The organism is Roseococcus thiosulfatophilus, assembly GCF_017311575.1.
Taxonomy (GTDB): Bacteria; Pseudomonadota; Alphaproteobacteria; order Acetobacterales; family Acetobacteraceae; genus Roseococcus; species Roseococcus thiosulfatophilus.
Genome location: NZ_JAFFQY010000062.1, coordinates 1 through 55,621, shown reverse-complemented (window position 1 = coordinate 55,621; position 55,621 = coordinate 1). Strand labels below are relative to the sequence as shown.

Genomic DNA, 55,621 nt, shown 5'->3' with positions numbered 1-55,621 from the left:
TTGTGGCGCGGCCCTGACGTCAGCCCGGCGCCGCCGGCTCCAGCCGCTGCGCGATCGCTCGCGCCAGGTCGCGGAAGGCGCCGGCGCGGGGGCTGCGCGGCCGCCAGGCCAGCGCGAGGGTGCGGGCGGGCACCGCCTCGCCCGCCGCATCGGCCACCAGGGGGCGCAGCACCAGCTCCGTGCCCGCCAGCACACCGCCCTCGGCGGCCAGGCGCGGCAGCAGCGTGACGCCCAGGCCGCCGGCCACCATCTGCACCAGCGTGTGCAGCGAGGTGGCGGCGAAGCCCTCATGGGCGCTGATGCCGCGCGGCAGGCCGCAGGCCTCCTGCGCCTGGGCGCGCAGGCAATGGCCATCCTCCAGCAGCAGCACCGTCTCGGCGGCCAGGGCGCAGAGGCGAACCTCGGGCTGGGCGGCCAGCCGGTGGCCAGGGGGCAGGGCCAGCAGGAAGGGGTCGCGGCCGATGGGTTCCATCTCCGCCGCCGCGCAGTCGCAGGGCAGGGCCAGCAGCAGCAGGTCGAGCTTGCCGGCGTCGAGCTGGCCCATCAGCCGCTCGGTCATGTCCTCGCGCAGGTAGAGCTTCAGGCGCGGGAAGGCGGCGCGCAGGGCGGGCATCAGGCGCGGCAGCAGGAAGGGGCCGATGGTCGGGATCACGCCCAGGCGCAGCGGGCCGGACAGCGGGTCGCGCCCCGACGCGGCGCTTTCCGCCACCGCCTCAAGTGCGGCCAGCGCCACGCGGGCGCGCGCCACCACCTCCAGCCCCGTGGGCGTGAAGACCGGGCGCTTGGACGCGCCGCGTTCGATCAAGGTGGCGTCGAGCTGCCTCTCCAGCGCCAGCAGCCCGGCGGAGAGGGTGGATTGCGTCACCGCGCAGGCCGCCGCCGCCCGGCCGAAATGCCCGTGGTCGGCCAGCGCGGTGAGGTAGCGAAGCTGCTGCGGCGAGGGGAGGATCATCTCCTTCACCCATGATCCCGCGATGCAGCATCGGTCAAGCGTGCACGCGGGGCGCATCCGGGGCAGGCTGCGCGGCATGGACCCGGTCGCCCGCGACTACGATGCCGTCGCCGCCGCCTACCGCCGGGAGGTTTCCGGCGAACTGGCGCACAAGCCCATGGACCGCGATTGGCTGCGAGGGTTCGCCCGCGCCATGGCCGGGCGGGGCCTGGAAAATGAGGCCGGGCGTGGCCTGGGGAAAGAGGCCGGGCGTGGCCTGGTGGGCGATGTCGGGTGCGGGCCAGGCCATGTCACGGCCTTTCTCGCCGAGGAGGGTGTGGAGGTGCTGGGCCTCGACCTTTCGCCCGGCATGGTGGAGACCGCCCGCGCCGCCCATCCGGGCTTGCGCTTCGAGGTGGGGGACCTGCGGACCCTCGACGCCGCCCCGGGCCGCTTCGCCGGGCTGCTCGCCATGTATTCGCTGATCCATCTGGAGGGCGCCGATCTGCCCCGTGCGCTCGCCGCCTGCCATGCCGCGCTGCGCCCGGGCGGGCAGTTCCGCGCGGCGGTGCACCTGGGCGAGGGGGTGCTGCGGCCAGGGCGGATGTGGGGGGTGGAGGTGGGTCTGGGCTTCCGCCTCTTCGCCCCCGGCGAAGTTGAGGCCGCGCTGCGGGCGGCGGGCTTCACCCTGCTCGAAAGCCGTGCCCGTCCGCCCGTGCCCGGCCACGAGTACCCCAGCCAGCGCGGCTATGTGATCGCCCGGCGCTGAGCGGGCCTTCGCAAAGCTGGAAAGTCGGGGACGGCGCGTTCTAGGCTTCGTGCCACCGCAAGGACGGGGCACGACACCCGTCCAGGGAGGAACGAGACATGGCGCAGCGCCCCTTGCCGGCGATGCCCCGGCGCGGCCCCGCGGCGCCCGCCGCGCGGGGTCGGCTGGTCGTCACCGGCGACATCACCTGCCTGACCCGCGCGCGGCTTTTCGCGGAGCGTGGGAAGGCCACGCCGCTCTGGCTGCGCCTGCCGGACGAGGAGGATGCGGGGTTTCCGCCGGCGCCGCTCACCCTCACGCTGCACACGGAGGAGGGCCCCTGGGAGGTCAAGCTGCGGCGCCTGCCGGTGGAATTCCTGCGCCGCCCCGATCAGCGCACCGCCTTCCACGAAGCGGCGGTCCAGGGCCCGGCGGCGCTGTGGGAGTTCTGCGCCCGGCACCCCGCGACGCTGCACGCCATCCTGCACGGCTTCGCGGATGCGGCCTGGCCCGCCTCCTGGCGCGCCGCGCCGCTGTTCGGGGAGGAGGCCTATGCGCTGGAGCGGAACGGCCGCCAGCTCTGGTGCCGGCTGCATCTGCTGCCGTTGCAGGGGGAAGGGGCCGATGAGGGGCTGGAGCCGCGCGCCCTGTTCGGCGCGCTGGCCCGGGGCGCGCCCGCCCGCTGGCGGCTCTCCGTGCAGATCATGTCCGAGGCCGAGGCGCGCGAGGCGCCCTTCGACGCCTTCGACGCCACACGCCTGTGGCCCATCGCGCGCTGGCCGCTGATCGAGGTGGGCCTGGTCGCGCTGGAGGGGCGGCTGGACATCGCGCCCCGCCTCGCCGCGCAGCCTGCCTTGCCCGGCATCGCGCTCGCCCCCCGCGCGCCACGGCGGCCTGGCGCGGGAGAGCCGCCCGCCGGCCCCTTCTACCGCGGGCTGGAGGACGCCGAGCGCGCAAGGCTGATGGACCGGCTGGCCGCCGCCCTGCACGGCCTGCCGGAGGCGACCACGCGCCGGCTGCTCGAGGTTTGCGCGGCGGCTGATGCGGAACTGGGCGCGGGAATGCTGCGCCGCCTGCGCCCACGCCCCTTCCTGCGGGCGGCCGAATAGCGCGTTCCACAACCCATGGCTGTGGCGCCGAATAAGCTTGCACCCATCGCCCCGGTTTCGCTTCCATGACGCTTGATCAATGGAGGCCTGCTCATGCACCGGCGTTCCCTTCTCACCACCGGCGCGGCCCTGGCCGTGCCCGCGGCGGCGCCAACCCGCCGCCCCCGCGCCGCCGAACCCGTGGACGTGCTGCTGGTGCTGGCGGTGGATGTCTCGCGTTCCATCGACGAGGAGGAGGCCCGGCTGCAGCGCGAGGGCTACCGCGAGGCGCTGGGCGACCCGCGCGTGGTCGAGGCCATCGGCCGCGGCATGATCGGCGCCATCGCCGTCGCCTATGTCGAGTGGGCGGGCATCGAGTACCAGCGCCTGATCCTGCCCTGGATGCGCATCGCGACCCAGGCCGACGCCGACCGATGGGTGGACGCGCTGGCCGAGGCACCGCGCAACTCCATTTCCTGGACCTCGATCTCGGGCGCGATCGACTTCTCGCGCCGCGTGCTCGCCGAGGCGCCCTTCGAGGGCACCCGCCGCGTCATTGATGTCTCGGGCGACGGGGTGAACAATTCCGGGCGCCCGTCCGAGTTGGCGCGGGACGAGGCGGTGGCCGAGGGCATCGTCATCAACGGCCTGCCCATCGTGAACGACCGCCCCACCTTCGGCCGCATGCCGCCCGTGCCGCTGGACCAGTACTACGCGCAGAACGTGATCGGCGGGCCCGGCGCCTTCATGATCGTCGCCGAGGATTTCAACGTCTTCGCCCAGGCCGTGCGCCGCAAGCTGATCCGCGAGATCGCCTGAGGGGCTTCGGCTTGACGGCGCGCGCGGGGCGGCCGGATATGGCGGCATGGACGCAGAGAACGGCGCCGGCGCGCCCCCCCGGCTGAGCCGCGCCCTCGTGCGCTGGACCTATCGCTTCGTGCTGGGCCGGGAGCCCGAGAGCGAGGCGGTGCTGGCCGCCTGGGCCGGCAGTGACGACTTCACCGGCCTGCGCGAGGGCGTGCTGAACAGCCCCGAATTCATCACCCACGCGATGGGCGGCTTCGTGGAGCGCGGCGGCTGGGCGCTCGGCCCCGTGACGCCCGAGGCGGTGGCGGCGCTGCTGGCGCTGCGCGATGGCGTGCAGCCGGCGCCCGACGCCGTGGCGGCCGCCCGCGCGGCCTGCTCCGATCTGCGCCGCCTGCGTCGCCTGCTGCTGGAGGCGCCGGAAGTCCTGGCGCGGCTGCCCGCCCTGCCGGCGCCCGCGGAGCGCGCTTTGCACCTTTCGGGCCGCAGCTTCGCCCTGCGCGCGCCCGCCGATGCGCCCGGCATGGCCGATTTTCCCGGCGCGGCGCCGCTCCTGGCGCGGCTGCTGCGCGCCGCCCTGCCCGAGGGCGGGGATGGCGCCGTGATCCTGGATGACGGGGCGGGCATCGGCCTGTCGCTGCTGGGCCTGGCCGCCGGCGCGCCGGGCCATGCGGCGCTGCTCGGCTTCGAGGCGGATCTGCACGCGGCCGCGCTGCTCTCGGCCCATATCGCGGCCAATGACCTGCCGCGCGCGCGGGCGCTGGCCGTGCCGCTGGAGGATCCGGAGGCGCTGCTGGCGCGGGAAGGGCTCTCGCGCCTCGATGTGCTGCGCTTGGCGGGGCCGGGAGTGGGTGCGCGGCTCGCCGCCTGGGCGCCGGCCCTGGCCGCGCGCGGCACGCTGCTGGTGGCGGAATTCGACCTGGCCGAGGCCCTGGCCGTCCCCGCCACCCATCCCCGCGCCGTGGTCGAGGCCTGGCGCGCGCTCTACCCCCACGCCACCGCCTTCACGCCGGAAGGCGAGGCCTATGGGCTGGAGGATGACGGCGCCGTGACCCAATTCCTGCTGGGCGCGCTGGCGCGCAATGGGCGCGCGGACATGCTGGTGCTGTCCACCCGGCCGGACTGGCGTGCGAAGCACAACGCCACCTAAGATTAAGAATTTGCGATGTGAAAGCACGCGATTTGGCTTTCATCCGCCACAGTTTCGCCCCAGCCGCGGAGCTGGCGTCAACCCTGGGTTCGATCATCTCTCCGTCGGGTCATTGGGATCCGGTGGCGTACCCGGGAGGTTTCATCATGCGGCGGTTATTCCTCGGCCTCGCGGCCGCGGTCGCGATCACGGGCGTGGCGCAGGCGCAGTGCGACACCCGCTTCGCCCTTGTGAACAATTCGGGTGTGACGATCCGCGAATTCTACTTCGGCTCCAGCGCGCAGCCGAACTGGGGGGCGGACCAGCTGGGCCAGAACGTGTTGCCCCATGGCGCGACCATGAACTTCTCGACCCGCCACGCGGGCCTCAATGACTTCCGTGTGGTGTGGGCGAATGGCGAGCATGCCCAGCTCATGCAGGTGAACATCTGCTCCACGAGCGCCATCGTCGCCACCCCGCGCGGCATCGAGGCGCGGTAGGGCGGTCCCCCCCCCGGCGGCGCGCGCCGGGGGGGCTCCGCCGGGCGTCACCCCGCCGCGCGGATCACCGGCGTCCAGCGCGCCTGCTCGGCGGCCACCCAGCCCGCGAGCTGCGGCTGGGCCACGCTCTCGGCGCGCACGAAGGCGGCCGCGTTCATGCGGTTCACGATATCGGCCTCGTCCAGGATGGTGTTGATCGCGGCGTGCAGCCGCTCCGCAATGGCGGGCGAGACGCCGCTGGGCGCGCAGAGCATGAACCAGTTCAGGCTGACCACGTTGGGGAAGCCCGCCTCCGCCGCGGTCGGCACCTCGGGCAGGGTGGCCGCCCGCGTGGCGGAGGAGACGGCCAGCCCGCGCAGCGTGCCGCCCCGCACCGCCGCCACATTGGCCGCCGCCGTGTCCCACAGCGAGATGGTCGTGTTGCCCAGCACGGCCGCCTGCGCCTCGGGCGCGCCGCGGAAGGGCACATGGACCATGCGCGCATCCGCCTGCATGCCGAAGAGCGTCCCCGTCAGGTGCCCCATGGAGCCGATGCCGGAGGAGCCGAAGTTCATCGCCTCCGGCGCGCGGCGGGCGGCCGCGGCGTATTGGGCGAGGTTGGTGATGGGGCTGTCGGCCTTGACCGCGCACAGGATGGGCGCGCCCGCCATGAGCGAGATGTAGGTGAAGCTGCGCGCGCTGTCATAGGCGAAGGCGCCGCCCGTCTGCATCTGCGGCAGCAGCACCAGGGGGCCGGGCGTGGTGACCAGCAGCGAATAGCCGTCCGGCGCCTGGTTGGCCGCGAAGCCCACGCCGACCGCGCCGCCGCCGCCCGCGCGGTTGTCCACCGTGAAGGGCTGGTTGAACATCTGCTCCAGGCGCTGGGCCACGGGCCGCACCATGATGTCGGAGGCACCGCCCGCCGTGAACGGGATGGTGATGCGGACGGGCCGCGTGGGCCAGGCCGGCTGGGCGGCGACGAGGGCGGGGGCGGCCAGCAGCGGGGCTGCGGCCAGCAGGGTGCGACGGTTCATCATGGGCCCCGCCTAGCAAAAAGCGTGCAAGCGGCGCGGGACGAGACGATGCGCGGATTTCGCGCCGCCGCCCGCGCATGGCCCGCCCAGCGCGGCGGCAGGCTGCGCGCCGGCTGGGCAGTTCAGGCGGCGGGCATGATGGGGCTGAGCCTGCCCCCCATCCGCAGCGGCTCCACCCGCCGCGCGAGGCCCGTGGCGTCCTGGGTCTCCACGAAGAGGCCGCACAGCGTGGCCTCGCCCTCGGCGGGTGCCAGGCGCTCGCCGGGCATCTTGCGCCAGAAGCGCAGCGAGGCGCCGCCCTTCCCCATGCCGATCACGCTGTCATAGTCGCCGCACATGCCGGCATCGGTCTGGTAGGCGGTGCCGCCGGGCAGGATCTGGTGGTCGGCGGTCGGCACATGGGTGTGGGTGCCGATGACGAGGCTCGCCAGCCCGTCGAAGGAATGGCCGAAGGCCTGCTTCTCGCTCGTCGCCTCGGCGTGCACGTCAATGATGGCGGCCTGGATGGTCTGGCCGAGCTTGTGCTTGGCCAGCTCCGCCTGGACCGCGCGGAAGGGGTCGTCCAGCGGGTCCATGAAGAGGCGGCCCATCACGTTCACCACCAAAGCGCGGCGGTTGCCCGGCACCTCCACCACCACCGCGCCCTGGCCCGGCGTGCCGGGGGGGAAGTTGAGGGGGCGGATGACGCGGCGCTCCTCCTCCAGGTAGGGGATGATCTCGCGCCGGTCCCAGGCATGGTTGCCGAGCGTGATGACGTCCGCGCCGGCGGCCAGGAAGGCGCGCGCCATATCGGGGGCGAGGCCGAAGCCGTGGCTGGCGTTCTCGCCATTCACCACCACGAGGTCCAGCGCCAGCCTGGCGCGTAGTCCTGGCAACTCGCGCACCAGCGCGTCCCGCCCCGAACGGCCCACCACATCGCCGAGGAAGAGCAGCCTCATGCGCGGAGGCCGGTGGCGGGGGCGGGTCTGGAAGCGGGCATGCGGTGTTCTGGCCGCCGCCCGCGGGCCGCGCAAGAGCGCGCCGTCATCGCAGGAAAATGGCCACTGCCACCAGCGCCGCGCCGGCCAGGATGGCGCCCGCGATCCAGCGCCCTGCCGCGCGGATGGCGTCGGTGGGCGGGGCGGCCTCGGCGGGCTCGGCCTCCAGGCGGCGCAGCAGGGCGCGCAGCAGGCGCGGCGCGTCCTCGCCGACCCGCCCCAGCTCCCAGGCCAGGGATTGCAGGATGGGAAGCCAGCGCTCCGGCGAGAGGCGCGCGCGGGCGATGCGCAGCGTGGCGCGACGCATGGCGTCCGACAGGTCGAAGCCCGGCGCGATGCGCGTCACCACGCCATCCAGCGTCACCATCGCCTTGAAGGCCAGCAACAGGTCGGGCGGGAGGGTGACGCCCTCCTCGCGCAGCAGGGGGAGAAAATCGGCCACCATGTCGCTCAGCACCACGCGCCCGCCGCCATGGCGTGCCACCAGCCGGTCCGCGACCGCGCGCAGCCGGGCGCGCGGCACCTCCCCGCCCTCCGACCAGGCGGCGAGCACATCGGCCAGCAGCGCGGGGTCGCCCGCCGCGAGGGATTGCACGAAGCCGATGAACTCCTCCCGTCGCTTGGGCGAGACATGGCCGATCATGCCCATGTCCAGCAGCGCGATGCGGTTGCCGGGCAGGCAGAGCATGTTTCCCGGGTGCGGGTCGCCGTGGAAGCGGCCATGGATCAGCACCATGTCCAGCACGATGTCGGCGCCCAGTGCCGCGATGGATTCAGGGTCAATGCCCGCGGCGCGCAGCGTGTCGCCATCGCGCGGCGGGATGCCGGCGATGTGGTCCATCACCAGCAGCGTCTCGGAGGTCCAGGCCCAGTGGATCTCGGGCAGCACCACGCGCGCATCGCCCGCGAAATCGGCGCGCAGGCGGTCGGCGTTGCGGCCTTCCTGCGTGAAATCGAGCTCGGCCAGGATCGCGTCGGCCAATTGGCGCGTCATGCCGACAGGGCCGAAGCGGCGGGCCTCGGCGCTGGTCGCTTCCAGGGCGGCGGCGAGCTGCGCCATCAGCCGCAGGTCGGATTCGATGCGCGGGCGGATACCGGGGCGGCGGATCTTGAGCACCACCTCGCGCCCGTCCTGCAGCCTGGCGCGATGCACCTGCGCCATGGAGGCGGCGGCAAGCGGCGTGGTGTCCACGCTCGCGAAGGCCTCCTCCGGCGGCTGGCCCAGCGCGGCCTCCACCGCGGGGCGCAATTCCTCGAAGGGCAAAGTGGGGGCGTGGCTGTGCAGCCGCTCCAGCTCATTCGTCCATTCGGGCGGCAGCAGGTCGCCGCGCATGGCGAGGATCTGGCCGAGCTTCACATAGGTGGGCCCCAGCGTCTCCAGCGCGAGGCGCGTGCGGACGGGCAGGCTGCGCGTCTCCCCCGGCGCCCCTTCGGAGGCAGCGCCGCGCTCGAGGCCGAGCCGCGCCAGCAGCACGCCCAGCCCGAAGCGCGAGGCGATGCCCACCACCTCCTGCAACCGCGCGCGGTCGCGCCGCGAGAGCAGCAGCGTGCCGATCATGGCGTGGTCACAGGTCGAGCCTGGGGCCGCCCTCGTCGCGTTCCAGCACGAAGGCGTAGGGGTGGGGCATGTCGCGCATGTCCATCAGGCCGAGCACCGTGTCCGCGTCCACGCGGGCGAAGTGGTCCATGACGGGGATCTGGTCGTAGATCATGGTCGCGGTCGGGCGGCCGCGATATTCCACCATCCGCAGCCGCGCCCGGGGTTCGCGCGTCCGCAGCAGCAGGCGCGAGGCCGCGACGACCCGCGACAGCCGCGCCGCCCGCGGCACCCAGCCCGCCAGCGACAATGGCAGCCGGCCGGGGTCCATGGCGAAGACCTCCGTGCGGTCCTGATTGTGCATGAGCAGCGGATGGACCTCCTCGGCGCTGGCGAAGAGCTTGCCATACCAGCCCGAGGCTTCCAGCAACCCGTCCATGGGATGGCCGGTGGTGATCTCGAAGCCCTTCCAGCGGCCCAGCATCTCCTCGACGGCGACGGGCGCCAGCGCGTCGAAGAGGGCGGGCAGCGCGGCGGGCGTGGCGTGGCGCTCGCGCAGAATCTCGGCGATGTCCGGCATGGGATGTCTCCTGGCTGCCCTCCATCAAGCCTGGTCTGGCGGGTGGGTTGCAGCCGGCGGTCACGCCCCGGTTCGCAGCAGCCCCGCCTCGGTGGCGATGGCCGGCAGGCGGATGTCGTGCGGGCCGGTGGGCAGCTGCGGCACCTCCTGGAAGGCATAGGCGACGCCGATGGCGGTGGCGCCGGGCAGCGCGGCCAGGGTGCGGTCGTAATAGCCGCCGCCATAGCCGAGCCTGGCGCCCGTGCGGTCGAAGGCCAGCAGGGGCACGGCCAGCCAGTCGGGCGTGAGGGTGGCGCCCTCCTCCGGGAATTGCGTGCCGAGCGGGCCGCGCGCCATGGCCGCGCCCGGCGCCCAGGCGCGGAACTGCAAGGGTTGGCCGCGCGGGGGCGTCACGGGCAGGGCGATGGCATGGCCGCGCGCGTGCAGCGCCTCCAGCAGCGGGCGGATGTCCGGCTCGCTGCCCATGGGCCAGAAGCCCGCGACCACGGCGCCGGGGGGAGGGGGGGCCTCGGCCAGGATATGGGCGGTGATGCGCGCGCCCAGCGCCGGGTCGGCGGCGGCGCGACGGGCCATGGCCTCGCGCCGCAGGGCGGCCTTGGCGGCCTCCATCACGGCGGCGCCGCTGGCGTGGTCAGGGGGCATCGGCGTGTGGTCCCGGCTGGGCATGCGGCCATGATCTAGCAGAGGCGCGGGTCACCTCCCACCCACCGCCTGAGGCGGGGGTTTTTGCGACCACCGCACCCTGGTCCAAGCTGCTCCCATCCAAGGGGAGCGGAACATGCCTGAACAATCCTTGCCGCCCGGACATGCGGTGGTGCTGGGCCTTGGCCTGATGGGCTGCGACATCGCGGCGATCTTCCTCGCCGGCGGCTGGCGCGTGACGGCGGTGGAACCGCGCGAGGCCGCCTGGCCCGCCGCGCGCGAGCGCATGGCGCGCGCCGTCGCGCAACTGGGCGGGGCAGCGGCCGAGGCGCAGATCGCGGCCGCGCCCGAGGCGGTGGATTACGGCGATGCCGCGGTGGTCATCGAGGCGGTGCCCGAGAACCTCGCCATCAAGCGCGACCTCTTCGCGCGGCTGGACCGGCTGGTGCCGCCTGGCGTGCCCGTGGCCACCAACGCCTCGGGGCTGCGCATCACCGACATCGCGGCCGGCTGCGCCACGCGGGCGCGCATGGCGAACCTGCACTTCTTCCTGCCCGCGCATCTCGTGCCGGGCGTGGAGGTGGTGCGCGGCGAACACACGGACCCCGCGGTGTGCGAACGCCTCGCCGCCATCATGGCCGCGCTGGGCCGCAAGCCCATCATGGTGGCGCGCGACGTGCCGGGCTTCCTCGCCAACCGCCTGCAGCACGCGATGATGCGCGAGGCCTTCGCCGCGATCGAGGAGGGCCTCGCCACGGCCGATGATGTGGACGCGGCGGTGCGCTACACCTTCGGCTTCCGCTACATCGCGGGCGGGCCGATCTTGCAGAAGGAGCTGGCGGGGCTGGAGACGCAACTCGCGGCGGCCAGTTCCATCTACCCCTCGCTCAACACCTCGCCCGAGCCTTCGCCCGGGCTGCGCCGCCTGGTGGAGGCGGGCCACTACGGCGCGAAGACCGGCCAGGGCTTCCGCGCATGGCCGCCCGAGCGTGTGGCGCGCGAGCAGGCGCGCTACGAAATGGCACTTCAGGCCGCACTCGACGTGCTGCGCGAGGCCGATGCGGATTGATGCAAGCACGGCGCGGCTTGGCCTTCACGGACAAGCGGGGATAGCATCCGGCCAACGACAACGAACCGGAGGAAACACGATGACAACCCGTCGCCAGCTCGGCGCCGCGGGCCTTGGCCTGCTCGCCGCCCCCGCCGCGCTCCGCGCCCAACCCGTCTGGCCCGGAGAGAAGCCCATCCAGGCCATCGTGCCCTATCCGCCCGGCGGTGGCGTGGACGTGATGATGCGCCTCGTCATGCCGGTGCTGGAGAAGCACCTGCCCGGCGCGCGCTTCGTGGTGCAGAACCGCGCGGGCGCGGGCGGGCAGATCGGCTTCGAGGCGAGCTTCAACGCCGCCCCGGACGGCTACACCATCGGCGCCGTCGCCGTGCCGGCCATCAACACCATCCCGCGCGAGCGCGCGGCGCGCTACCGGCCGATGGACTACACCTTCCTGGCCAATGTGGTGGACGACCCGAACACCATCTTCGTGCCGCCCAACTCGCCGTTCCGGACGCTGAGTGATCTGATCGAGGCCGCGCGCGCCCGCCCGGGGCGCATCAACTACGGCACGACGGGCGTGGGCTCGGACGACCACATCCTCATGCTGGCCTTGCAGGCCCAGGCGCGGCTGGAACCGCTGGAGCACGTGCCCTTCGCGGGTGCGGCGCCCCTGCTGGCCCAGGTGCTGGGCGGGCATATCGAGGTGGGTGTGGGCAATGTCGCCGAAATCCTGGGCCCCATGCGCGAGGGCCGGGTGCGGGCGCTTGGGCAGGCGGCGGCCGAACGCTGGTCCGCCGCGCCGGATCTGCCGACCTTCCGCGAGCAGGGCTTCGACCTGGTGGCGGGCTCGGCCCGTGGCATCATTGCACCGCCGGGCCTGCCCGAGGACATCCGCACGCGGCTGGAGCAGGGGCTGCGCGCGGCGCTGGCGGATCCGGACTTCCTGCGCGACGCGGCCCGCGCCTCGCTGCCGCTTCGCATCGCCATCGGCGCCGACTACCGCCAGCTGGTGCAGGAGGTGGACAACCGCGTGCAGGAGCTGTGGCAGATCAGGCCCTGGGGGCAGTGAGCGACCGGGGCATCTCGCCCCGCCACCCTACTGGACGATGACGCGGATGAAGTAGCTCTGCGTCTGTCCCATTTCGCTCTCGCTCGTCGGGGTCTGGGTGCGCAGCGCCTGCATCCGGTTGCCGCCCCGAGGGCTGAAATTGGCGCGCGCCGCCGCCGAGACGGTGGGCGTGCCATCTTCCCGTGCGCCCACGATCTGCACGAAGACCTCGCGCGCCGCCTCATCCTGCCGCGTGGCGGAGACGGTGAAGAGATGGGTGCGGAGCGCGTCCTCCGCGGGGCTGGCCCGGCCGGCCCGCTCTTCGGCATAGACCATGAAATTGTTGACCCGCATCCCGCCGCCGGAGAGGTCGAGGTGTTCGAGATCCGACGAGGCGACGCGCCGCCAGCCGCTGTCATAGAGCTGGGCGAAGGCAAGCGACGGTGCGAGCGCGAGGGCAAGGCCAAAGAGCATGGCGCGCATGGATGGTCTCTCCTCAGTCATGGTGAGGAAAGGATAGGCGTTGATAAATGACTGTCAAACCATGCGGGATCGAAATCAATCAAGAGTAAGTATATGCTGAAAAAATCACGGACATGTTGTGGTTCCGTTGCTGGTGTGGCCGTGGAGTAGGCTTTTGTTCTGTACGCCCCGACATTTCGGGATGGTGCGCACCATGCGGGCGTACAGGATCTAGCGGGCTTGGGCCTGGCCCCGACCGGTCCGCCTCGGCCGCGTGTCCGCCGCCTTCCTTGCAGATGGCCTCGCCTGCTCGCGGGGATGTCTCGTCCCAACGCTCCCCCTATCCGCGACCAATGATGGACCGGCATCGGCTTGCCTTCGGCAAGCCCGTCCATGGGCCGCGGCAAGCCTCAGCGACGATTGCTTCACGGTCCCCGGCCAGGTTGACCCATTGGCAAGCCATAATTAAGAATGACTCGCAATCGCATAAAGGGTTCCGCAGCCATGCATGAGACGACACGCGCAACGGGTGGCATGGCCGCCATCGCCAGCTTGAGCCTGGGCGCGGCCATGGTGGGCGGCTTCGCCCTGGCCCAGTCGCCATCGCCGGCCATGTCCATCCCCGAGGTCGCGATCGAGGCCGGCACGGCCAACGCCCCCCTGCGCGCCCCCACGGGCAATCCACGCCAGCCCGGCACGGTGCGCGACGTGCCGCAGACCATCACCGTCGTGCCGCAGCAGGTGCTGCGCGAGCAGAATGTCACCACGCTGGACCAGGCGCTGCGCAACGTGCCGGGCATCACCTCCACCATCGGCGAGGGCAATGGCGGCGTCAGCGGCGACCAGTTCCGCATCCGCGGCTTCTCGGCCCAGAACGACGTGCTGATGGATGGCCTGCGCGACTTCGGCTCCTACCAGCGCGACGCCTTCACCTATGAGGATGTGCAGGTGCTGAAGGGGGCAGGGGGGCTTGCCATCGGCACCAGCGCCATCGGTGGCGGCATCAATGTGAACAGCCGCATGCCCGGCCTCACCAACCGCGCCGCCTTCGCGGTGACGGGCGGCATGGGCCCCTATGGCCGCTTCACCGCCGACGTCAACCGCGCGATCAGCGACACCGCCGCCATGCGCCTCAACCTGATGGGCCAGCACAGCAGCCTGGTCGGGCGCGACGGGCAGGACACGCGGCGCTGGGGCATCGCGCCCTCCGTCGCCTTCGGCATCGGCACGCCCACCACCTTCTCGCTGGAATACCTGCACTATGAGGACCGGCGGATCGTGGACAGCGGCATGCCCATCGTCTTCTCCGGACCAGGGGCCATTGGGCGCCCGGCCTCGGAATTCGGCGTGCGGCGCGGCAACTGGTACGGCATCCTGAACGACCAGGACGACACGACGGTGGACCGGCTGACCGCCCGCTTCCAGCACCGCTTCGACAACGGCATCACCTTCAACAACGACACGCGGCTGATGCGGGTGGACCGCACCACGGCGCTGACGGCCGTGAGCTGCCCCGGTGGTGCGACGGCGGCCGCCTATGCCAGCAGCTGCTCGGGCCAGTTCTTCCGCGGGCTGAACCCGGTGCTGACCTATGGCGGCGGCAGCAACGCGCCCTTCCAGCAGATCAACCGCGCCATCCAGAACGTCACCAGCATGACGGCGCGCTTCAACACCGGCCCCTTCCGCCACGAACTGGTCGCCGGCGTGGACGTGGCGCATGAGGTGGTGGAGCGTCGCGCCTTCCCCTATGCGTCGGCGCGGCCCTCCGTGCGGCTGCTCAGCGCCTTCACGAACAACGACCTGATCCTGAACACGGGGCCCGCGAACAATCTGCGCGAGACGGTGTCCACCAATCTCGGCCTCTTCGTGAATGAGCGCCTGTGGCTGCTGCCCACGCTGTCGGTGTTCGGCGGTTTCCGCTGGACGCATTTCGACCTGGACTACCGTGCGGGGACGCCGGGGGCGGCGCCCGCCACCAACATCAACATCCGGGAAAACTACCTCGACCCGCGCGTGGGCGTGATCTTCGAGCCGACGCCGGCGCAGACCTACTACTACTCCTATTCGACCTCCACCACGCCGCCCGGCACCTTCTTCACGACCTTCCCCGCCGCCGTGAACAGCTTCAACGCGGGCTTCCAGCCGGAGCGCAACACCACGCACGAGATCGGCGCGCGGTTCGAGCTGTTGAACGGCCGGCTCGGCCTCAGTGCCGCGCTGTTCCAGTCGGAGAAGGGCAATGCGCTCGTGCAGGACGCGGCGGATCCGACCTCGCTGATCCAGACCGGCGATCGCCAGCGCGTGCGCGGGGTGGAGCTGGGCGTGGCCGGGCGCATCACGCCCGCCTGGGCCGTCCAGGCGGCCTACAGCTATATGGACAGCGAGACGACGCGCTCCACCACGCCCGCCAATGTCGGGCGGCGCGTGCAGTATGTGCCCACGCACGCGGCCTCGCTCTGGAGCACCTATGACATTGCGCCCGGCGAGCGGTGGAACATGACCCTGGGCGCCGGCGTCACCTGGCGCGACCAGGTCTTCCTCACGGCCGACAACACGGCCGAGGTGCCGGCCAATTTCACCTTCGACGCCATGGTGCAGCACCGCGTGCAGGAGAACCTGACGGTGCGCGTGAACGGCTACAACCTGACCGACCGCCGCAACTACGACGCGCTGTTCGGCAATCGTGCGACCGTCGCGGCGGGGCGCACCGTGCTGGTCACGGTGGCGGCGGAGTTCTGAGCGCGTGCTGGTCCTGATCCCCCAATTGCTGACGCAAGCGGAGGTCGCCTATTGCCGCGAAAGGCTGGAGGCCGCGCCGTGGATCGACGGCAAGGCCACGGCCGGGCAGCAATCCGCGAAGGCGAAGTTCAACCTGCAGGTCCCGCAGGATTCGCCCGAATGCCGGGAGCTGGGGGAGCTTGTGCTGCGCGCCCTTGGCCGCAGCGCGCTCTTCGCCACGGCGGCCCTGCCGCTGAAGGTCTTCCCGCCCCTGTTCAACCGCTATGACGAGGGCATGACCTTCCACGCGCATGTGGACAACGCCATCCGCCCGGTGCCCGGCACCGGGCAGCGCATCCGCACCGATGTCTCCTCCACCCTCTTCCTCTCGCCGCCCGACAGCTATGACGGGGGCGAGCTGGTGATCCACGACACCTATGGCCGGCACGAGGTGAAGCCGGAGGCGGGCGACCTGGTGGTCTATCCCGCCACCAGCCTGCACAGCGTGAACCCCGTGACCCGTGGCAGCCGCTGGGCGTCGTTCTTCTGGACGCAATCCATGGTGAAGGAGGATGCGACGCGCGCGCTGCTCTACGAGATGGACATGGGCATCATCGCCCTGCGGCGGGACCTGCCGGACGACCATCCGGGCGTGTTGGCGATGACCGCGGCCTATCACAACCTGCTGCGGCACTTCGTCGAGATGTGACGCGCATCACACCGCGGGGCGCGCCAGGCCCAGATGGTCGCGCAGCGTGCGCCCCGTGTAGTCATGTCGGAACAGCCCGCGTGATTGCAGGATGGGCACCACCTGGTCCACGAAATCGTCGAAGCCGCCGGGGAAATAGGGCGGCAGGATGTTGAAGCCGTCCGCGGCATCGGCCTCGAACCATTCCTGCAAGGTGTCGGCCACCTGGGCGGGCGTGCCGCACACCACCCAGTGGCCGCGCGCCGCGCCTGTGAGGTTGTGCAGGTCGCGCCAGGTCATCTTCTCGCGCCGGGCCTTGGAGAGCATGGCGCGGGCGAAGCCGTGCGAGGTGTCGGGCAGGGGCAGGTCCGGCACAAGGTCGTCCATGGCGAAGCCCGAGACATCCATGCCCAGGCGGTTGCGCAGCATGGTGGCCGCGTTGTCGCCGGTGACGAAGCTTTGCAGCGTGTTGAGCTTGTCGCGCGCCTCGGCTTCGGTGGCGCCCAGCACGGGCATGACGCCGGGCAGCAGCGCCACCTCCCGGCCGTCGCGGCCGAAATCTCCTATGCGGGATTTCAGCGCGGCCCAGGCGGCGCGCGCCTCGCCCAGATCCTGCACCACCGAGAACACCACATCGGCCGTGCGCGCCGCCAGTGACAGGCCGGGCGGCGAGGACCCCGCCTGGATGATGACAGGCCGCCCCTGCGGCGAGCGGCTGGCATTCAGCGGCCCCTTCACCTGGAAGAAGCGGCCCTTGTGGTCCAGCGTCCGCACCTTGGACGGGTCCACGTAGAGGCCCGTTTCGCGGTCCGCCACCACCGCGTCGTCATCCCAGCAATCCCAGAGGCCGCGCACCACGTCCACGAATTCCTCCGCCACCTCGTAGCGGGCGTCGTGGCGTGGGTGTTCCCGGCCGAAATTGGGGCCGGCGCCCGGTTCGCTGCTGGTGACGGCATTCCAGGCGGCGCGGCCGGAGGTGAGGTGGTCCAGCGAGGCGAATTGCCGCGCCAGGTTGTAGGGCTCGTTGTAGGTGGTGCTGGCGGTGCCGCCGAGGCCCACATGCGTCGTGGTGCCGGCCAGCGCGGCCAGCATGGTCAGCGGCTCGAACCGCACCAGGAAGGAGGGGTGGGCGCCCACCTGCGCCGAAAGCCCGTCGCCCACGAAGAGCAGGTCGAACTTCCCGCGCTCCGCCGTGCGGGCGATCTGCTGCACGACGTCGAGGCGCACGAAGCTGTCGGCGGCACCCGGATAGCGCCAGCCCGCGATGTGGTTGCCGGTGCCAAGGACGAAGACGCCCAGATGCATCTGCCGGTGTGTGCTGGACATGCTTTCCCCGCCTGCCTGACGATGTGCGGATCATGCCGCCGACGGGCCTGCGCGGCTGCCCCGGAGCATGGGCGCGACGTCGGGGCGCCGCACAGGAAATGCCCAAATGAAAGTCTGTTGGTGCGGGTTTCGCCTCGCGTGCAGGCAGATGTCCTGATGGTAAGCATATGCGCCGGGCGCGGGCCGTTGTGCGCGTTTCGGGCATCGCTTCAACTTCCCCCGGAAGATGAGGGACGCCCCATGATGCACCGTCTGCTCCGCTGCGCGCGCCTTGTGCTGCTTCTCGCCGCCGCACCCCTGATGGCCAGCGCGCAGACCGCGCCCCGCCCCCTCGTCTGGGGCGACACATTGCCCGCCACGCTCGACCCGCACGCCATCTTCGACGTGCCGAGCCAGTTCATCCTGCTGAACGTGTATGACGGGCTCTACCGCTACCAGGGCAACCCGCCGCGCCTGGAGCCCTGGCTCGCGGAATCGCACACCGTCTCCGCGGATGGCCTGACCTGGGAGTTCACGCTGCGCGCCGGCGCGAAATTCCACGACGGCAGCGAGATCACGGCCGAGGACGTGGTCTATTCCTTCCGCCGCCTGCTGGCGATGCGCCGCGCGCCCGCCGCCGCCTTCACCCCCGTGCTGACCGCCGAGGCGGTGACGGCGGTGAACCCCCGCACCGTGCGCTTCGTGTTGAGCCGTCCCTACGCGCCCTTCCTCTCCGCGCTGCCGCTCGTGGCGGTGGTGAATCCGCGCGTGCTGACGCCGCATGTGGCGGGGGATGACTGGGGCAGCGCCTGGCTTGCCGCCAACAGCGCGGGCTCCGGCGCCTATCGGGTGAACGCCGCGAACTACCAGCCGCGCGTCTCGCTGGACCTGGAGCGTTTCCCCGAGCATTTCAGCGGCTTCGCCGGCAACCCGCGCCCCATCGAGGCGGTGCGCGTGCGCCCCGTGCTCGAGACTTCCACCCGCGTGCTGGCCCTGCTGCGCGGCGAGATTGACGCCACCGACAGCTACCTGCCCGCCGACCAGGTGGAGCGCGTGGACCGCAACCCCACCACGCGCGTGGCGCGCGACGAGAGCATGCGCGTCTTCATCATCCGCATGAACAACCAGCGCCCGCCCTTCGACAACCACGACGTGCGGCTCTGCCTCGCCCATGCCTTCAACTACGAGGGTTTCAACAATGTGGTGCTGCGCGGCTTCGTGGCGCGCAACGCGGGGCCGAACCCCAACAACCTCTGGGGCAACCCCGAGAACCTGGCACCCTATGCCTTCGACCTGGCGCGCGCGCGCACCCATTGCGACCGCGCGCGGGCGGCGGGCGTGGACCTCTCCCGCCCCATCGAGATCCATGTCCAGAACGAGCTGCAGCAGACCACTCAGGCGGCGCAGCTCTTCCAGTCGGACCTGCGGCGCATCGGCATCAACCTGCGCATCGTGCCCAACACCTGGCCCAACATCACCAGCGCCACGGCGCGGGCCGAGACCACGCCGGACATGTGGATCCATTGGGTCTCCACCTACTTCGTGGACCCGGAGAACTGGATCGGCCAGATGTATGACAGCCAGTTCCACGGCACCTGGAAGGCCTCGTCCTGGTACACCAACCCGCGCGTGGACACGCTGCTGCGCGCCGCGCGCGAGAGCCTGAGCCAGGAGGAGCGCCAGCGCCTCTATGCCGAGGCGACGGCGCTGGTGGTGGCGGACAGTCCGGACATCTGGGTCTACAACACCGTGAACCTGCGCGGCCTCTCGCGCCGCGTCTCGGGCTACAGCTTCTCGCCCGTCGGCTCGGGTGGCGAGGTGCGGCTGATGTCGCTGGAGAATTGAGGGCAGGCGGGTGGCCCTCTACATCCTGCGGCGCATCGCGCTCTCGATCCCCGCGCTGCTGGGGTTGATCCTGCTCACCTTCGTGCTCTCGCGCGTGGTGCCCGGCGACCCGGCGGCGACGCTGGCGGGCGATTCCGCAACGCCCGCGCAGATCGCGCAAATCCGCGCCCAGTACGGGCTGGACCGGCCCATCCTGGAACAGGCCGTGATCCATGTGCGGCAGGTGCTGTCGGGCGATCTCGGCAATTCCATCTTCTCCGGCCGGCCGGTCGCGGAGGAAATCTGGCAGCGCCTGCCGGCGACGCTGGAACTGACCTTCGTGGCGCTCTTCCTCGCCACGCTGCTGGGCATCGGGCTCGGCCTCGTGGCGGCGCTCGATCACAATGGCCCGCTCGACCATCTGGTGCGACTGGTGTCGGTGGGCGGGCTGGCCATCGCCTCCTTCTGGCTCGCCATCATGCTGCAGCTGCAATTCTCGATGGAGTGGAACCTGCTGCCGCTGCGCGGGCGCCTCGACGTGGCGCTGGGCCAGGTGCCGCGGCTGACGGGCTTCATGCTGGTGGACACGCTGGCGATCGGGCGTTTCGACCTGTTCCTCGACGCGCTGCGCCATTTGGCGCTGCCGGCCTTCACGCTGGCGCTGCCGGGCCTCGCCACCATCGCGCGCTTCACCCGCAGCGGCGTGCTGGAGGTGTTGCAGAAGGACTATGTGCTCTACGCGCGCGCGGCGGGCTATGGGCGCTTTCGCCTCGCCGCCATCTATGTGTTGCGGAACGCAGTGACCGTCACCGTCACGCAGGTGGGGCTGCTGTTCGGCGCGCTGGTCTCGGGCGCGGTGGCGGTGGAGGCGGTGTTCGACTGGCCGGGCCTGGGCACCTATGCCGTGCAGGCCATCCTGTCCGCCGACTACAAGGCGCTGCTGGCCGTGACCCTCGTCATCGGCGTGGTCTATGCGGTGGTGAACGTGGCGGTGGATGTGGCGCAGGCCATCATAGACCCACGCGTGGCGGACCAGTGATGACCGCGCTGCGCCATTTGCTGCGCGACCCCGTGGCCGCGCTTGGACTTCTCATCGTGGTCTTCGCGCTGTTCGTGGCCATCTTCGCGCCCTGGATCGCGCCGCGGCCGGAGGATGCCTTCGAGAGCAACATCATGCTCCGCCTGCAGCCGCCCTCGGCGGAATTTCCCTTCGGGACGGATGACCTCGGGCGGGACATCTTCTCGCGCGTCATCCTGGGCACGCGCAGCGCATTGGTCGTCGCGGTGTCGGTGGTGCTGGCGGCCATCGTGATCGGCGTGCCCATCGGGCTCGCGGCGGGGTGGCGGGACGGCTGGCTGTCGGAGGTGCTGATGCGCGTCACCGACGTGTTCCTGGCCGTGCCGCAACTGATCCTGGCGCTGGCGCTGGGACAATTGCTGGCGCCCGGCCTGACCACGGCGATGGTCGCGCTGGCCCTGACCTACTGGCCCTTTTTCGCGCGCACCGTCTTCGCCGAGACGCGGCGGCTACGTGGTGCGCTGTTCGTGGACGCCTTGGCCGGCATCGGCGCGCACCCCATGCGCATCCTGCTGCTGCACGTGCTGCCCAACGCCGCGCCGGCGGTGCTGGTGCGCGCTACCATCGGCATGGGCTTCACCATCCTGACCGCGGCGCTGCTGGGCTTCCTGGGCGTCGGCGCCGCACCGCCCACACCCGATTGGGGCCTGGCCGTGGCCGAGGCCCGCCAGCACCTGCCCGACGCCTGGTGGTATGCGACCTTCCCAGGGCTCGCCATCATGTTGCTGGTGCTGGGCTTCAACCTGCTGGGCGACGGGCTGCGCGACGCGGCCGATCCTCGGCTGCGCCGGAGCCGGAAGTGATGGACGCCGCCCTGGTCATCGAGGACCTGGCCGTGCAGCTGCGCGGCCGGGGCGAGGTGGCGGACATCCTGGACGGCATCACCCTCACCGTCCCGCGCGGCAGCGTCACCGGCGTGGTGGGGGAGAGCGGTTGCGGCAAATCCACGCTGCTGCGCGCCATCCTGGGCATTCTGCCCGGCCGGGCCACCACGCCGCGCGGCCGCATCCTCTTCGAGGGGCGCGACATCCTGCCTGCGCGTGCGGCCAAGCCCCATGGGCGCATCGGCTTCGTCCCGCAGGACCCCTATCTCTCGCTCAACCCGGTCTTTCGCGCCGGCGACCAGATCCTGGAGATCATGCGCCGCCACGCCCCCGGAACCCGCGCCGAGCATCGCGCGAAGCTGGTGGAGCTGTTCCGCGCCGTGCAACTGCCGGACCCCGAGGCGGCGCTGCGCAAATACCCGCATCAATTCTCCGGCGGGCAGCGGCAGCGCCTGTTGATCGCGGCGGCGCTGTGCTGTGACCCGGCGCTGATCGTGGCGGATGAGCCGACCACCGCGCTCGACGTCACCACCCAGCGTGAAGTCCTGGGCCTGCTGCGCGAACTGGTGCGGGCGCGCGGCCTGTCCATGCTCTTTGTCACGCATGACTTCGGCGTGCTGGCCAGCCTGTGCGACGAGGTGAGCGTGCTCTACGCCGGGCGCGTGGCCGAAAGCGGGCCCACGCGCGCCGTGCTTGACACGCCCACCCACCCCTACACGCGCATGCTGCTGGCCTGCCATCCGGACCGCGCGGTGGAGCTGCTAGGCATCCCGGGTGCGGTGCCGCCCGCCACCGCGCAGCCCGCCGGCTGCCGCTTTCACCCGCGCTGCCCGGTGGCCCAGCCCGATTGCCGCCAGGACGTGCCGCCGCTGCTGCCCTGGTCCGGCGGGCGCGCCGTGGCCTGCCCACACGCCGCGCGCATGGAGGCGCACGCCCTTGCCTGAATTGCTGCGCGCCGAGGCGCTCACCACCGATCTCGGTCGTCGCGCCGGCTTCCTCCGCCCCGCCGTCTCGCTGCGCGCGGTGGACGGCGTGACGCTTTCCATCGCCGAGGGCGAGGCCTTCGGCGTGGTGGGCGAAAGCGGCTGCGGCAAGACGACGCTGGCGCGCACGCTGCTGGGCCTCCAGCGCGAGGCGGCGGGCGAAATCACGCTGGGCGGCCGGCGCGTCTCGGGCCTCGCACCCGCCGAGGCACGCCGCGTTCGCGCCGACATCCAGTATGTCCACCAGGACCCGGGCGCGGCGCTCGACCCCTGGTGGCGCGTGGGCGCCACGCTGGATGAGGGGCTGCGCATCCATGGCATAAGCAGCGCCGAAGAGCGCGCCGCGCGCATCGCGGAAATGCTCGCCGCGGTCGGCCTCGATGCGGATTTCGGGCAGCGCTACCCGCATGAGCTGTCGGGCGGGCAGCAGCGCCGCATCGGCCTCGCGCGCATCCTGCTGCTGCGGCCGAAGCTGGTCATCCTGGACGAACCCACGGCGGGGCTCGACCTCTCCGTGCAGGCCTCCGTGCTGCGGCTGCTGGCGGAGCTGCGCGCGCGCTTCGGCCTGACCTACCTCTTCATCTCGCACGACCTGACGGTGGTGCGCCGCGTCTGCGACCGCGTGGCGGTGATGTATCTCGGCCAGGTGGTGGAGGAGGGGCCGGCGGAAGCGCTCTTCGCCAACCCCGCGCATCCCTACACGCGCGCGCTTCTCGCGGCCGCGCCGCATCTCGATGGGCGCGCCGCCGGGCCTTCCCTGCCGGGCGAGCCGCCCTCGCTGCGCCGCATCCCCGCGGGCTGCCGCTTCCATCCGCGCTGCACCCGCGCCAGCGCCCTTTGCGCCGCGCAGGCGCCGCCCATGGAGGCCGCCGGCCCCGCGCACCAGGTTGCCTGCCACCATTGGCGGGAGGCGGCATGAGCTGCGACGCCGTCACGCTCGAGATCATCCGTGGCGCCGCGCGCGCCGCCCAGGCCGAGATGGAGGCGCTGCTCGAACGCACCGCCATGTCCGCCTTCATCCGCGAGAAGAAGGATTTTTACACCGCGCTGTTCGACGCCGAGGGCACCATGGTGGTGGGCAGCGATCTGCCCATCTTCGGCGATATCGTGGGCCCCATCGCGCGGAAATTCCCGCTGGAGACGATGCGGCCGGGGGACCTCTACTGGTACAATGACTGCTACGGCAGCCAGGGCGCCGTCTCCCACACCAATGACCAGGTGTTTCTCGCCCCCGCCTTCCTCGATGGCGTGCGCGTCGGCTTCGTCATGGGCTGGGCGCATTTCTCCGATGTGGGCGGGCTGCGCGCGGGCTCGCTCAGCCCTGATGCGACGGACCATTTCCAGGAGGGCATCATCATCCCGCCCGTGCGCCTCATGCGCGATGGCGAGACCAATGACGCGCTGCTGGAGGTGTTCTGGCGCAACGGCCGCTTCCCCACCCAGTCGCGCGGGGACACGCGCGCGCTGATGGCGGCCGTGCGCCTGGGCGAGCGCCGCCTGGAGGAGATCGCGCAACGCTTCGGCGCGGACACCCTGGCCGACGCCTTCGCGCAATTGCTGGCCCGCACCGAGGCCGTGGTGCGCGCGAAATTGCGCGAGGCCTTCCCGATCGGCACCACGCGCTTCACCGACGCCATTGACAGCGACGGGCAGGGCAACGGGCCCTTCCACCTGCGCCTCGCGCTGACGCGCATGGAAGATGACCGCTTCCTGCTGGACACCTCCGCCACCGATGACCAGGCGCCGGGCCCGGTGAACTTCCTCATGCATCCGGACGTGCCGGGCATGGCGCTTGGCCTCTATTTTCTGCAAGGCGAGCCGGGGCAGGTGCTCAACGCCGGGGCGCCGCGCGCGCTGGACGAGGTGCGGCGGCGCCAGGGCTCCCTGCTCGCGCCGCGCGCGCCCGCGCCGCTTGGTTTGCGCGGCATCACCATGATGCGGCTGCTGGCCGCGCTGCACGGGCTGGTGGCGGTGGCGCGCGGCGGCGAGGCGCCGGCCGCGCACTCCGCCTATGTCGTGCTGGCGCTGCGCGGAATGCACGAAGGCAAACCCTTCCTGATGAGCGATGGCGTGGGCGTGGGCTATGGCGCGCGCCCCTTCGCCGACGGCACGGACGCCGTCTACTTCGTCGCGCAGGAGAACTACCCCGCCGAGTTCATGGAGCACTCCTACCCCGTGCGCCTGCACCGCTACGCGCTGCACATGGATTCAGGCGGGGCGGGGCGGTTCCGCGGTGGCTGCGGCGTGGTGCGCGAGTATGAAATCCTGGCCGAGCAGGCGGTGCTGGCCATCCGCCTCGACACGGTGAAGAACCCGCCCTGGGGCGTAGCCGGCGGCATGAGCGGGGGCGCGGGCGCCGCCGTGGTCAATCCCGGCACGCCCGAGGAACGGCATCTGCCCAGCCTCTCCGACGGCACGGTGCTGCGGCGGGGCGACATCCTGCGGCTCAGCACTGGCGGCGGCGGGGGCTGGGGGCACCCGCATGACCGGCCGGCCGAGGCGGTGCTCGCCGATGTGCGCGGTGGCTTCGTCAGCGCCGAGGCCGCGCGGCGCGACTATGGCGTGGCCATCGCCGATGGCGCGCTGGATGAAGCGGCCACCGCACGCCTGCGCGCCCAGCGCCCGCCCGCAGGCGCCTTCCACCGCGGGACCTATGCCGATGCCCTCGACTGAACGCCCCTTGCTGGCCGCGGTGGACATCGGCGGCACCTTCACCGACATCACCTTGCAGGAGGCGACGACGGGGCGTGCCTGGACGGCCAAGACGCCCTCCACCCCGCGCGACCCGTCGGAGGCCTTCCTCACCGGGCTGCGCCTGGCGCTGGACCTGGCCGGGCGCGACCCTGGCGAGATCGGCCGCGTGCTGCACGGCACGACCGTCGCCACCAACATGATCCTGGAAGGGCGCACGGCGCGCACCGCCCTCGTGACCACTTCGGGCTTCCGGCATGTGCTGGAGATCGGCCGGGCGGATTTGCCGCGCCGGGACAATCTCTGGGCCTGGGTGAAGCCGCGACGGCCCGTTCCGCCCGAGCATGTCTTCGAGGTGGCGGGCCGCATCGCCGCCGATGGTGCCGAGCTCGCGCCGCTGGACGAGTCGGGCGTGGCGGCGGCGGCCCGGGCCATCGCGGCGATGGGGGCGGAGGCCGTGGCCATCTGCTTCCTGCACGCCTACGCCAACCCGGCGCATGAGCTGCGCGCCGCCGCCCTGCTGCGCGAGTTGCTGCCGGGGCTCGCCATCACCGCCTCCACCGAGGTGCTGCCGGTGCTGCGCGAATACGAACGCAGCATGGCCGCGGTGCTGAACGCCGCCGTCATGCCCGCCGTCTCGACCTATATCGCGCGGCTGCAGGCGCGGCTGGCCGAGGCCGGCATCGCGGCGCCGCTGCTGCTGATGAAGTCCAATGGCGGGGTGGCGGGGGCGGCCGCCATCCGCCGCAGCCCCGCCCAGACCGCCCTCTCTGGCCCCGCCGCCGGGGTGGTGGGCGCGCGCGCCATGGCGGCCGCGGAAGGGGTGACGGACCTCATCACCGTGGATATCGGCGGGACCAGCGCGGATATCTGCCTGATCGAGGGCGGGCGCATCGGGCTCACGCAATCGGGCCGCATCGGTCCCTGGCCGCTGCCGCTGCCCATGCTGGACATGGTGACGATCGGCGCGGGTGGTGGGTCATTGGCGCGCGCGGGAGCGGGCGGGCTCACCGTCGGCCCGGCTAGCGCGGGCGCGGAGCCGGGGCCCGCCTGCTACGGGCGCGGCGGCACGGAGCCGACCGTCACCGACGCGCATCTCTACCTGGGCCACCTGCCGCCGCGCCTGCTGGACGGGCGCATGGCCCTGGACCCGGCCCTGGCCGAGACGGCGCTCGCGCGGGTGGCGGGGCCGCTCGGCCTCTCATTGGAGGCGACGGCGCGCGGCATCCTGGCCATCGCCGACAACAACATGGTCGGCGCCATCCGCGTCGTGTCGGTCGAGCGGGGGCATGATCCGCGCGGCTTCGCGCTGGTGCCCTTCGGCGGCGCGGGGCCGCTGCACGGGGCGGCGCTGGCCGATCTGCTGGGCATGCGGACGGTCCTGGTCCCGCCCGCGCCCGGCGTGCTCTGCGCGCAGGGGCTGGTGGCCGCCGACCTGCGCGCCGAGTTCAGCCGCAGCCTGGCCCGCCCGCTGGACGCCGTGACGGAGGAGGCGCTGGAGACGGGCTTCGCCGCGCTGGAGGCCGAGGCCGCCCGATGGTTCGCCGAGGAGGCCGTGCCCCCCGAGGCGCAGTCGCGCAGCCGCGCGGTGCTGATGCGCTATGCCGAGCAAGGTTTTGAACTGCCCATCCCCTTCGCGCCGGTCGCGGCGCTGGGCCGGGACTTCGCCGCCGCCCACCAGGCCCTCTACGGCTTCGACCTGCCGGGCATCGCCATCGAGGTGGTGACGTTGCGGGTGACGGCGACCGGCAGGCTGCACGCGCTGCCGCCCCTGCCACCCTCCGGCGGCGATGTGGCGGCCGCGACGCTGGGCACCCAGCCCATGCGGCTGGCGGGGCGCGTGGCGGAGGCGCCGGTCATCGCGCGCACGGGGCTGGGCGTGGGGGCCTCCGTGGCCGGCCCCGCCATCATCGTGCAGCTCGATGCCACGACGCTGGTGCCGGAAGGGTGGCGGGCGGAGGTGGGCGCCTCGGGCGCGCTGTTGCTGCGGCGGTGAGGCGAAAGGAAGCTGGTTGGGGTGCTAGGATTCGAACCTAGGAATGGCGGTACCAAAAACCGCTGCCTTACCGCTTGGCTACACCCCAGCCGCGCTGGGAGCGTGTAGCGAGGCTTCGGCCCCGCCGTAAAGCCCCCCGCCGTGGCGCCACCAAAGGGCAGGAAGCTGCCCCTCCGCCGCCCGCGCCTCGGCGGCGGTGGCGAAGAGGGCGAAGCAGGTGGCGCCCGACCCGCTCATGCGCGCGAGCAGGGCGCCGGGCAGATCCGCGAGCGCGGCCAGCACCTCGCCCACCGCGGGGCAGAGGGCGCGGGCCGGTGCCTCCAGGTCATTGGTGAGATGCGCGAGGTCCGCGGCCATGGCGGCGGCGTCGGGCCAGGCGGCGGGCAGGCGGGCCTCGGCCGAGAAGCCCGGTGCGCGGGCGCGGAAGACGGCGGGGGTGGCCAGCGGCACGCCCGGGTTGACCAGCAGCAGGCCGCAGGGGGGCAGGCGCGGTCCGGGGGAGACGAGCTCCCCCACCCCCTGCATCCGTGCGGGGGTGGACGCCACGCAGACCGGCACATCCGCCCCCAGCGGCGCGGCCAGCGCCCGCAGCGCGGCGTCATCCAGCCCCGCGCCCCACATGCGGTTCAGCAGGCGCAGCGCGGCCGCCGCATCGGCCGAGCCGCCGCCGATTCCCGAGGCCACCGGCAGGTGCTTGCGCAACGTCAGCGCGGCGCGCGGCGCCACCCCGGCGGCGGCCGCCAGGGCGCGCGCGGCGCGCAGCACGAGGTTGTCGGGCTCCGCCGCCAGCGCCGCGCCGAAGGGGCCGTCCAGGGTCAGGCTAAGCGCCTCGGCGGGGGCCGCCGTCAGGATGTCGGCCGCCGGGCCGAACACCGCCAGGCTGTCCAGAAGATGGTAGCCATCCGCCCGCCGCCCGGTGACGTGCAGGAACAGGTTCACCTTGGCCGGCGCGGCCTCTTCCAGCGACATGGGCGCGTCAGCGGCTGGCGGCGCGGGGCAGGGGCGGCATGGCCAGCCCCTGGGCGAGCTTGGTCGTGATGCGCGCGGCCTCCACCGGGCCCGGCTCCATCGAGAGCGCCCGGCTCCATTGGAAGCGCGCCTCGTTCTGGCGCCCGGCCATCCAGTAGGCGTCGCCCAGGTGGTCGTTGATGGTGGCGTTGCGCGGTTCCAGCTCCACCGCGCGCTCCAGCCAGAGGATCGCGGCCGGGTAGTCGCCCATGCGGAACATCGCCCAGCCCAGGCTGTCCACGATGTTGCCGTCCTCGGGGCGCAGCGCCAGGGCGCGTTCCAGCATCTCCCGCGCACGGTCGAGGTTGATGCCCTTGTCGGCCCAGCTGAAGCCCAGATAGTTCAGCACGTAGGGCTGGTCGGGGGACAGGTCCACCGCGCGCAGCAGGTCCTGCTCGGCCCCCGGCCAATCGCCCGCGCGCTCCCGGGAGATGCCGCGCGCGTAGAAGATCTGCCAGTCCTGTTCCCGCACCTCGGGCAGCCGGGCCAGGGCGGCGTCATAGGCCCGCACCGCCTCTGCGAAGCGGCCGCGCCGGCGCAGGATGTCGCCCAGGTGCAGCAGGGGCTGGAGCTGGCCGGGATGGGCGGCCGCGAGGTCCGCCAGCAGGCGTTCGGCCTCCGGCAGGCGTTCCAGCCGGTCCAGCAGGAGGGCCCGGCGCAGCTGGGCGGGGCCATGCAGCGGGTCCTCGGCGGCGACGCGGTCCAGCACGGTCAGCGCGGCCTCGTGGCGCTCGGCCTCCGAGAGCGTGTCGGCCAGCAGCATCAGCGCCGGGCCGAAGCTCGGCCGCAGCCGCAGCGCCAGGCGCGCCAGCGTGCCCGAGAGTTCCTCCAGCCCATGCCCGCGCAGCGCGGCACCGAGCGCCACATAGGCCTCCGCCACGCCATCGGCGGGCGCTGCGATGGCACGGCTGCCCAGCACCCGGGCGCGCGCGGCGCCCTGGGCCGCCAGCGCCATGTCATCATACGACGCGGCCAGCCCGTCGAGCAGGCGTTGCGCCTCCGTCGTCCGGCCGGCGCGGTTGAGAATGCCCGCGGCCAGCAGGCTCATCCGCATGGTGGGGTCGGGCTGGTCCGCCATGGCGATGCGAAGGAAGCGCTCGGCGTCGCGCGGACGATTCGCGATATCGGCGATCAGCGCCGCGTGCAGCGCGTTCAGCGCGCGCAACCGCCCGCCATCGGCCAGCGGGCGCAGCAGCGCGAGCGCGGCATCGGTCTGGCCGCGCCCGGCCAGGGACCAGGCGGTGAGGACCGGTTGCAGGCTTTGCACCGCGCCGGGTCGGGGCAGGGCACGGACGCGGGCCTCGGCCCGATCCCAGCGCGCGCCCACGATGTCGGAGCCGAAGAGGACAAGCTGCGCGGCGAGGTTGTCCGGCAGGCGCCGCGCGAGGCGCAGCGCATCCGGCCGTCCATCCATCAGCGCCGCCTGGAAGGCGAGTTGCAGGACGTCGCGCTGCTCGGGCTCGGCCTGCAGCGTCAGCAGCAGCGCGTCGGCCGCGATGCCGTCATCCTGTTCCTCGGCGGCGAAGCGCCCCACGAGGAAACGGCCGAAGGGGCTGGCCCCCGGCGGCGGCGCCGTGCTGATGGCCGCGATGCGCGCGCTGCGGTCCACCGTGCCGCCCGAAAGCGCGCCGCAGCCCGCCAGGAGGCCGGCCGCCATAAGGCCCGTCGCGCGCCATGTGGCGGGTGGGAGGAGGCGCTTCAAAAGCGGGGCCGGGCGGCGGTGAGCCATGGCCGCAATGTAGCAGTGCAGCATGGATCCGCGCCATGGCAGCGCGCGCAAATTCACACCGAATTGCCACAGTGTTGCCGGCTTGCATCAAGCGCCGGCCGACCCTCAACCGGGGCGGGAAAGAGGGGCCGGCGAAGGGGACGGGAAGAGGCGCAGGCGCTGGCCATAGCCCTCGAACTGGTCGCGCACTGCCTCCATTTCGGCCGGCGTGAGCGACACGGGCGCGATGCCCGCCGCCAGCAGGTCGAGGTATTGGCCGCCCAGGTTTTCCACCTCGCGCGCCAGGGTGGTCGCGGCGCGGATGTCCTGGCCGATGGCCACCACGCCGTGATTGGCCAGCAGGCAGGCGCGGCGACCGGCCAGGGCCTCGATCGCGGCCTCGGCCAGTTCCGGCGTGCCGAAGGTGGCGTAGCGCGAACAGCGGATGTCATCGCCGCCGGCGAGCGCGATCATGTAGTGGAAGGGCGGGATGTCGCGTCGCGCGCAGGACAGCGCGGTGGCGCGCGGGCTGTGGGTGTGGACCACCGCCATGGCGTCGGGGCGCGCGGCGTAGATGGCCTGGTGCAGCCGCCATTCGGAGGAGGGCCGGCGCTGGCCGCCGATCACCGCCCCCGCAAGGTCGAGTTCCACGAGTTCGCCCTCGGTCAGCGCCTCGTAGGGCAGGCCCGAGGGCGTGATGATGAACCCCCGGGCCGTGCGGAGCGACAGGTTGCCGGACTTGCTGGGCATGAAGCCCAGCCGGTCCAGCGCCTGCGCGGCCTCGATGAGGTTCACTTGGCCTTCTCCCGCCGTTGACGCTCCTCCGCGATGGCGCGGGCATGCGCCACCGTGCTGCGCTGGAACCGCACGATCAGCGCCGCCCAGATGACGACCAGCAGCAGTGCCCAGAGGAAGCCGTGGTGGCGCAGCACGAGCGTCGCCGCCACGATCCAGCCCAGTGACAGCACCATGCCCTGGCGCAGCAGCGAGAGCAGCGGCATCAGCGGCGCCGGGCGTCGAGGCTCCACGGGCCCGGGCCCGCGAAGACCAGATAGAGGAAGATGAAGCAGTAGAGGATGGCCGCATCGCCCCCGTTCAGCGTGGGGAAGATGCTGCGCGGCGCATGGGCGATGAAATAGGCGAAGGCCATCAGCCCCGACATGACGAAGGCGGTGGGCCGCGTGAACAGGCCCAGGATCAGTAGCACGCCGCCCACGATCTCCAGCGCGCCCGCCACCCAGAGCAGCGAGAGGAATTCGGGCATGCCGCGCGCGGCTTCGGGGATGCCGATCAGTTTCTGCGTGCCATGCAGCAGGAAGATGAAGGCGGTGACGACACGCAGGACGCTCAGCACATGCGGCGCATAGCGGGTGAGGGTGTTGGTCATGTGAATTCCTTCCGGCGGGCCCGGCGGCGAATCACCGGGCACATGCAGAAGCTTGTGCGTCGGGGATGCGGGGTTGCGAAGTGACGGATTGTCACAACGCCCCCCGCACGCGCCTCACATGCCGCCCGGATAGTTCGGCCCGCCGCCGCCCTCGGGCGTGCGCCAGTCGATGTTCTGGGTCGGGTCCTTGATGTCGCAGGTCTTGCAGTGCACGCAGTTCTGCGCGTTGATCACCAGCGCGGGCTTGCCCTCCTCCACGCCCACCGCCTCATAGACGCCGGCGGGGCAGTAGCGGCTTTCGGGGCTCGCGAACTTTTCCCAGTTCTCGCCCAGCCACTTGCCCGGGTCCTTCAGGACCAGGTGCGCGGGCTGGTTTTCCTCGTGGTTGGTGTTGGACAGGAACACCGAGGAGAGGCGGTCGAAGGTCAGCACGCCATCGGGCTTGGGGTAGGCGATGCGCGGGGCGTCCGCGGCCTTCTTGAGCGATTCATGGTCCTGGTGGTGCTTCATGGTCCAGGGCGCCTTGCCGCGGAACACGTAGGTGTCCAGCGCCGCATTGGCCATGCCGCCCCAGAAGCCGAACTTGGCGAAGCCGTTGCGGATGTTCCGCACACCCTTCAGCTCCGTCCACACCCAGGACTGCGCTAGCTTCTCGGGATAGGCGTCCAGCACCGGCGGCCGCGCCTCCTGCGCCAGCGCCTCCGCCAGCGCCTCGGCCGCCACCATGCCCGACTTCATGGCGGTGTGCGTGCCCTTGATCTTGGGCACGTTCAGGAAGCCCGCGCCGTCGCCGATCAAGGCACCGCCGGGGAAGACGAGCTTGGGGATGGCCTGGAACCCGCCCTCGTTCAGCGCGCGCGCGCCGTAGGAGATGCGCTTGCCGCCCTCCAGCATCTTGCGCACCTCGGGGTGGGTCTTGAAGCGCTGGAATTCGTCGAAGGGCGAGAGCCAGGGGTTCGGATAGTCGAGCCCCACCACGAAGCCGATGGAGACCAGGTTCTCGCCCAGCATGTAGAGCCAGGAGCCGCCATAGGTGTCCGACTTCAAGGGCCAGCCCGTGCTGTGCCAGATGAGGCCGGGCGTGTGCTTCTCCTTCGGGATTTCCCAAAGCTCCTTCATGCCGAGCGCATAGGTCTGCGGCTGGCAGTCGGCGCGGAGGTTGAAGGTCTCGAACAGCCGCTTGGTCAGGCTGCCGCGGCAGCCCTCGCCGAACAGCGTGTAGGTGGCGCGCAGCTCCATGCCGGGCTGGTAGTCCGGGCCCTTCTCGCCATTCTTCAGGATGCCCATGACGCCGGCCACCACGCCGCGCACCTGGCCTTCCTCGATGATCGTCTCGGACGCCGCGAAGCCCGGGTAGATCTCCACGCCCAGCGCCTCGGCCTTGGCGCCCAGCCAGCGCGCGACGTTGCCCAGGCTCACGATGTAGTTGCCGTGGTTGTTCATCTGCGGCGGCGTGGGCAGCTTGAAGGCGCGCTTCTCGGTCAGCAGCATGAAGCGGTCCTCGCCGGCGGGCGTCGCCAGCGCCGGCGGGTCCTCGCGCCAGTCGGGGATCAGCTCATCCAGCGCGCGGGGTTCCAGCACGGCGCCGCTCAGGATGTGCGCGCCCACCTCGCCGCCCTTCTCCACCACGCAGACGGCGGCATCGGGGTTGAGCTGCTTCAGCCGGATCGCGGCGGCCAGGCCCGCGGGCCCCGCGCCCACGATCAGGACGTCGAACTCCATGCTTTCGCGCTGCTCATCCATGTCCGGCACCTTTCCCCACTGGAGGCCGGCCCCAGGCGGGACCGGCGCAATTCTTCCCTCGCACAACGCCCGGCGGGGGCCTTCCTCCGCCCGGTGATGCAAAAAAGCCCGGGTCTGGTAGCGCGGGCGGCGGTTTCACGGAAGCCGCGGGGCAGGCTAGAAGTGGCCGATGGAGGCGGAACGGCAAGCCCTGGTCGCGGCACTCGCCTGGCAAGTCGCCATGGGGGCGGATGAGGCGATCATGCCCATCGCCCTGGACCGCGCGGCCCTTCGGCCAAGCCCCGCCCCGGCGCCGCCCGCGCGGCCCCAGCCAAGCCCCCTGGCCGCGCCCATGCCCTCCGCCCCGGTGCAGGAGGAGGCGGCGACGCTCGCCGCCGGCGCCGACAGCCTGGAGGCCCTGCGCGAGGCCATGGCCCGTTTCACCGGCAGCCCGCTGCGCGAGACGGCCACCAACATGGTCTTCGCCGATGGCGTATCGGGCGCACCTGTGATGGTGGTGGGCGAGGCGCCGGGCGCCGAGGAGGACCGGCTGGGCCGCCCCTTCGTCGGCGCCTCGGGACGGCTGCTGGACCGGATGTTCGCGTCCATCGGCCTGGCGCGGGACGAGAACCTCTACATCACCAACATCCTGCCCTACCGCCCGCCCGGCAACCGCACGCCCACCGATGCGGAGCTGAACCTCTTCCTGCCCTTCGTGCTGCGGCATGTGGCCCTGGCGCGGCCGCGCTTCCTGGTGCTGGCCGGGGGCGTGGCGGCCAAGGGGCTGCTGCGCCAGCGCGAGGGCATCACCCGGCTGCGTGGTCGGTGGCACCAAGTATCGTTATTTGACGGGCAAGTCATTCCTGCGCTTCCGACACTACATCCGGCTTACCTTCTGCGTAACCCGCTGGCGAAGCGAGATGCCTGGGCCGATTTGCTGTTGTTGCGACGCAGCATAGAAGATGGCAGGAATGTGGCGAATGGTCAGGGCGGGGTTTAACTTCACCACAGCCGCTGGTTGAATCTTCCGGTCTTCGGCTTTTCTTCAGGATTATCGCTTGCCAAGCCGGAGAACGGATTGCTAACCCTGCCGGGCCATGAGCGCAGCATGCTCTCTGGCCCGTTGCGCCATGGCCGCTTCCGCCGTCATGGCCATGGTCGTGACCATGCCCTGCGGGGCATTCGCGGAACGGGCCGCCCCACAAGATGCCCCCTCTCGTGTGCGGGTCTCGGCTTCTATGGAGGCGTCCTCCCTCCCGCAGCCGCTCTCCACGACGGATGCCGCCCGGCTGCGTCGTGCCTTCGAGGCGCAGGCGCGCGGCGACAGCGCCGCCGCCCAGCGCGAGGCTGATCGCGTCGCCGACCGGCGGCTGCACGGGCACCTGCTGGCCAAGCGGCTGCTGCGTCCCGGCGGCGCGACCTCGGCCTCCGTCCTCCACGCCTGGTTGCTGGAACATGGCGACCTGCCCGACGCGCCGGCCATCCACGCCGCCCTGCTCGCGCGCCTGCCCCGGGGGGCCGCCGCGCCCCCGCCACCCGCGGAGGCGGATGAGGCTGCCCCCACCGTGATCCCCGAGGACCAGCGTCCGAGCGCGGCCCTGGTCCGCCGCGCCGCGCTGGACCGCGCCGTGCAGGGCCGCCTGGCCGAGGGCCGGCCGGACCTCGCGCTTCGCGCCGTCACCTCCGCCTCCGGCATCGGCCAGGCCTATGGCGCCCAGCTTCGCGCCGAGATCGCGCAGGTCGTCTTCCGCCAGGGCGACCATGCCGAGGCGCGACGCCTGTCGGAGGAGGCGCTGGGCCTCGACGGGGCCAACCCCGCGGCCGCCCACCAGGCGGGGCTCTCGGCCTGGGCGGGCAGGGATTATGCCGCCGCCTTCGCCTATTTCGAGCGTGCCGCCCGCTCCGACCGCGCCGCCTCCGCCCTGCGCGCCTCCGCCGCCTATTGGGCAGCCCGCGCCGCCGTCCGCGCCCGCCGCCCGGCCCAATACGCCCCCTGGATGCTGCTGGCCGCGCAGGAGACGCGCACCTTCCATGGCATGATCGCCCGCCGCGCGCTGGGCCTGCCGCCCGCCCTGGCCTGGGAGCGCGACGTGGAGGATGGCGGCACCGCCGCCCTTCTCGCCGCCGCCGTGGCCGAGACCGCGGGCGGCTGGCGGGCATTGGCCTTGTTGCAGATCGGCCAGCATGAGCGCGCGGAGGCGGAACTGCGCCTGCTGCACCGCCGCGCCCGCAACAATCCGCGCATGCTGCAGGGCATCCTGGCCGTGAGCCAGCGCGCGGGCTTCACGGAGCTGGCCTCCCTCGCCGCCGAGGATTTGCCGAGCGAGGGCAGCCTGGCGCGGGATTCGGCGCGCTACCCCTTGCCCACCCTCATGCCGCCCTCGGGCTTTCGCCTCGACCCCTCGCTGCTCTACGCGCTGGCCTTGCAGGAAAGCCGCTTCAACCCGAACGCCGTCTCGCGCGCCGGGGCGCGGGGGCTGCTGCAGATCATGCCGGCCACCGCCAGCTATGTGGCGGGCGACCCCTCGCTGCGCCGCGGCGCCGGGGTGCGGCGCCTGCACGACCCGGCCTTCTCGCTCGAGATCGGGCAGCGCTACCTCCATTACCTGGCGGGGCAGCAGGCGGTGGGCGGCGACCTGATCCGCCTGCTGGCCGCCTACAATGCGGGGCCCGGGAACCTGTCGCGCTGGCTGGGCTCCATTCCCCATTCCGACGACCCGATGCTCTTCATCGAGAGCATCCCCGTGGCCGAGACCCGCGCCTTCGTCCGCCGCGTGCTGACCTTCTCCTGGATCTATGCGAGCCGGCTGGACCTGCCCGCGCCCAGCCTGGACGCCCTGGCCGCCGGCGAGTTTCCACGCTTCTCCGGCGCCGAGGAGGTCACGGCGATGTTGCGCGAGCGCCCGCGCCTCGCCAACTAGGGCCCATGCCCATTGATCCGAACGGCACCTTCGTGCCGGTGAACATCGCCATCCTGACGGTCTCCGACACGCGGGACCTCGCCTCCGACCGCTCGGGCGACACGCTCGCCGCGCGGATCGAGGCCTCGGGCCACAAGCTCGTGGACCGCGCCCTGCTGCGCGACGAGGCGGACCTCATCGCCGGGAAGCTGCGCGACTGGATCGCGGACCCGCAGGTGGATTGCGTCATCACCACCGGCGGCACCGGCATCACCGGCCGCGACGTGACGCCCGAGGCCTTCGCCCGTGTCCTGGAGAAGGAGATCACCGGCTTCGGCGAGCTCTTCCGGATGCTGAGCTACCAGAAGATCGGCACCTCTACCATGCAGTCGCGCGCCATCGGCGGCGTGGCCGGCGGCACTTACCTTTTTGCGCTGCCCGGCAGCACGGGCGCGGTGAAGGATGCCTGGGACGATATCCTGGTCTGGCAGCTGGATGCGCGGCACCGCCCCTGCAACCTGGTGGAGCTGATGCCGCGCCTGAAGGAGCATCTGGCTCCCGGCTGATCCACGCCCCTGGCCATTCGCCAGGGGCGGTCAAAGGCTAGCCCTCGAACACGGCGGCCAGCTCGCCCAGGAGCTTGCGCTCCACGGCCGAGACGCGGTTGCCCAGGCCCAGGAAGCCGCCGGCCGCATCGGCCACGGCCTCGGCCTGGCCCACCACCACGTCGCGCAGGGCATGGCGCTGGTCGAGCGGCATGTCGGCCACCAGGGCATGGGCATAGGCCTTCCAGGCCGCCAGCAGCCCGGGGCCCGGCGGCTGGGCCAGCCATTGTTCCAGCAGCTTGTGCCCCACATCGCCGGCCTTCAGCCCGGCCTTGTGCGCGCCGGAGAGGACCGCGCTGCGCTCCTCCGATGACAGGGTGCCGTCGGCCCAGGCCACGACCACCAGCGGCGCCAGCGCGAAGGCGGCGAAGGTCTGGGCGCCGATGCCCAGCCCCGCCAGCCGTTCCAGCACCGCGGCGTCATTGATGCCGGAGGCCGCGGCCAGGGCCGCATGCGTGCCCTGCGCCGGGTCGCTCTCGCGCAGCTGGCGCAGCAGGGCCTCGTTGTGGCGGGCGAAGAAGGCCTCTTCCAGGGCCGCGCGCCGATCCTCGAAAATCCGTTCCGACATGGTGTCCTCACGCTGCGTGGCGCCGCGCCCTGGATGGGCGCGGCCCGCTTCGGCGTGAACATGCCATGTTGCGGCGCGGGATTACACCACCCCCGACCAATCCGCCGGCGCGAAACGGTAGCCCTGCCCGTCGCGCACCATCATCCCATTGGAAGGGAAGGGGAAATGGTAGCCCGTCACGCGCATCCGCTCGCTGGAGACGCGGTCCATGATGCGGCGGCGGGTGGCCGCGGCGGCGTCGCCATCCATGTCGAAGACGATCTGCCAGTCCGGGCGGCGGGCGTTCACCTCGGGCCGGTTGGTGAGGTCCGCCAGGAACATCATCTGCGCGTCGCCATCCGCCACGTGATAGAGCGTGTGCCCCGGCGTATGGCCATGGGCCGCGACGGCGCGGATGCCGGGCAGCACCTCGGCATTGTCCTCCACCTGGCGGATGCGGGCGCGGTAGGGGGCGAAGCGGCGGGCGGTGTTGGCGAAGGTGCCACGCTGGCCCTCCGGCGCGCGGGAGGCATTGCCCTCATCCGTCCAGAAGGCCCATTCGGCGGCGGGCACCACCACCTCGGCATTGGGGAAGACGGCCTCGTTCTGCGCGGTGGTCAGGCCGGTGATGTGGTCGCCATGGAAGTGGCTGACCACGACGGCATTCACCCGGGCGGGGTCGAGGCCGGCCGCGCGCATGTTGGCCGCCATCATCCCCGCGGTGGGGGCCATCTGCCCGCCCGTGCCCGAATCGAAGACGACGAGGCCGCGCGGGGTTTCCACGAAGGTGATGGTGAAGGGGACGGTCAGCGTGTCCTGCGGCATCCCCTGCTCGGCCAGCAGGGCCTGGACCTCGGCCGCGGGGGCGTTGCGGACGAAGCCCTCGACCGGGCGGCGGAAGAAGCCGTCATGCACGGTGGTGACGGTGAAGCCGCCCACCTTGAAGCGGTAGAAGCCGGGCGCCTGAGTGGCGGTGGGCCCTGGGGCCGAGGCCGGTGCCTGGGCCGCGGCCGGCAGGGCCAGTGCCGTGGCGAAGGCGGCCGAGCCGGCGAAGAGGGTGCGACGTTCTGCACGCATGAAGACGGTTCCCTGTCTTTCCTGGGTGGAAAGGATATGGGCGGCAAATTGCCTTCGGACAGGGGGAAAGCTGCCGCCTGGACGCGGAGGGCCATGATGGCAATATGGATGAACATGACGCGCCTGAGACCACTTGTGGACCTGTCCATTCGGCGTGGCTGCGCCTTCGCGACCTTGGCCATCGTGCTGGTGGTCGGCTCCCTCATGTTTGACCCGGTGCTGGCGCTCCGGGTGGGTGGCGCGGCGTCCACGCTGGTGGCCATGGCCCTCTTCGTCGCGGCCTGGCGGGTGCCGCGGCGCGATGTGCGCGACACCGAGATTTACGGCCTGCTTCGCAGCGCCAACCCGCCGCTGGCCTATCTCTCCGAGCCCGGCACTAAGGCGCAGATCGCGGCCGTGCTGCGCGAGCGGCTGCTGTGGCATGCCGAGCGCGCCCTCTACGTGCCGCTGGTGTTCTGGGGCCTGGCGCTGGTCCTGACCCTGGTCACCTGAGGCCCCGCGCGGCCTAGGCCGCGTCGAGCAGGGCCGGGAGAAGCGCCGCGTCGGGGTCCTCCGGCGAGAGCGGGTCGCGCGGCAGCACGCGGTGGCGCAGCACCATGGCGGCCAGCGCCGCGCGGTTCGCATCGCCCGTCCGCGCCGCCTCCCAGTTCATCGCGGCCGCGCTGGTAAGGTGATACAGCGCGCCGGCCGCCGCCCTCGCCAGCGCCTCGTCCCCGCCCGCGCGTTCGGCCAGGGCCGTGGCGCGCCCCCAGGCCTCGGCCGCGCCTTGCAGCGGTGCCTCGGCCAGCAGCCCGGCCAGATGGGCGGAGAGGGCGTCTAGCGACCCCTCGCGCTTGGCCGCCCGCAGCACGTCGAGGGCGACGATGTTGCTCGTGCCCTCCCAGATGCTGCCCAGATGCGCGTCGCGCAGCAGCTTGGCCTCAGGCCATTCCTCGATGTAGCCGCAGCCGCCGCGCACCTCCATGGCATCGCCGGTCACGGCGCGGGCGTCGCGGCAGGCGCGGTATTTCAGCAACGGCGTCAGGATGCGCAGCAGGGGGCGCGCGGCTTCCTCGCCGGCATCGCTGCGGCGCAGCGCCTCGGCGGTCTGGAAGACCATGGTGCGGGCCTGCTCCGCGCGCATCAGCATCTTCGCCAACTGCCGGCGCATCAGCGGCATCTCGATGAGGCGCCGGCCGAAGGCCTGGCGGTTGCGGGCGACGTGCAGCGCCTCGGCCACCGCGCGGCGCATCATGCCCGCCGCGCGGACGCCGTTCGACAGGCGCGAGTTGTTGACCATGTCGGCCATCTGCTTGAAGCCCGCTTCCGGGTCCCCGATGAGCCAGGCGCGCGCGCCTTCCATCCGCACCTCGCCACTCGCCATGCTGCGCGTGCCGAGCTTGTCTTTGAGGCGGACGATGCGGAGGCTGTTCGGCGTGCCATCGGGCAGGGTGCGCGGCAGCAGGAAGAGGCCCACCCCCTTCAGCCCCGGCGGCCCCCCCTCGATCCGCGCCAGCACCAGGGCCAGCTCCGCATCGGGGTTGGAGCAGAACCACTTGTCGCCATGCAGCGCATGGGTGCCGTCATTGCGCGGGGCGGCCGTGACGGCGGTGTTGGCGATGTCGCTGCCGGCACCCTGCTCGGTCATGAACATCGCGCCCTGGTGCAGCGCGTCCATGTCCTGGCTGGTCAGCAGCGGCAAATAGCGTTCCAACAGCTCCGGCTGGCCGTAGCGGCGCAGCGTGCGCGCCAGGCTGTCCGTCATGGAGAGCGGGCAGAGCAGCCCGAATTCCGCCTGGGCGAACAGGAAGGTCAGCGCGTATTTCGCGGCCGGCGGCAGGGGCGTGGGCCAGCCGAAGACGCCCGCGCGGTGGCTCATCGCCGCCAGGCCGAATTCGCCGAAGGCCAGGCGCTCCATCTCGCGATAGGCGGGGTGGTACTCGATATGCTGCGCGTCCTCGCCGCGGCGGCTGCGATGATGCAGTTCGGGCGGGTTGCGGTCGGCGGTGGCGGAGAGCGCATCCAGCGCGCCCCCGGCCAGGGCGCCGAGCTGGTCCAGGCGCGGTTCCAGCACCGCGCGCAGGTCGGCGGGCAGATAGAGCGGCAGCAGCCGCGCGAAGGCCGGGTCGGCGCGGTACAGGTTGGTGCCGGCCGAATCCGGCACCGCCTCGGGGCCGATCGGCGCGCGGGCGATCGAGGTGATGTGCATGGCGCCCTCCTGGATTGGTTGGCGGCATGGTGCGCCCTTGGTGGTGGCTCGCCAAGCCCGGGAGGGTGGGTGGTCCGGGGCCGCACCCCGTGCAAGGCTGGCGCAGCCATGCCGCATTTGCCCTCCTTGCCCCGATGACGTCGCGCCCTGCCGGGCTCGGCGCCGCGTTGGCGGTCACGGGCCTCGCGCAGTCGCTCGCCACGCTGGCGGTCTTCGCGCTGCCCGTGCTGGTGGCGCAGGCCGCGCCGGATTTCGGCGTGGGGGTGGCGTTGATCGGCTACCAGGTGGGCCTGGTCTATGTCTTCGCGGCGCTGACCTCGGCGCGCGGGGGTGCGGTGCTGTGGCGGATGGGGCCGCTGCGCACGACGCAGATCGCGCTGGTCCTGGCCGGCTGCGGCGCGGCGCTGCTGGCGAGTGCCAGCCCTTGGCTCGCCATTCCCGCCTCGGCGCTGCTGGGCGGTGCCTATGGGCTGACCAACCCGGCCGCGTCGCAACTGCTGGGGCGGCTGGCGCCGGCCTCGCGCCGGAACCTGGTCTTCGCGGTGAAGCAGATGGGCGTGCCGCTGGGCGTCGCGCTGGGGGGTGTGATCCTGCCGCGCGTGGCCGAGGCTGCGGGCTGGCGCGTGGGGCTGCTGGGGGCCGGGGCGGTGCTGGTGCTGCTGGCGCTGGCCATCCAGCCGCTCCGTGCGGGCTGGGATGCGGGGCATGGCGCAGCGTCCGCCGCACTCGCCCGCTTCCGCCTGCGCGATGCGCCGGCGCTGCGCGCACTGGCGGTGACGGGCGGCGCCTATGCGCTGGTCCAGATCGCACTCGGCGCGCACATGGTGGCGATGCTGGTGCTGGATTTCGGCTGGGACCCGGTCTCGGCCGGGCTGATGGTGGGGCTCTCACAGGCGGTGGGGGCGTTCTCGCGCATCGGCTGGGCCATGCTGGCCGATGCCTGGCAGGGCGGGCTGCGCGTGCTGGTGCTGATCGGCCTGCTGGCCACGCTGTTCTTCGCGCTGCTGCCTCTGGCGCCGGGGGTGGCCACCTGGAAGATCGTGCTGCTGTTCGTTCTGCTGGGCGCGACCTCGACCGGTTGGAACGGCGTGCTCGTCGCGGAATCGGTGCGGCTGGCGCCGGAGGGTGCGCAGGGGGCGGCCTCGGGCGCCGTGCTGTCACTGACCTTCACCGGCGCGGTGGTCGGGCCCACCGCGCTGGCGCTGCGGAGCACCGCCATGGGCGGCTACACCACGGCCTTCGCGCTGGCGGGGGTGCTGTCCCTCATGGGCGCGGGGGTGGCCTGGTGGTCGCGCCGCTTCGCGACAACTGGTCAGGCCGCGCGGCCTGGGGGATGATCCGCGCAAATGTGTTGAGGAACGCCCCGATGTCGCACGCCAGGCCCGGCCAGATGGCCCTTATTGCCTTCTTGCAGGCGCAGAACTGCTCGAACTACCCAGGCTCCTGGCGGCATCCGGCCACGATGCAGGACTACCTCAGCCCCGAATACTACCAGCGCATCGCCCGCACGCTGGAGGCGGGGCGTTTCCACATGGCCTTCTTCGACGACCGGCTCGCCCTGCCGGACATCCTGAACCACGACCATGGCGAGGCGGTGCGGCATGGCATCCGCGTGGTGAAGCTCGACCTCGTTTCCATCCTGACGGCGATGGGGCTGGCGACGACGCGGCTTGGCCTGGGCGCCACCTATTCCACCACCTATTATGAACCCTTCCATGTGGCGCGCGTCTTCGCCACGCTCGACCACATGCTGGGCGGGCGCGTGGCGTGGAACGTTGTCACCTCGCTGAACGACAGCGAGGCGCACAACATGGGCGCCACCACGCATCTGGAGCACGACCTGCGCTATGACCGCGCGGATGAGTTCCTGGAGGTGGTGCTGTCGCACTGGGACAGCTGGGCCGATGACGCCATCGTGCAGGACCGCGAGAGCGGCATCTTCGCGGACCCCGCGAAGGTCAGGCGGCTGGACCATGTGGGGAAGTACTTCCGCTCGCGCGGGCCCTTCACCGTCCCGCGCACGCCGCAGGGAAGGCCGGTGCTGATCCAGGCGGGGCAGAGCGGGCGCGGGCAGGCTTTCGCGGCGCAATGGGGTGACCTCGTCTTCGTCATCTCGCCCGATATCGCCGCCGCGCAGCGTTCCTATGCCAGCTTCAAGGACCAGGTGGCGAGGTCGGGCCGCGACCCGGCCAGCGTGCGCCTCTGCCCGGCCGTCTATTGCGTGGTGGGTGAGACGGAGCAGGCGGCGGCCGAGAAGCGCGCGCTGATCGAGGGGCTGGCCAAGCCCATTGACGGCCTCGCGCTGCTGTCGGAGGTGCTGAACTACGACTTCGGCTCGAAGGGCATGGACGAGGCCTTCACCGACGCGGAGCTGGCCGGCATCAAGGGCCTGCAGGCGTTGCGCGACCGCGTGGTGCGGGTCAGCGGCAAGACGAACCCGACCCTGCGCGACTTCGTGGAGATCAGCCGGCGCGGCACCATCCACGAATTCACCTGCTTCAGCGGCACGCCGACCCAGGTGGCCGACCAGATGCAGGCATGGTTCGAGGGTGGGGCCTGCGATGGCTTCGTGCTGGCCGCCACCCACATGCCGGGCAGCTACGAGGATTTCGTACGGCTGGTGGTGCCGGAACTGCAAAGGCGCGGCCTGTTCCGGCGCGAGTTCGACGGCATCACGCTGCGCGAAAACCTCGGCCTGCCTCGCGCGGAGCCCTTCGACTGGCGGCGCTGATCAGGCGGGTTGCGGCTGGCGCGCGGGCAGCGCCAGCGTGACCAGCCAGCAGATGACGAGCATGGCCGCGGCACCCAGCAGGCAGGCCACCAGGCCGCCCGCCATATAGAGCAGCCCTGACAGCAGCGTGCCCATGAACCGCCCCGCGGCATTGGCGGCGTAGTAGAAGCCCACATCCTCGGCCGCCTTCTCGCTGCCCGCATAGGCCAGCACGAGATAGGAATGCACCGAGGAATTCACGGCAAACAGCACGCCGAAGACGCACAGGCCAATGGGCACGAAGAGGTCGGCGCGCGGCACGCCCCCCAGCATCATCGCGGCCAGGATGGCCGGCACCAGCGCCAGCGCCAGCGACCATGTCCGCGCGGCCGGCACTTCGGTGGAGAGCCCGTCGGCGCTGCGTCGGACCACGGCCGGGGCCGCCGCCTGGATGATGCCGTAGCCGATGGTCCAGACCGCGAGGAACCCGCCCACCATCGTGAAGGTCCAGCCGCTGGCGTAGAGGAACACCGGAAGCCCCACCACGAACCACACGTCGCGCGCCCCGAAGAGAAACACGCGCGCGGCGGCCAGCAGGTTCACGCCCGCATTCTTCGCGAACAACTCCTTCGCGGATTTCGAGGCGCGCGCCTTGCCCATCATCGGCGGCAGGCTGAGCAGCACGAAGGCCAGCACCAGCAGCAGCGCCGCCGCCATGGCCCAGAGCGCGCCGCTGAAGCCCAGCGCTTCCAGCAGCAGCCCGCCCAGGAAGAAGCCCAGGCCCTTCATGGCGTTCTTGCTGCCGGTGAAGAAGGCGACCCATCGGAAGAGCTGGCTTTCGCCGCCCTCGCGCCGCGCTTCGTCATGGGTGATTTTGATGGCGGACTTGCTGGCCGTCTTGGTCAGATCCTTCGCCACGCCGCAGACGCCCTGCGCCAGCACCACCCAGGCCACGGACAAGGCCGCGCCCCAGGAGGGTGACACCGCCGAGAGAAGCAGGAACCCCGAAACCTGCGCCGACAATCCCACCGCCAGCATCCGCGCGATGCCGAAGCGCGTGGCGAGCCAGCCACCGATGAGGTTCGCCACCACCCCCGCCGCCTCATAGAGCAGGAACAGGAAGGCTAGCGTGAAGGGCGAATAGCCCAGCTGGAAGAAATGCAGCAGCACCAGCATCCGCAAGGCGCCATCCGTCAGGGTGAAGCCCCAATAGGCGGCGGTGACGGTGGCGTAGTTCCTCACAGGCCCACGCGCTCCATGTGGCAGGCCAGGTCCACCATGCGGCAGGCATAGCCCATCTCGTTGTCGTACCAGGCATAGACCTTCAGCAGCGTGCCGTCGGTGACCATGGTGGAGAGCGCGTCCACGGTGCCGCTGCGCGTGTCGCGGGCGTAGTCGGCGCTGACCAGGGGCCGCGTCTCATAGCCCAGGATGCCGGCGAGCGGCCCGGCGGCGGCCTCGGCGAAGAGGGCGTTCACCTCCTCCACCGTGACCTCGCGGCGCATCTCGAACACGCAGTCGGTCAGCGACGCATTCAGCACCGGCGCGCGCACGGCGTGGCCGTTCAGCTTGCCCTTCAGCTCCGGATAGATCAGCGCGATGGCGGTGGCGCTGCCCGTGGTGGTGGGCTGGAGCGACAGCATCGCACTCCGCGCGCGGCGCAGATCCTTGTGCGGCGCGTCCACCACGACGTTGGTGTTGGTCGGGTCATGGATGGTGGTGATCTGCCCATGGCGGATGCCGATGGCCTCATGCACCACCTTCACCACGGGGGCGAGGCAGTTGGTGGTGCAGGAGGCGGCCGTCACGATGGGGTGCCGCGCGGGGTCGTAGAGGTGCTCGTTCACCCCCACCACCACGTTCAGCACGCTGTCGAACTTCACGGGTGCGGCCACGACCACGCGCTTGGCGCCGCGGTCGAGATGGCCCTGGAGGGTCTCGGGGCTGAGGAACTTGCCGGTGCATTCCAGCACGACGTCCACGCCCAGGTCGCCCCAGGGGATGTCGCCAGGCTTGCCATGTTCGGAGAAGGTCATGCGGCGATCGTTGATGCGGACCGCGCCATCCTCGGCCGCGAAATCGGCGCGCCAGCGGCCCTGCACACTGTCGAATTCCAGCAGATGCGCGGTGGCGGCGACGCCGCCCTTCACCTCGTTCAGATACACCACCTCCAGGCGGTTGCCCGCGCGCGGGTCGCTGTTCTGGCGCTCGGCCGCACCCAGCGCGGCGCGCAGCGCGAGCCGCCCGATGCGGCCCATGCCATTGATGCCGACCTTCACGCGCGGGCTCCCGCCGGATGCGCCAGCTCATCCAGCCTTGCCTTCAGCGCGATGCGGTCGAGCGCCGCAATGGGCAGGCTCGTGAAGATGCCGATGCGCCGGTGCAGCCCGGCATAGAGCTCGTTCAGCAGCGTGGCGCGTTCGGCCGCGTTGCCGCTGAACTTCGCGGGGTCGGGTAGGGGCCAGGCGGCGGTGATCATGGTCTCGCCGAAATCGGGGCAGGACTGGCCGGCCAGGATGTCGCAGAGGGTAATGACGAAATCCATCCGCGGCGCGTCAGGCTCCATGAACAGGTTCCAGGACTTGCTGGACAGGCCCGATACGTCATGGCCCAGCGCGCTGAGTTGCGCGACCACCTCGGGCATGGGCCCCTCGGGCGAGGGCTCGGAGCCGGCGGAGAAGGCGCGGAAGCGGCCCTCGCCCAGCTTGTTGAGGATGGCCTCCGCCATAATGGAGCGCGCGGAGTTGCGGCTGCACAGGAAAAGCACGTTGAAGGCGGGCATGGCCGTCCCTTTCGCGGCGGTGGGGAGAAGCGTGGCGAGGTCACCGCAGCGCGCGGGCTCGCCGTCGCAGCAGGCTTCCGCGACGAAGGCCAGCAATTCGCGCAGCGCCGCGACCTGCGCCGCATAGACCAGGCTGCGCCCGATGCGGGTGGGGCGGATCAGCCCCGCCTGTTCCAGCGCGCGCAGGTGAAAGGAGAGGGTGGAGGGCGTGGCGCCCAGCGCGGCCGCGATCTCACCCGCCGCAAGCCCGGTCGGCCCGCGCCCCAGCAGCAGGCGCATCAGTTCCAGCCTTGTGGTCTGGCCCAGCGCGGTGAAGCCCAGCGCGGCGCGTTCACTGTCCATGGCACGGGGTGTAGCACCCCGCGCCGTGCCTCAGTTTGATATTTCGATGACAGTCAAATAATGGCGTGCCGCACCCGTGCCGAAAGCCATTCGCTGACGGCCACCATGCCCAGGATCAGGAGGAAGATCATCGTCACCTGCGGCCAGGCCAGCGTGTTGATGGAGGCCTCGAGCTGCATGCCGATGCCCCCCGCGCCCACGAGGCCCAGGACCGTCGCCTCGCGGATATTGATGTCCCAGCGGAAGACGCTGATGCCCGCGAAGGCCGGCATCACCTGCGGCACCATCCCCCAGGCCAGCACCTGCGGGTTGCTGGCGCCCGAGGCGCGCAGGGCCTCGACCTGGCTGGGGTCGATCTCCTCGATCGCCTCGTAGAGCAGCTTCGCGATGAAGCCGATGGAGCGCAGCGCGATGGCAAGGATGCCCGCCAGCACGCCCGGCCCCAGGATGATGACCAGGATCAGCGCCCAGATCAGCGAGTTGATGGAGCGGCTGGCCACGATGATGAACAGCACCACCGGCCGCACGAACAGCACGGAGGGCGTGGTGTTGTGCGCCGCCAGGAAGGCCAGCGGCACGCCGATGACGATCGCCAGCAGCGTGCCGAGTGTGGCGATGTTGATCGTGTCCCAGAGCGGCTTCCACAGCTGCTCCGCATAGGACCAGCGCGGCGGGAACATGCGCGACACCAGGTCCGCGCCCTGCGTCGGCGCATCCCAGACGAAGGCCCAGATGGTGCGGTCCGAGATGAACTGGAAGCAGGCCACGGCCAAGGCGACGCCAGCCAGCCAGCCCGTCCAGACCAGCATGTCCTGCGCCGTGGTGCGGCGCTTCCATTCGGGCATTCCGCCCGCGCGTTCGAGGATGGGCATCCTATTGCACCTTCCGGCGGATCCAGCCGCTCGTGTATTCGCACACCAGCACGATCGCGATGATGATGAGCAGCACGGCGGCCGCTGTGTCGAACTCATAGCGGTCGAAGGCGGTGTTCAGCGTGTCGCCGATGCCGCCCGCGCCCACGAGGCCCAGCACGGCGCTCTCACGGAAATTGATGTCGAGGCGATAGGCCGAAAGCCCGATCAGCCGCGGCTTCACCTGCGGCAGCACGCTCCAGGCGATCCAGGAGAACCAGCCCGCGCCGGTGGCGCGTACGGCCTCGGCCTGGGCGCGCTCGATGTCCTCGATGTCCTCCGCCAGCAGCTTCGCCATGAAGCCCACGGTCGCGAAGGTCAGCGTCAGCATGCCCGCCAGCGGTCCGAAGCCCACCATGGCCACGAAGACGATGGCGATGATGATCTCCTGGAAGGTGCGGCTGACGGCGATGATGCCGCGGCAGAACAGGTAGATCGGCAACGGGGCCAGGTTGCGCGAGGCGCCCAGCGCCACGGGAATGGACAGCGCGATGCCGAGTGCGGTCGAGACCACCGTCATCGTCAGGCTTTCCATCAGCCCTTCGAAGATGTCGTCGCCCTTGCTCACGAAATCGGGCGGGAAGAAGCCGCCCAGGAAGCCGGCGGCGCGGCCCATGCCCTCGGCCGCGCGCGCCCAGTTCACCTCGACGGTGGCCACACCCAGCACGACATAGGCCAGCGCGCCGAGATAGACGGCGTAGCGCAGCAGCGGGCTCGAGATCAGCGGCGGCGGGCGCCAGGCGCGGGCGGCGGCCGCCGCGTCGAAAGCGGTGGCGCTCACGCCACGGGCTCCGCCACGCTGTCCTCCGCCTCGATGCGGCGGATGGTGCGCGACCAGTCCTCCTCGCCATAGATGGCGGTCAGTGCCGCCGCGTCCAGCGTCTCCGGGGTGCCGTCGAAGACGATGCGGCCGGCGCGCAGCCCCACGATGCGGCGCGCGAATTCCTGCGCAAGCGCCACGTCATGGATGTTGATGATGGCGGCGAGGCCGCGTTCCTCGCACAGCTCCACGATCAGCCGCATGATCTGCCGGCTGGTCTTGGGGTCAAGGCTGGCGGTGGGCTCGTCCACCAGCAGCAGGGCCGGGTCCTGCATCAGCGCGCGCACGATGCCCACGCGCTGCCGCTGCCCGCCCGAGAGCGCATCGGCCCGCTTGTCGGCCATGTGCGCGAGGCCCACGCGGGCCAGCAGGCGGAAGGCCTCCTCCACGTCACGGCGGGGGAAGCGGCGGAACCAGGAGGCCCAGAAGCCGGTGTAGCCGAGGCGGCCGGAGAGCACGTTCTCCATCACCGTCAGCCGTTCCACCAGCGCGTACTCCTGGAAGATCATGCCCATGCGCCGCCGCGCGCGCCGCAGCGCCGCGCGGCCGAGCGTGGTCAGCTCCGCCCCGTCCAGCACCACCTGGCCGGAGGTCGGCTCCACCAGCCGGTTCACGCAGCGGATCAGGGTGGACTTGCCCGCGCCCGAGGGGCCGATCAGCGCCATCACCTGGCCCGGCGGCACGGCGAGGCTGACCTCGTTCAGCGCGAGGTCGCCGGTGGCGTAGCGCTTGGTCAGGCCGGTGATGGCGAGGAGGGGAGGGGCGTTCTCGGGCATGGCGGAATCCAGTCAAAGGAAAGCCGCCGCCCGGCGCCTGTTCGGGCGCGGGCGGCGGCGGCAGGTTCGGCCGTTCAGCGGCAGGCGTAGGAGACGTTCATCGCCGCGTCGATCTGGCGGATCACCTCCCAGTGCTGGCGGTAGGTGATGGGAATGAACACCTCCTGCGGCGGCTGCGCCGAGGCGAACTCGCGCTGCAGCCCCGTGCCTTCCCAGTTGAAGTTGAAGAAGGCGCCGCGGATGCGCTCGGCCAGCTGCGGGTTCAGGTTGTGCGCGTGGCCATAGCCCGTCGTGGGGAAGGAGGCGCTGCGGTAGATGGTGCGGATGCGCGCGGGGTCCACGGCATTGCGCGCCACCATGCGCGTCATCACGGAGTTCGCGATGGCCGCCGCGTCATAGTCGCGGTTGGCGACACCCAGGATGGAGTTGTCGTGCCGGCCCGAGAAGGCCGTGCGGAAGTCGCGATCGGCCACCAGGTTGAACTGGCTTTCCAGCAGCGCCGACGGCGCCTTGAAGCCGGAGTTGGAGGTCTGCGAGGTGAAGGCGACCAGGCGGCCGCGCAGGTCTTCCATCCGCTGGATGGGGCCTTCGGCCTGGACGATGATCTCCATCTCATAGCCGAAGCGGCCATCGCGCGCGGCCATCATCGCGAAGGGCACGAAGCCCGCGCAGTTCACGGCCAGCGGGTTGGAGCCGGTGTTGAAGCCGGCCACATGCAGGCGGCCCGCGCGCATCGCCTCGATCTGGGCAGCGTTGGACTGCACGGCGAAGAACTGGACGCGGCGGCCCGTCTCGCGCGCCAGATGGTCCAGGAATTCCTGCCACACGCGGCGATAGACGGCGGGGTCCTCGACCGGGGTATAGGCGAAGACCAGCGTCTGCGGGTCCACGAGGTCACGCGGGTTGGTCGGCGCATCGGCCACCAGGTCGCCGTCGCGGTCGCAGAAGCGCGCGTCGAGCGCGCCGCGCGGGCAATCTTGCGTCTGCGCGGCGGCGGGGAGGGAGAAGCCGGCCGCGACCAGCGCGGCGGCGGCGAACATGCGGCGGAGCAACATCAGACCTCCTGGGGAATTGTCCGGTCGGCGATTAGCCGAACATCCCCAGGGGCGTCTGTTTCACTTCGGTGAAATCATGTCCGGGCGTTCACCCGGCGTTGATCTCAGCCGAGGAAGCACTCCTTGTGCTGGCGCGGCACGAAGCGGCCGGTGCCGGGCTTGGCGAGCACGGTCTTGCCGTCCCAGATGCGGCCGCCGCGCAGATAGGTGGAGGCCACGCGCGCCGTCATCTCCATCCCTTCGTAGGGCGACCAGCGGGCGTCCTCGCGGTCCTGGATGGTGGCGGGGTCGAAGGGGAAGCGGCCGCGCTCCATCACCACCAGGTCCGCGTCGCAACCGATGCGGATGGCGCCCTTCTTGGGGAAGAGCCCGTGGAAGCGCGCGGGGCGCTCGGCGCAGAGGCTCGCCATGTGGGTCAGCGGCAGGCCGCGCTTCTCCAGCAGGGTGAACATCAGCGGCGCGAAGGACTGCATGCCGGTGAGCCCCGCGCCCACGGTGAAGATGTCACCGGTGTAGACCTTGCGGTCACGCGGCCAGGGCGCGTGGTCGGTGGAGACATAGGCCATCTTGCCGGCCTCCAGCGCCGCCCACATGCGCTCCACCTCCTCGGCGCTGCGGAAGGGCGGGTTGCACTTGCCGAAGCCTTCGAGGCGGATGATGTCCTCCTCGGTCATGCAGAGATACTGGATGCAGGCCTCGCCCGAGGTGCGGGCGCCCTGCTTGCGGAAGATTTCCGCCAGGTCGAAGCCGCGCGCCAGCGAGGAGTGCGCGATGTGGACGTGGCAGCCCGTCTCCAGCGCCATCTCGAAGATCTCGAGGTCCGCCATGGTCTCGCACAGCGGCGGGCGGGTGCGGCAATGCATGATGGGATGCGTCTCGCCGGCGGCCTTGGCCTGCTCGGTCAGGCGCACCACCAGCTCCTGATCCTCATTGTGGATCGCGACCATGAGGTTGGATTTCGCGATCTCGCTGAAGGCGCGCAGCATGGTCGGGTGGTCGATGCGCGGGAAGCGCACCGGGTCGTATTCATAGGTGGACAGCTTGAAGGAGCAGACGCCCCCCTCCACCAGCCCCGCGATGTCCTCGACATTCCCATCCTTCCGGATGGTGCCGTAGAGCGCCATGTCCACATGGGACAGGCGGTGCACATGCGCGATCTTGTCGCGCAGGATGGCGGCATCCGTCACCGGCGTCGGCACGTCGTAGGGCATGTCCACGCAGGTGGTGACCCCGCCGGCGGCGGCCGTCTTGGATGCGCCCTCGATGCCCGGCCAGCCGGTGGAGCTGCTGGTGTGCATGTGCCCGTCCACCAGGCCCGGGAAGACCAGCATGCCGGAATGATCCGCCGTCTCGGCCGCGGCGGGTGGCGCCCCCTGGCCGATGGCGGCGATCACCCCGCCCCGCACCGCGACATAGCCACCTTCCAGAATGCCGTCCGCCAGCACCAGATCGCCGCGGACCACCAGATCGAACGCCATTTCGGCTTGCCCCCAGAGTTGCCATGCGCGGGCCGGCCGATACACTCCGCCCGCGCGATATTTGGCAGGCTAGGCGCGGGCGGACGCATCGCCAAGCGCCAATGGTCCTGCCTTTCGGAAGGAAATGCTTGTCCATGCAGATGCATACGGTAAAGGTCCACCCCTCCAAGGCGCTGCTGCCGCGCGAGGAGCAGCTCGCCTGGAAGATCGCCGGCGTGGCCACCGACAAGGTGGCGGTGGAGAAGGCCGTCTCCGCCATGATCATCAACCGCATCATCGACAATGCGGCGGTGGCCATCGCGGCCATCAACCGCCGCCCGGTGGTTTCGGCCCGCGGCATGGCGCTGGGCCACAAGAAGAAGGAGGGCGGGGCCACCGTCTTCGGCATGCCCGCCGGCACCACCGTCAGCCCCGAATGGGCGGCCTGGGCGAACGGGACCGCGGTGCGTGAGCTGGACATGCACGACACCTTCCTGGCGGCCGACTACTCCCACCCCGGCGACAACATCCCGCCCGTGCTGGCCGTCGCCCAGGCGATGGGCCGTTCGGGCCGCGACCTGATCCGGGGCCTCGCCACCGGCTATGAGATCCACATCAACCTGGTGCGCGCCATCTGCCTGCACGAGCACAAGGTGGACCACATCGCCCACCTTTGCCCCGCGAGCGCGGCCGGCATCGGCACGCTGCTGGGCCTCAAGCAGGAGGTGATCTTCCAGTCGGTGCAGCAGGCGCTGCACACCTCCATCTCCTTCCGCCAGTCGCGCAAGGGCGAGATCAGCTCCTGGAAGGCCTATGCCCCCGCCCATGCCGGCAAGCTGGCGGTCGAGGCCGTGGACCGCTGCATGCGCGGCGAGGGCGCGCCCAGCCCCATCTATGAGGGCGAGGACAGCGTCATCGCCTGGGTGCTGGCCGGGCGCACCCAGGCCGACAGCAAGGGCCGCAAGACGGTCTATGACCCCGACTACTACCAGGTGCCGCTGCCGGCCCTGGGCGAGCCCAAGCGCGCCATCCTGGACAGCTACACCAAGGAGCACTCGGCCGAGTACCAGTCCCAGGCGCTGATCGACCTCGCCTTCCGCATGCGCGAGGACATCACGGACTGGGACAGCATCGAGAAGATCATCATCCACACCAGCCACCACACCCACTACGTGATCGGCACCGGGGCGAACGACCCGCAGAAGATGGACCCCAAGGCCAGCCGCGAGACGCTGGACCACTCCATCATGTACATCTTCGCCGTCGCCCTGCAGGACGGCAGCTGGCACCATGTGGACAGCTACGCGCCCAAGCGCGCCGGCCGCGCCGACACCGTGCGGCTGTGGCACAAGATCGAGACGCGCGAGGCGCCGGAATGGACCGAGCGCTACCACTCCAAGGACCCCGACACCCTGGCCTTCGGCGGGCGCGTGGAAATCCTGTTCAAGGACGGCACCAAGAAGGTGGATGAGCTGGGCGTGGCCAATGCCCACCCGCGCGGCGCCAAGCCCTTCGGCCGCGCGGACTACATCCGCAAGTTCCTGACACTGACGGATGGCATCATCACCCCGCGCGAGGCCAACCGCTTCATCGAGGCCGCCGAGGGCGTGCTGAGCCTGAAGGCGGGTGAGCTTTCCGCGCTGAACGTGGCCTTGCCCAAGGGGACGCTGGCGGAGAGCAAGCCGGGGATCTTCTGAGGCTCGCCCTTGGCCCGCGACCTGCGCCTTTGCGTCACCGGCCTGTCGCGGGCGGGCAAGACCGCCTTCATCACGGCGCTGGTGCATGCGCTTTGCATCGCGCCGCGCGTGCCCCAGGCCTTTCCGGCCTGGGGGGCGGCGCGGACAGGCCGCCTGGTGCATGCGCGTCCTGTACCACCACAGGGCGCGGTGCAGGCCATCGAGGCCTTTCCCTATGAGGCCAACCTCGCCGCGCTGCGTGCCGAAAGCCCGCATTGGCCGGAAGCGACCAACAGCGTCCGCGCCATCACCCTTGAACTGACGCTGGAGAGGCCGCCCGGCCTGGCGCTCGGCGCGCTGGACCGTGTGCTGCGCCGCGCCGACGCGAAGCTGCGCGAGACGCGGCGCGTCACCATCCTCGACTATCCGGGGGAATGGGCGCTGGACCTGCCCATGCTCGACCAGGATTTCGCGGCCTGGAGCCAGGCCACGCTGGCCGCCATGGGGCGCCCGCCACGCGCCGCGCTGGCCGGGCCCGCCCTGGCCGCGATCACCGCGATTGACCCCGCCCAACCCTATTCGGACGAGGCGGCGCGGGCCGGGCACCTGGCCTTCATGGAATTCCTTGAGGCGGCGCGGACCCAGGGCCGCCTCGCCCTGCTGCAACCTGGCCTGTTCCTGCGGCCCGAGAAGGTGGGTGGGCGCGCCGCCATCCTGGCGCAGGAGGAATTCCGCTTCTTCCCCCTGCCGGCCTCCACCGCCAGGCGCTCCCCCGCGGGCAGCTTCGCCGCGGTCCTGGCCCGTCGCTACGACGCCTATCGGCGTGACCATGTGCGTGGCTTCTTCGACAGTCTGCGCGGCCCCGGTACCACGCGCCAGGTGGTCCTGTTCGACCTGCTGGGCGCCCTCTCCTCCGGGGAGGAGGGCTATGCCGACGCAACCGCCGCGCTGGCCCAGGTGGCGCGGGCCATGCGGCCGCGCATGGGCCTCCTGGCGCGGTTCTTCGGCGGCGCGGTGCGCGTGCTCTATGCCGCCACCAAGGCCGACTACCTGCCCCCGCAAGGCCGGCAGCGGCTGCGCGCCCATCTCGACATGCTGCTGGGTGGCCTCGCGGGCAGCGAGGGCGGGCGCGAGCAGTCCCGCAGCCTGGCGCTCTCCGCCATCGCCGCCACGCGCGACGGCACCGACGCCGAAGGCCGCCCACTGGTGGCCGGCTGCGTGCGCGACCGCGCGACCGGCACGCTGGATTGCGGCGTGACCTTCCGCTTCCCCGCCCCGCCCGCAGGCCCGCCCACCGCGCGCGACTGGGCCGCGTGGCAGGCGGCGGGGTTGGTGGGCTTCGACTGGCCCGAATTCCTGCCCGACCCCGAATCGCTGCGCGCGCGGCACGACCTGCCGCATCTGGGCCTCGACGAGGCGCTGGACTTCCTGCTGGACGGCCATGCCTGACCCCGAAGTTTTCCGCCCCCAGACCGGGCGCGCCGAACCCCTCTCGCCGCCCGCTCCGCCCGCTCCGCCCGCTCCGCCCGCGGAGCCGGTGTTCGCACCCGAACTCGGCCATGCCGCCTTCACCCCCGCGCCGCCGGTGCCGGCCCCGTTGCCCGCCGAGCCCCCTCGCCCCGCGCGCCGAGGGCTGGGGGGTGTCGGGCTGGTGCTGGCGGGTGCCGGCACGCTCGGCTTCGCCTGGCTCGCCGAGACGCTGTGGCGCTGGCTGGGCGAGGGTGGGCCGGGCGCCTGGGTGGGCGTGGTGGGCGGCGCGCTTCTGGTGCTCGGTGTCGGGCGTATCGTGCAGCGTGAGCTCGCGGCGCTGCGCGCGCTCGACCAGGCGGAGGCCATCCGCGCCGAGCAGGTTGCCCAGGCGCGCGACATGGCGGGCATGGCGCGCAGCCTGGAGCGGCTTGCGGCCTCGCTGCTGGCCCGAGGCGCCACCGACGCCGCGGCGCTGACGCGCTGGCGCGAGGCGACCGCGGGGGCCACCGACGCCGGCCAAGTGCAGGCCGCCTTCGTGCGCGAAGTGCTGGGCCCGGTGGATGAACGCGCGCTGCGCGCCGTCGCCGAGGCCGCGCGCGGTGCCGCGGTCCTGGGCATGGTGAGCCCGACGCCGCTGGGGGATTTGCTGCTGTTCATCGGCCGCGCGGTGCTTCTGCTGCGGCGGTTGGCCGTGCTCTACGGGCTGCGGCCCGGCCGGATCGCGGAGTGGCGCCTCATGCGGCGCGTGGTGGCCGATGCCGCGCTGGTGGCGGGGGTGGACGCGGCGAGCGATGCGGTGGCCTCGGCCGGGGGGTACTGGATGGGCTTCCTGGTGGGCCGCGCGGCCGAGGCCGGCGTGACCGGCCAGCGCATGGCCCGCTTCGGCCTGCTGGCCATGACCGCCTGCCGCCCGGTGCCCTTCGACCCCGCCACATCGCCTGGGCTGCGCGACGTGCTGCGGGGCGGCTTCGCCAACTCGGCCGAAGGGGCTTCCGCCCCGGGCGGGCGGCACCTATAAGCAGGTCAGGGACCCGTAGCTCAGCTGGATAGAGCGCTGCCCTCCGAAGGCAGAGGTCGAAGGTTCGAATCCTTTCGGGTCCGCCAATTATTCAAAGGGTTAGCCGGTGGCTGACCCGGAACAAAATAGGCCGGGGTCACACCGGGGTCATGGCGGGGCGCTGTTGGCACCCCGCCCGTTCCCGGTTCGGTCTTAAGCGCCGGTGACACGGTAGACCGTGTAGGACCCGCGGCTTCCCGCGCGATTCGGGCCGACCTGCCGAATTCGCTCGGCCACCTCGACCGTGATCCCCTTCTTTTTCAGGCCGGCGAAGAAGCCGCGCACCGTGTCCTTGCCCCATCCGGTGGCTTCGCCGACCTGCGCGACCGTGGCGCCCTCCGGGCGGCGCAGCATGGCCAGCACCGCCATGAGCTTGGTGCCCTCGCGAGGGCGGGGCGGTGAACCCGGCTCGCGCATGGGGCGGCCGGGCTTGCGGGCCAGGGCGTCGCGCAGCGCCTGCATCGGCGCATCGAGCACGCCGATCATGTCGCCCTCGCGGTTCGCCTCGTCGTCCCAGGCGGCGAGGATCGCTGTGGCGGCGTCGCGCAGGCTGGCGCGCGGTGTGGCGGTGGGTGCCGCGAGGGCCTGGTCGAGCAGTGCGATCTCCTCCGTCAGGGGCGCGGCCTGGGCGGCTTCGGCGACCTTGGCGTCCTGTGTCGCGGGCTCCGCGGCGGGCGCCACCGTGGGCGCCGTGTCGGGCACGCTGCCCTCGATGCCCGAGCAGTCGGACTCGCCGGCGACCGCGTGGCCCTCGTTCGGGTCGATGCCGATCGCGCGCAGCCCCTCGTCGGTGATGCGCGCCACGA

Annotated in this window: 52 protein-coding genes and 2 tRNA genes (1 of these 54 cut by a window edge); 27 read left to right on the top strand and 27 right to left on the bottom strand. The window is 71.7% G+C overall.

Features of this window, described 5'->3' with window-relative positions; genetic code table 11:
- Positions 1 to 17: the 3' end of a hypothetical protein gene (locus JTN19_RS17145; RefSeq protein WP_206935149.1), read on the top strand. 322 nt of this gene lie to the left of the window's left edge; only the last 17 of its 339 coding nucleotides appear in the window; its start codon lies beyond the left edge, outside the window; it ends in the stop codon at positions 15 to 17.
- 2 nt (positions 18 to 19) lie between these two features.
- On the opposite strand, the gene JTN19_RS17140 is transcribed toward JTN19_RS17145, so the two are convergent.
- Positions 20 to 952, bottom strand: coding sequence for a hydrogen peroxide-inducible genes activator (locus JTN19_RS17140; RefSeq protein WP_206935147.1), 933 nt, complete (start codon positions 950 to 952; stop codon positions 20 to 22).
- A 22-nt stretch (positions 953 to 974) separates the two neighbouring features.
- On the opposite strand from JTN19_RS17140, the gene JTN19_RS17135 reads away from it, so the two are divergent.
- From JTN19_RS17135 to JTN19_RS17115, 5 genes are all read left to right on the top strand, one after another.
- Complete coding sequence (locus tag JTN19_RS17135; RefSeq protein ID WP_206935145.1) at positions 975 to 1,700, top strand: class I SAM-dependent methyltransferase; 726 nt, start codon at positions 975 to 977, stop codon at positions 1,698 to 1,700.
- 98 nt (positions 1,701 to 1,798) lie between these two features.
- A complete protein-coding gene (locus tag JTN19_RS17130) occupies positions 1,799 to 2,788 on the top strand; it encodes a catalase (protein ID WP_206935142.1) in 990 nt (329 codons plus the stop codon).
- A gap of 93 nt (positions 2,789 to 2,881) precedes the next feature.
- Complete coding sequence (locus tag JTN19_RS17125; protein WP_206935139.1) at positions 2,882 to 3,586, top strand: DUF1194 domain-containing protein; 705 nt, start codon at positions 2,882 to 2,884, stop codon at positions 3,584 to 3,586.
- A gap of 46 nt (positions 3,587 to 3,632) precedes the next feature.
- Positions 3,633 to 4,721 (top strand): hypothetical protein, encoded by a 1,089-nt coding sequence (locus JTN19_RS17120; protein WP_206935137.1) that lies wholly within the window; start codon positions 3,633 to 3,635, stop codon positions 4,719 to 4,721.
- Between the two features lie 146 nt (positions 4,722 to 4,867).
- Positions 4,868 to 5,200: a hypothetical protein gene (locus JTN19_RS17115; protein WP_206935134.1), complete on the top strand. Its 333-nt coding sequence runs from the start codon at positions 4,868 to 4,870 to the stop codon at positions 5,198 to 5,200.
- Between the two features lie 47 nt (positions 5,201 to 5,247).
- Here JTN19_RS17115 and JTN19_RS17110 read toward each other — a convergent pair whose 3' ends face one another.
- From JTN19_RS17110 to JTN19_RS17090, 5 genes are all read right to left on the bottom strand, one after another.
- Entirely contained in the window at positions 5,248 to 6,216 is a 969-nt protein-coding gene (locus JTN19_RS17110) for a Bug family tripartite tricarboxylate transporter substrate binding protein (protein WP_206935131.1), read from the bottom strand.
- A gap of 119 nt (positions 6,217 to 6,335) precedes the next feature.
- Complete coding sequence (locus JTN19_RS17105; RefSeq protein WP_206935128.1) at positions 6,336 to 7,151, bottom strand: TIGR00282 family metallophosphoesterase; 816 nt, start codon at positions 7,149 to 7,151, stop codon at positions 6,336 to 6,338.
- Between the two features lie 85 nt (positions 7,152 to 7,236).
- Positions 7,237 to 8,748 carry an ABC1 kinase family protein gene (locus JTN19_RS17100; protein ID WP_206935126.1) on the bottom strand — a complete coding sequence of 504 codons (1,512 nt, stop codon included), beginning with the start codon at positions 8,746 to 8,748 and terminating at the stop codon, positions 7,237 to 7,239.
- Between the two features lie 7 nt (positions 8,749 to 8,755).
- Complete coding sequence (locus JTN19_RS17095) at positions 8,756 to 9,307, bottom strand: DUF4334 domain-containing protein (protein ID WP_206935124.1); 552 nt, start codon at positions 9,305 to 9,307, stop codon at positions 8,756 to 8,758.
- 60 nt (positions 9,308 to 9,367) lie between these two features.
- Entirely contained in the window at positions 9,368 to 9,973 is a 606-nt protein-coding gene (locus JTN19_RS17090) for a 5-formyltetrahydrofolate cyclo-ligase (RefSeq protein WP_242531236.1), read from the bottom strand.
- A gap of 112 nt (positions 9,974 to 10,085) precedes the next feature.
- On the opposite strand from JTN19_RS17090, the gene JTN19_RS17085 reads away from it, so the two are divergent.
- Together JTN19_RS17085 and JTN19_RS17080 are read left to right on the top strand one after the other, a co-directional pair.
- A complete protein-coding gene (locus JTN19_RS17085; protein ID WP_206935122.1) occupies positions 10,086 to 11,018 on the top strand; it encodes a 3-hydroxyacyl-CoA dehydrogenase family protein in 933 nt (310 codons plus the stop codon).
- A gap of 79 nt (positions 11,019 to 11,097) precedes the next feature.
- Positions 11,098 to 12,069, top strand: a complete 972-nt coding sequence (locus JTN19_RS17080) for a tripartite tricarboxylate transporter substrate binding protein (RefSeq protein WP_206935120.1) — start codon at positions 11,098 to 11,100, stop codon at positions 12,067 to 12,069.
- Positions 12,070 to 12,096: 27 nt separating this feature from the next.
- On the opposite strand, the gene JTN19_RS17075 is transcribed toward JTN19_RS17080, so the two are convergent.
- Positions 12,097 to 12,531, bottom strand: coding sequence for a hypothetical protein (locus JTN19_RS17075; protein WP_191085808.1), 435 nt, complete (start codon positions 12,529 to 12,531; stop codon positions 12,097 to 12,099).
- Positions 12,532 to 13,014: 483 nt separating this feature from the next.
- Between JTN19_RS17075 and JTN19_RS17070 the strand changes: the two genes are divergently transcribed.
- On the top strand, positions 13,015 to 15,249 hold the full coding sequence (locus tag JTN19_RS17070) for a TonB-dependent receptor (protein ID WP_206935118.1): 2,235 nt from the start codon (positions 13,015 to 13,017) through the stop codon (positions 15,247 to 15,249).
- Between the two features lie 4 nt (positions 15,250 to 15,253).
- Complete coding sequence (locus tag JTN19_RS17065) at positions 15,254 to 15,937, top strand: Fe2+-dependent dioxygenase (protein ID WP_206935116.1); 684 nt, start codon at positions 15,254 to 15,256, stop codon at positions 15,935 to 15,937.
- 6 nt (positions 15,938 to 15,943) lie between these two features.
- On the opposite strand, the gene JTN19_RS17060 is transcribed toward JTN19_RS17065, so the two are convergent.
- A complete protein-coding gene (locus tag JTN19_RS17060) occupies positions 15,944 to 17,242 on the bottom strand; it encodes an LLM class flavin-dependent oxidoreductase (protein WP_206935114.1) in 1,299 nt (432 codons plus the stop codon).
- 240 nt (positions 17,243 to 17,482) lie between these two features.
- On the opposite strand from JTN19_RS17060, the gene JTN19_RS17055 reads away from it, so the two are divergent.
- Genes JTN19_RS17055 through JTN19_RS17015 form a run of 7 tightly spaced genes read left to right on the top strand, consistent with a single transcriptional unit; the run spans position 17,483 to position 26,617 of the window.
- Positions 17,483 to 19,066, top strand: a complete 1,584-nt coding sequence (locus JTN19_RS17055) for an ABC transporter substrate-binding protein (protein WP_206935111.1) — start codon at positions 17,483 to 17,485, stop codon at positions 19,064 to 19,066.
- Positions 19,067 to 19,076: 10 nt separating this feature from the next.
- The gene (locus JTN19_RS17050; RefSeq protein WP_206935108.1) at positions 19,077 to 20,084 is read left to right on the top strand and encodes an ABC transporter permease subunit; all 1,008 of its coding nucleotides are present in this window, start codon (positions 19,077 to 19,079) and stop codon (positions 20,082 to 20,084) included.
- Positions 20,084 to 20,926 carry an ABC transporter permease gene (locus tag JTN19_RS17045; protein ID WP_206935106.1) on the top strand — a complete coding sequence of 281 codons (843 nt, stop codon included), beginning with the start codon at positions 20,084 to 20,086 and terminating at the stop codon, positions 20,924 to 20,926. Before JTN19_RS17050 ends, JTN19_RS17045 begins: the two co-directional genes overlap by 1 nt.
- Positions 20,926 to 21,891, top strand: a complete 966-nt coding sequence (locus JTN19_RS17040; RefSeq protein WP_206935104.1) for an ABC transporter ATP-binding protein — start codon at positions 20,926 to 20,928, stop codon at positions 21,889 to 21,891. The genes JTN19_RS17045 and JTN19_RS17040 overlap by 1 nt, the downstream gene beginning before the upstream one ends.
- Positions 21,884 to 22,849 carry an ABC transporter ATP-binding protein gene (locus JTN19_RS20255; RefSeq protein ID WP_242531235.1) on the top strand — a complete coding sequence of 322 codons (966 nt, stop codon included), beginning with the start codon at positions 21,884 to 21,886 and terminating at the stop codon, positions 22,847 to 22,849. Before JTN19_RS17040 ends, JTN19_RS20255 begins: the two co-directional genes overlap by 8 nt.
- On the top strand, positions 22,846 to 24,603 hold the full coding sequence (locus JTN19_RS17020; protein ID WP_206935102.1) for a hydantoinase B/oxoprolinase family protein: 1,758 nt from the start codon (positions 22,846 to 22,848) through the stop codon (positions 24,601 to 24,603). The genes JTN19_RS20255 and JTN19_RS17020 overlap by 4 nt, the downstream gene beginning before the upstream one ends.
- Positions 24,590 to 26,617 carry a hydantoinase/oxoprolinase family protein gene (locus tag JTN19_RS17015; RefSeq protein ID WP_206935100.1) on the top strand — a complete coding sequence of 676 codons (2,028 nt, stop codon included), beginning with the start codon at positions 24,590 to 24,592 and terminating at the stop codon, positions 26,615 to 26,617. The genes JTN19_RS17020 and JTN19_RS17015 overlap by 14 nt, the downstream gene beginning before the upstream one ends.
- 13 nt (positions 26,618 to 26,630) lie before the next feature.
- Here JTN19_RS17015 and JTN19_RS17010 read toward each other — a convergent pair.
- From JTN19_RS17010 to JTN19_RS16985, 7 genes are all read right to left on the bottom strand, one after another.
- Positions 26,631 to 26,705 (bottom strand) — tRNA-Gln (locus tag JTN19_RS17010).
- Positions 26,696 to 27,586, bottom strand: coding sequence for a 4-(cytidine 5'-diphospho)-2-C-methyl-D-erythritol kinase (locus JTN19_RS17005; RefSeq protein ID WP_206935098.1), 891 nt, complete (start codon positions 27,584 to 27,586; stop codon positions 26,696 to 26,698). Before JTN19_RS17005 ends, JTN19_RS17010 begins: the two co-directional genes overlap by 10 nt.
- A gap of 7 nt (positions 27,587 to 27,593) precedes the next feature.
- Positions 27,594 to 29,282 carry a tetratricopeptide repeat protein gene (locus JTN19_RS17000; protein ID WP_242531234.1) on the bottom strand — a complete coding sequence of 563 codons (1,689 nt, stop codon included), beginning with the start codon at positions 29,280 to 29,282 and terminating at the stop codon, positions 27,594 to 27,596.
- A gap of 177 nt (positions 29,283 to 29,459) precedes the next feature.
- Entirely contained in the window at positions 29,460 to 30,128 is a 669-nt protein-coding gene (locus JTN19_RS16995) for a class II aldolase/adducin family protein (protein WP_340643356.1), read from the bottom strand.
- Entirely contained in the window at positions 30,125 to 30,334 is a 210-nt protein-coding gene (locus tag JTN19_RS20250) for a hypothetical protein (protein WP_184384967.1), read from the bottom strand. The genes JTN19_RS16995 and JTN19_RS20250 overlap by 4 nt, the downstream gene beginning before the upstream one ends.
- The gene (locus JTN19_RS16990) at positions 30,334 to 30,720 is read right to left on the bottom strand and encodes a DoxX family protein (RefSeq protein ID WP_206935091.1); all 387 of its coding nucleotides are present in this window, start codon (positions 30,718 to 30,720) and stop codon (positions 30,334 to 30,336) included. Before JTN19_RS16990 ends, JTN19_RS20250 begins: the two co-directional genes overlap by 1 nt.
- A gap of 114 nt (positions 30,721 to 30,834) precedes the next feature.
- Positions 30,835 to 32,463 carry an electron transfer flavoprotein-ubiquinone oxidoreductase gene (locus JTN19_RS16985; RefSeq protein WP_206935089.1) on the bottom strand — a complete coding sequence of 543 codons (1,629 nt, stop codon included), beginning with the start codon at positions 32,461 to 32,463 and terminating at the stop codon, positions 30,835 to 30,837.
- A gap of 169 nt (positions 32,464 to 32,632) precedes the next feature.
- On the opposite strand from JTN19_RS16985, the gene JTN19_RS16980 reads away from it, so the two are divergent.
- From JTN19_RS16980 to moaB, 3 genes are all read left to right on the top strand, one after another.
- On the top strand, positions 32,633 to 33,442 hold the full coding sequence (locus JTN19_RS16980; RefSeq protein WP_206935087.1) for a uracil-DNA glycosylase: 810 nt from the start codon (positions 32,633 to 32,635) through the stop codon (positions 33,440 to 33,442).
- 238 nt (positions 33,443 to 33,680) lie between these two features.
- Entirely contained in the window at positions 33,681 to 35,363 is a 1,683-nt protein-coding gene (locus JTN19_RS16975) for a lytic transglycosylase domain-containing protein (RefSeq protein WP_206935085.1), read from the top strand.
- A 5-nt stretch (positions 35,364 to 35,368) separates the two neighbouring features.
- Complete coding sequence (moaB, locus tag JTN19_RS16970) at positions 35,369 to 35,908, top strand: molybdenum cofactor biosynthesis protein B (protein WP_206935083.1); 540 nt, start codon at positions 35,369 to 35,371, stop codon at positions 35,906 to 35,908.
- Positions 35,909 to 35,945: 37 nt separating this feature from the next.
- On the opposite strand, the gene JTN19_RS16965 is transcribed toward moaB, so the two are convergent.
- Positions 35,946 to 36,515, bottom strand: a complete 570-nt coding sequence (locus JTN19_RS16965) for a hypothetical protein (protein ID WP_206935081.1) — start codon at positions 36,513 to 36,515, stop codon at positions 35,946 to 35,948.
- 81 nt (positions 36,516 to 36,596) lie between these two features.
- Positions 36,597 to 37,571: an MBL fold metallo-hydrolase gene (locus tag JTN19_RS16960; RefSeq protein WP_206935080.1), complete on the bottom strand. Its 975-nt coding sequence runs from the start codon at positions 37,569 to 37,571 to the stop codon at positions 36,597 to 36,599.
- A gap of 108 nt (positions 37,572 to 37,679) precedes the next feature.
- On the opposite strand from JTN19_RS16960, the gene JTN19_RS16955 reads away from it, so the two are divergent.
- Positions 37,680 to 38,063 carry a hypothetical protein gene (locus JTN19_RS16955; protein WP_206935077.1) on the top strand — a complete coding sequence of 128 codons (384 nt, stop codon included), beginning with the start codon at positions 37,680 to 37,682 and terminating at the stop codon, positions 38,061 to 38,063.
- Positions 38,064 to 38,076: 13 nt separating this feature from the next.
- Here the strand turns inward: JTN19_RS16955 and JTN19_RS16950 are convergent, their stop codons facing one another.
- Entirely contained in the window at positions 38,077 to 39,759 is a 1,683-nt protein-coding gene (locus JTN19_RS16950; RefSeq protein WP_206935075.1) for an acyl-CoA dehydrogenase family protein, read from the bottom strand.
- Between the two features lie 134 nt (positions 39,760 to 39,893).
- On the opposite strand from JTN19_RS16950, the gene JTN19_RS16945 reads away from it, so the two are divergent.
- Positions 39,894 to 41,096: an MFS transporter gene (locus JTN19_RS16945; RefSeq protein WP_206935073.1), complete on the top strand. Its 1,203-nt coding sequence runs from the start codon at positions 39,894 to 39,896 to the stop codon at positions 41,094 to 41,096.
- 29 nt (positions 41,097 to 41,125) lie between these two features.
- Entirely contained in the window at positions 41,126 to 42,490 is a 1,365-nt protein-coding gene (locus tag JTN19_RS16940; protein ID WP_206935072.1) for an LLM class flavin-dependent oxidoreductase, read from the top strand.
- Here JTN19_RS16940 and arsJ read toward each other — a convergent pair whose 3' ends face one another.
- From arsJ to JTN19_RS16900, 8 genes are all read right to left on the bottom strand, one after another.
- Positions 42,491 to 43,711 (bottom strand): organoarsenical effux MFS transporter ArsJ, encoded by a 1,221-nt coding sequence (gene arsJ, locus JTN19_RS16935; protein WP_340643355.1) that lies wholly within the window; start codon positions 43,709 to 43,711, stop codon positions 42,491 to 42,493. It abuts the gene before it with no gap.
- Positions 43,708 to 44,748, bottom strand: a complete 1,041-nt coding sequence (locus tag JTN19_RS16930; RefSeq protein ID WP_206935071.1) for an ArsJ-associated glyceraldehyde-3-phosphate dehydrogenase — start codon at positions 44,746 to 44,748, stop codon at positions 43,708 to 43,710. Before JTN19_RS16930 ends, arsJ begins: the two co-directional genes overlap by 4 nt.
- Entirely contained in the window at positions 44,745 to 45,593 is an 849-nt protein-coding gene (locus JTN19_RS16925; RefSeq protein ID WP_206935069.1) for a metalloregulator ArsR/SmtB family transcription factor, read from the bottom strand. The genes JTN19_RS16930 and JTN19_RS16925 overlap by 4 nt, the downstream gene beginning before the upstream one ends.
- Before the next feature lie 53 nt (positions 45,594 to 45,646).
- Positions 45,647 to 46,465 carry a phosphonate ABC transporter, permease protein PhnE gene (gene phnE, locus JTN19_RS16920; RefSeq protein ID WP_206935067.1) on the bottom strand — a complete coding sequence of 273 codons (819 nt, stop codon included), beginning with the start codon at positions 46,463 to 46,465 and terminating at the stop codon, positions 45,647 to 45,649.
- 1 nt (position 46,466) lies between these two features.
- On the bottom strand, positions 46,467 to 47,285 hold the full coding sequence (gene phnE / locus JTN19_RS16915; protein ID WP_206935065.1) for a phosphonate ABC transporter, permease protein PhnE: 819 nt from the start codon (positions 47,283 to 47,285) through the stop codon (positions 46,467 to 46,469).
- Positions 47,282 to 48,100, bottom strand: coding sequence for a phosphonate ABC transporter ATP-binding protein (phnC, locus tag JTN19_RS16910; protein ID WP_206935063.1), 819 nt, complete (start codon positions 48,098 to 48,100; stop codon positions 47,282 to 47,284). Before phnC ends, phnE (JTN19_RS16915) begins: the two co-directional genes overlap by 4 nt.
- 74 nt (positions 48,101 to 48,174) lie before the next feature.
- Positions 48,175 to 49,155, bottom strand: a complete 981-nt coding sequence (gene phnD, locus JTN19_RS16905; protein WP_206935060.1) for a phosphate/phosphite/phosphonate ABC transporter substrate-binding protein — start codon at positions 49,153 to 49,155, stop codon at positions 48,175 to 48,177.
- A gap of 104 nt (positions 49,156 to 49,259) precedes the next feature.
- Positions 49,260 to 50,633, bottom strand: a complete 1,374-nt coding sequence (locus JTN19_RS16900; RefSeq protein WP_206935057.1) for a dihydroorotase — start codon at positions 50,631 to 50,633, stop codon at positions 49,260 to 49,262.
- Between the two features lie 134 nt (positions 50,634 to 50,767).
- On the opposite strand from JTN19_RS16900, the gene JTN19_RS16895 reads away from it, so the two are divergent.
- The 4 genes from JTN19_RS16895 to JTN19_RS16880 all read left to right on the top strand — a co-directional run bounded on the left by JTN19_RS16895 (position 50,768) and on the right by JTN19_RS16880 (position 54,862).
- Positions 50,768 to 52,309, top strand: coding sequence for an MmgE/PrpD family protein (locus JTN19_RS16895; RefSeq protein ID WP_206935054.1), 1,542 nt, complete (start codon positions 50,768 to 50,770; stop codon positions 52,307 to 52,309).
- Positions 52,310 to 52,318: 9 nt separating this feature from the next.
- Positions 52,319 to 53,737 (top strand): YcjX family protein, encoded by a 1,419-nt coding sequence (locus JTN19_RS16890; protein ID WP_206935051.1) that lies wholly within the window; start codon positions 52,319 to 52,321, stop codon positions 53,735 to 53,737.
- Between the two features lie 88 nt (positions 53,738 to 53,825).
- Positions 53,826 to 54,776 (top strand): DUF697 domain-containing protein, encoded by a 951-nt coding sequence (locus JTN19_RS20560; RefSeq protein ID WP_206935048.1) that lies wholly within the window; start codon positions 53,826 to 53,828, stop codon positions 54,774 to 54,776.
- A gap of 9 nt (positions 54,777 to 54,785) precedes the next feature.
- Positions 54,786 to 54,862 (top strand) — tRNA-Arg (locus JTN19_RS16880).
- Between the two features lie 106 nt (positions 54,863 to 54,968).
- Here JTN19_RS16880 and JTN19_RS16875 read toward each other — a convergent pair.
- Positions 54,969 to 55,621 (bottom strand): DUF3489 domain-containing protein (locus tag JTN19_RS16875; protein ID WP_206935045.1); only part of this gene is annotated, 653 nt, incomplete at its 5' end.

Excerpts from the sequence above, each read along its gene's own strand:
- JTN19_RS16985 (WP_206935089.1), bottom strand. The coding sequence starts at position 32,463 with ATGGATGAGCAGCGCGAAAGCATGGAGTTCGACGTCCTGATCGTGGGC.
- moaB (WP_206935083.1), top strand. The coding sequence starts at position 35,369 with ATGCCCATTGATCCGAACGGCACCTTCGTGCCGGTGAACATCGCCATC.
- JTN19_RS16975 (WP_206935085.1), top strand. The coding sequence starts at position 33,681 with ATGGAGGCGTCCTCCCTCCCGCAGCCGCTCTCCACGACGGATGCCGCC.
- JTN19_RS16980 (WP_206935087.1), top strand. The coding sequence starts at position 32,633 with ATGGAGGCGGAACGGCAAGCCCTGGTCGCGGCACTCGCCTGGCAAGTC.
- JTN19_RS17045 (WP_206935106.1), top strand. The coding sequence starts at position 20,084 with ATGACCGCGCTGCGCCATTTGCTGCGCGACCCCGTGGCCGCGCTTGGA.
- JTN19_RS17075 (WP_191085808.1), bottom strand. The coding sequence starts at position 12,531 with ATGCGCGCCATGCTCTTTGGCCTTGCCCTCGCGCTCGCACCGTCGCTT.
- JTN19_RS17110 (WP_206935131.1), bottom strand. The coding sequence starts at position 6,216 with ATGATGAACCGTCGCACCCTGCTGGCCGCAGCCCCGCTGCTGGCCGCC.
- phnD (WP_206935060.1), bottom strand. The coding sequence starts at position 49,155 with ATGTTGCTCCGCCGCATGTTCGCCGCCGCCGCGCTGGTCGCGGCCGGC.
- JTN19_RS17105 (WP_206935128.1), bottom strand. The coding sequence starts at position 7,151 with ATGAGGCTGCTCTTCCTCGGCGATGTGGTGGGCCGTTCGGGGCGGGAC.
- JTN19_RS17060 (WP_206935114.1), bottom strand. The coding sequence starts at position 17,242 with ATGTCCAGCACACACCGGCAGATGCATCTGGGCGTCTTCGTCCTTGGC.
- JTN19_RS16940 (WP_206935072.1), top strand. The coding sequence starts at position 41,126 with ATGTCGCACGCCAGGCCCGGCCAGATGGCCCTTATTGCCTTCTTGCAG.
- JTN19_RS16960 (WP_206935080.1), bottom strand. The coding sequence starts at position 37,571 with ATGCGTGCAGAACGTCGCACCCTCTTCGCCGGCTCGGCCGCCTTCGCC.
- JTN19_RS17015 (WP_206935100.1), top strand. The coding sequence starts at position 24,590 with ATGCCCTCGACTGAACGCCCCTTGCTGGCCGCGGTGGACATCGGCGGC.
- JTN19_RS17000 (WP_242531234.1), bottom strand. The coding sequence starts at position 29,282 with ATGGCGGCCGGCCTCCTGGCGGGCTGCGGCGCGCTTTCGGGCGGCACG.
- JTN19_RS17140 (WP_206935147.1), bottom strand. The coding sequence starts at position 952 with ATGATCCTCCCCTCGCCGCAGCAGCTTCGCTACCTCACCGCGCTGGCC.
- JTN19_RS17085 (WP_206935122.1), top strand. The coding sequence starts at position 10,086 with ATGCCTGAACAATCCTTGCCGCCCGGACATGCGGTGGTGCTGGGCCTT.
- JTN19_RS16950 (WP_206935075.1), bottom strand. The coding sequence starts at position 39,759 with ATGCACATCACCTCGATCGCCCGCGCGCCGATCGGCCCCGAGGCGGTG.
- JTN19_RS17080 (WP_206935120.1), top strand. The coding sequence starts at position 11,098 with ATGACAACCCGTCGCCAGCTCGGCGCCGCGGGCCTTGGCCTGCTCGCC.
- JTN19_RS16990 (WP_206935091.1), bottom strand. The coding sequence starts at position 30,720 with ATGACCAACACCCTCACCCGCTATGCGCCGCATGTGCTGAGCGTCCTG.
- JTN19_RS17070 (WP_206935118.1), top strand. The coding sequence starts at position 13,015 with ATGCATGAGACGACACGCGCAACGGGTGGCATGGCCGCCATCGCCAGC.
- phnE (WP_206935067.1), bottom strand. The coding sequence starts at position 46,465 with ATGCCCATCCTCGAACGCGCGGGCGGAATGCCCGAATGGAAGCGCCGC.
- JTN19_RS17120 (WP_206935137.1), top strand. The coding sequence starts at position 3,633 with ATGGACGCAGAGAACGGCGCCGGCGCGCCCCCCCGGCTGAGCCGCGCC.
- JTN19_RS17020 (WP_206935102.1), top strand. The coding sequence starts at position 22,846 with ATGAGCTGCGACGCCGTCACGCTCGAGATCATCCGTGGCGCCGCGCGC.
- JTN19_RS16945 (WP_206935073.1), top strand. The coding sequence starts at position 39,894 with ATGACGTCGCGCCCTGCCGGGCTCGGCGCCGCGTTGGCGGTCACGGGC.
- JTN19_RS17125 (WP_206935139.1), top strand. The coding sequence starts at position 2,882 with ATGCACCGGCGTTCCCTTCTCACCACCGGCGCGGCCCTGGCCGTGCCC.
- JTN19_RS17115 (WP_206935134.1), top strand. The coding sequence starts at position 4,868 with ATGCGGCGGTTATTCCTCGGCCTCGCGGCCGCGGTCGCGATCACGGGC.
- JTN19_RS17040 (WP_206935104.1), top strand. The coding sequence starts at position 20,926 with ATGGACGCCGCCCTGGTCATCGAGGACCTGGCCGTGCAGCTGCGCGGC.
- JTN19_RS16925 (WP_206935069.1), bottom strand. The coding sequence starts at position 45,593 with ATGGACAGTGAACGCGCCGCGCTGGGCTTCACCGCGCTGGGCCAGACC.
- JTN19_RS17135 (WP_206935145.1), top strand. The coding sequence starts at position 975 with ATGCAGCATCGGTCAAGCGTGCACGCGGGGCGCATCCGGGGCAGGCTG.
- JTN19_RS16955 (WP_206935077.1), top strand. The coding sequence starts at position 37,680 with ATGAACATGACGCGCCTGAGACCACTTGTGGACCTGTCCATTCGGCGT.
- JTN19_RS16895 (WP_206935054.1), top strand. The coding sequence starts at position 50,768 with ATGCAGATGCATACGGTAAAGGTCCACCCCTCCAAGGCGCTGCTGCCG.
- JTN19_RS17095 (WP_206935124.1), bottom strand. The coding sequence starts at position 9,307 with ATGCCGGACATCGCCGAGATTCTGCGCGAGCGCCACGCCACGCCCGCC.
- JTN19_RS20250 (WP_184384967.1), bottom strand. The coding sequence starts at position 30,334 with ATGCCGCTGCTCTCGCTGCTGCGCCAGGGCATGGTGCTGTCACTGGGC.
- JTN19_RS17005 (WP_206935098.1), bottom strand. The coding sequence starts at position 27,586 with ATGTCGCTGGAAGAGGCCGCGCCGGCCAAGGTGAACCTGTTCCTGCAC.
- JTN19_RS17090 (WP_242531236.1), bottom strand. The coding sequence starts at position 9,973 with ATGCCCAGCCGGGACCACACGCCGATGCCCCCTGACCACGCCAGCGGC.
- JTN19_RS17055 (WP_206935111.1), top strand. The coding sequence starts at position 17,483 with ATGATGCACCGTCTGCTCCGCTGCGCGCGCCTTGTGCTGCTTCTCGCC.
- JTN19_RS16900 (WP_206935057.1), bottom strand. The coding sequence starts at position 50,633 with ATGGCGTTCGATCTGGTGGTCCGCGGCGATCTGGTGCTGGCGGACGGC.
- JTN19_RS16965 (WP_206935081.1), bottom strand. The coding sequence starts at position 36,515 with ATGTCGGAACGGATTTTCGAGGATCGGCGCGCGGCCCTGGAAGAGGCC.
- JTN19_RS17100 (WP_206935126.1), bottom strand. The coding sequence starts at position 8,748 with ATGATCGGCACGCTGCTGCTCTCGCGGCGCGACCGCGCGCGGTTGCAG.
- phnC (WP_206935063.1), bottom strand. The coding sequence starts at position 48,100 with ATGCCCGAGAACGCCCCTCCCCTCCTCGCCATCACCGGCCTGACCAAG.
- JTN19_RS17130 (WP_206935142.1), top strand. The coding sequence starts at position 1,799 with ATGGCGCAGCGCCCCTTGCCGGCGATGCCCCGGCGCGGCCCCGCGGCG.